Consider the following 57671-nt stretch of genomic DNA (forward strand, 5'->3'; position numbering starts at 1 on the left):
CGACGTCTTTGGGTCCCGCCTTCTCCTCTGCACGATCCATCAGTGCAAGAACTTCACGACGAGTCCTCGTGGAGACGGGAAACCGTGCGCTGTGTACTTGACTGGGGACATCAGAATGGGATGATGGTCCGGCCGTGCTCCGGCCCCGCCAGCACGCAACGCTGGCCCGGGGCAGCGAAGACAAGGAGCTCGCCGTGTCTCAGCAATCCAACTGCGCAACCGCCGTGATCGGCATCGATATCGGCAAGAACTCGTTCCACGTCGTGGGACACGATCAGCGTGGTGCGATCGTGCTGCGTCAGAAGTGGTCGCGCGGCCAGGTCGAGGCGCGACTTGCCAACCTCCCGCCGTGCCTGATCGGCATGGAGGCCTGCGTCGGCGCGCATCATCTAAGCCGCAAGCTACAGCTATTCGGCCACAACGCCCGGCTGATGCCGGCCAAATACGTGCGGCCATATAGCAAGGGACAGAAGAACGACTTCCGCGATGCAGAGGCGATTGCCGAAGCGGTACAACGCCCGACGATGAAGTTCGTTGCGACCAAGACCGCCGACCAACTTGACCTGCAGGCCCTGCACCGCGTCCGCGAGCGCTTGGTCAGCCAGCGTACCGGCATCATCAATCAGATCCGCGCCTTCCTGCTGGAGCGGGGCATTCCAGTCCGGCAAGGTCTGCGTTTCCTGCGGGCCGAGCTGCCGGGCATTCTGGCCATGCGCACTGATGTCCTGTCGCCCCGCATGTCGCGCGTCATCGAGGCGTTGGCCGGAGACTGGCGCCACCTGGATGCACGCATCGAGGGGCTCACCGGCGAGATTGAGACGCTCGCTCGCCAAGATCAACACTGCGAGCGGCTGATGACGGTCCCCGGCATCGGTCCGATCATCTCGAGCGCGATGGTGGCCGCGATCGGCACCGGCGACGTGTTCTGCAAAGGCCGCGACTTCGGCGCCTGGCTCGGGTTGGTCCCGAAACAGATCTCGACAGGAGACCGGACAATCCTTGGCAGCATATCACGGCACGGCAATCGCTATCTGCGCGGGCTGTTCGTTCAGGCGGCCTGGGTCGTGCTGGTCAAGCTCGGGCCAAAGCATTGGGAACGCTATGGGCTCAAATCTTGGATCGAGGCGGCGAAGAAGCGCCTGCACCACAACGTGCTCGCCATTGCGCTCGCCAACAAGCTCGCCCGCATCGCGTGGGCGGTTCTGAACAAGGGACGCGCCTTCGCGTGCGCCAAGACCGATGCGATGGCGTCCCGTCCAGCGTGATCCTCGCGCCGTGCTCGGGGCCATCAAGGCATGGCCTGGCAGCATCTAAGCGAGAGGCAAGGCCTGCGCGACAGCCAGCCTTGACGGCCCCTTAGCGGAACTACTCAGATGATTTCGTCATCTTTTGGATGACGCACTGCCCGCCGGCATTTTTCAAATTGCCGCAGAACTGGGCCGCCTCTTCGGTGGATCCAAACGGACCGACCATGGTGCGGTAATAGACCCCCTTGTCGCCGAGATCAGCGCGCTTGATGACCGGAGGACGGGACCCCAGCGCGGCCGGAAACTTGTTTTGCAGCGCGCGATAGGAGGCCTGCACGTCGGCCTCGTTCTTCTGCGAGGAGACCTGAACCAGATAACCGCCGCCGGCCGAGGGGGCCGTCTGGAGCGCGTTGGTAGCGGCGAGACGGATCGGCGGCACCGGATCGGATGCTGGCGCGCTCTGTGGCGACAGCGTCAGCGGTGCGTTATTGCTGGCATTGGCGGCCGATGGGTTACGGTAAGCCGGAGCAGTTGGTGTGGACGCCGATCGGGCAGCCGGGCCCGGTTTTGCAGGTGCGGCCGCACCCGCCGGGGCTCCACCGTTCTCGGTGGCATCGCCCTTCGCGGTGAGCGCCTTGATCTTGCGCGGCTCGTCGTTTGGCATCGCTCCGTTCGCGGCCGTCACCAGCGCCGGGCCTGTGGGAGAAACGCTCGCAACCGGCGGCGGGCTGCTGTTCTGGTTCAGCGGCGGAAATACCTCGCGCGATGCGCCGGACCTGGAATTGACGTCCACCGGTGCTTCCTCGCGCGATACCAGCTTTTCACCGCCGTCGCCTGGCGGCGTTCGGTCAGGGATCTTGGAGGCGCCACCGTCAGACTGGGCCGGCATCACCTTGGTCGGGCTGTTGTCGGCCCTGATGATCGGCGGCTCGCCTCTGCGCGGAGAGCCAAGATAGGTTCGATAGGCCAATACAGCTCCCGTCCCCACCACGGCCAGTGCCAGCACCGCTGCAACGGTCACCATCGCCGGATGGGCCGGATCGCGAGCATTTTCCTGTTCGACGTTCTTGATCGAGAGATAAAGTGTGTCGTCACGACGTGACGGACCAACTGGTTTGTCGTCCGCGTTTTGGTCTTGATAGTCCTGTTCTGACGCTGCGGCTGGTGGACCCACGATGCCGCGGTGCAAAGGATGCACGGGGCTCGGCTGGTACTCCGGCTCTGGCTCTTCATATTCCTGCTGTGGCGGGGCTTCCTGCCTGGCGCGCTGCATCCATCGCGGCGGCCCAGCGGGCGCGCTCGCTTCTTCCTGCGCGAGGGCGTATTGTAGGCGGACATTGGCCCGCGACTGCAATGGAAGGGGGGGGCTTGGCCGGGGTGCCGAACAGATCAGTCTGCCCGATCAGTTCCACCAGCGGATCGCTCTCGCCGCGCACATTCGGATTCGCACTGCGATCATAGTTGGCATCGGTAGGAAAAGGTCGGTTTAGATAACGATTAGCCATCGTGAAGATGCGTCCGCTTCGGGGCAGCGCCAACCCGCCATGACCACCGAGCCATGACAAATGAATTGGCCCCTGCCAGACACCCTCACAATCCCCATTGTGAGAATCTTCGCCCCTGCTTTCCGCACCTCGGTTGGAGAGTGGGCGCCGAGAACGGCCAAGCCCAATGCCAGAACCGAGACGACTGGACCCTCGCCGGCCGTGCCTTCATAGTCTCCCGATGCTTCGTTAATAAAGGGCTAATGACGCAACGACGGCTACGTCCCGATGAATTCAGCTAACGGCTGAGAAATTGAGGTACGGACGCGATTTCATACGCGACACACCTTCATCACCTGATCGCCAGGTAATTGATGACCTTTACGCCGACACGACCTTTCTTCGGTTATCGTCGTGACATCTACGGCGATGGGATCAAAATATTGCTGTCCGGCTGGGAGATCGCCGATGGTGGCCTTCAAGGTCGAGGTCTTTCTCTACCGGACCGTTGCTCGCTCGACCGTGTAGCCATTCGGCCGGTCGCGAAAAGCCACGCCCGAAAATTCATCCCCCGGCATCGATCAGCGCAAGCCAAGCCGCACCTTCAACCGCATCACCTGTGACGATTGCCACTGCGCCAGGCGCCGTCGGGATCTTCTGCGCGTTGAGGATCCCCGCGATCTTCCGTGTCGTCATGCCGGCTAGTGGCGTCACGAACTCGCGCAGGCTCTCGGCGTAGGCATCTGCCTTCGCGCGGTTCTTCTGCCCTCGCTTCGGGTCAGCAAGCTGCATGCCCCTCGCCTTCGCTGCTGCCAGCGCCTCCCTCGTCCGCCTCGCGATTAGCGCCCGTTCCTTCTCGGCCACCGCGGCGTAAATGTGCAGCATAAACGGATCCACGTCAGGCACCAGTTCGGCGATGATAAACGGCACTTTTTGCATCATCAGCCCACTGATGAAATGCACGTCTCGGCTCAGCCGATCCAGCTTGGCGACGACGATCGAGCACTTGCGCCAGCTTGGCCTTGGCCAGCGCCGCGGCAAGTTGCGGCCGCCGCTCCATGCGTCCAAAATTGCAACCTTCGGCAGTTCTAGACGTTTGTGTTGACTCGTACTGAGCCAATCGGAATTGGGGCCGGCTCTCGTGCTTGAGCAACTTGTCCTCAAATAGTCGGCTCGTGGGTCCTGCTGAACTTGACGCTCGGCCCCTGTCGCACCCGCCGGGCTTGCGCTCGGCGGATTGCCACACATCGATCGTTCCCGCTCGAACTGCCAGTAGTGGAGGGCTGCTGAGGTGGGTTTCGTTACGCAGGACGATATCGAACAAGAACGTGTGCGATCGCGCGCATGGCGTTTCTCGTGCAGCGGAGCGCGTCTACTAGTGGTGGTTGGTGATCAAAGCAATCGGGGCCGGCTCTTCCACTGCCTTGCGAGTACCCTCATCGCCAATGCTCGTTGGCCGAGCCGCAGCGCCTTGCGAGGCTTGCCCTACAGTTGTTAGGGGTGGTACTAGCGACGACGGAAGCTTTTGCGCTGGCCTCGCGGTTCCAACCACAGCCACCGGCCGAATACGCGGCAACCATCACTGCACGGTAACGACCACTTGCGAGAGCGGACCGCGCTGCGAACGATGGGAGAGTCCGCTAGCGAGTATTCCTGACCGCTTCAGCAAGCAGGGCGTAAAGTTGGCGCTTGCTGAATTTCTTTGGCTGCCCTCCAACTGTCTTCCGCGACACCTTCTTTGCCACTGGGCGGACACAGACGGCCAACAACGCCGGGCATCGCTTCGGCATCGGCCGTATCTTGGGGTTTGCTGTTGGCGGCATGTGACCACGCTTCAGGCCCAAACGAGTTAGCCTACCGCAGACCGCGTTACGGCTACACCCGAGACGGCGCGCGATCTGCGCGGCGCTCTGTCCTGCGGTCCAGAGTTTTTTGAGCAGCGCGACGTCTTTCGCATCCAAACCCATGGGAAATATTATAGCGCCGACTGCCACATGCAGACTAGTCTAGTCTTCGTCCGGCTCGCGCACGACCGGCGGTTCATCGGCTTGGTCCTCGTCGTCGTCTTCCTCTTCGTCTTCGTCTTCAGGGTCGCGGGGCGGCATTGTGTTGCTTATGATCACGAGAGCACTCCGATCGATTGACCTGGTGGAAACGCGGATGTGTTGCTTCATGATGTTGCTCCTCGGGTGTAGATCCAGGGCGATCGGATTTTACACCTTCTGCTCCCGGTCGTGCTCGGTGATTGCCGAACCGTCGCGCCAACAAAACAACCCCCGGCGACCAGTTGCCATCGAGCGAGGTTCGTTTGCGTGTGGCGTGGTTGTCTTCAGATCATAGGCCGAGGCGATCGCGGACGCGACGAACCTGCATCGGAAACCATCGGCCGCCATTCGGTGCCGCGATGCCGCGCGCGTTGAGATCGGTCGCGATCGCACTGCTCGACGTGCGCCCGCCGACGATGCAGCGCTCGATGTGCGGGCGCAAGGCTCGAGCTTGCTCAGCCGCCTTCGCCCGGTTGACCTCGGCCGTTCGGACTGCCCGAGCTTGATCGACCAGCTCGCACGAGCAATCGGGCAATCGGCCAACGCCCAAGAATGGGCTTGACCCAACGCAGTCCCCTACCGCGGCACAACAAGATTAAACAAACTATGCAATATCAATGGCCTCGGGGCGATATGTCCTCGCCAGCGTCCCAATTCCGTCGCAGGCGCTTGGCCTTTTGGTCACTACGTAGCTGATCGAGCTCAGCCTGCTCGTCAACCGTCGTCCGAATAGCATTGCTTGTCATCGAGCTCGCGCTCGCGACGCGACTGACATCGTTTCCAACATTGAACACCGCAGGTAGCCGACAAAGCGCGGGGAGCTTATGCAATCGGGATGTGCGTGATCACTTTCGACAGTCGCGTCAGGCCCCACACCATGGCATCGAGGCGGTTGGGCGAGCCGTCCACCGCGCGATCCCACTCGCGGCTGAATGCCATCATCTCGGCTTCCAGCTGATCGAGCCCCCGACGGTGCAGAACGCGGCCCTTCTCGTACAAAAGCGAGATCGGTTCGGCCCGCATGGCCTTACCGCGCGACGCCGACACTTCCTTGATACGGATCATGTTGGTGTCGCGCTCGCCGCGCGCATGGATACGCTCTGCGGCTTGCTTGACGACCTCGGTCGCCATGTCGCCGCCGAAATTGACCTCGACCACGATGTCATCGGCGTCGAAGTCATCGTGCGCCTTCACCACCGCTTCGCCCCATTGCGCCGGGCTTCCCGATGTTGAGCGGTCGGCCAGAACCGCGAACCGGCCATCATTGAGCAGCGCGGACACGACGATGCCAACCTCATCCGCGCCGCCGGACGGGTCAACGCCAACGGTCACCTGCTCGATCGACCCCTCCGCCACCTCGTCGTGGATTAACCAGTCGTCTTTGAACAGCGCGTTCTGCGGATCTAGGATCATGGCGCCTTGCAATTCCTGCCGACCAAGCCGCGTGCCCTCATAAAGCTCGCGGATCTTTCTCAGGAAGTCCGGCGCGAGATGCGCGGCGTTGTCGTAAGTCGAACCGCTGGTGATCCGGATGCCGTCCATTGCGACCAGCTTTTTCATGAACGGAGTAGTACGCGGCGTGGTGGCGATCAGAACGCGCGGCATGTCGCCGAGCCGCAAGCCCAGCATCATCATGTCGAAGACTTGCTGCTGATAACGCATGCGCGCGATTTCATCGATCACGCACAGCTCGCATTGCGGGCCGCGCAAGGATTCCGGTTCTTCACCCGAGAAGAAAACGCAGATGGCGCCGTGTGGCCATTCCAGCCTTCGCTTCGACGATACCCAACGCGGGTGCGGATCACGGCCGCAGGTTGCGAGGATGCCGCTCGCGCCTTCGAGATTAACATCGTGAAAATCCGCCGTCGTCGGCGCGATTAAATGAACGCGCTTGATGCCGGCCCGAACCGCCACGTGAACTGCCGCCGACATCGAATGGGACTTGCCGGTGCCACGGCCACCAAGGAAAAGCCAACACCAGCCAAGATCCGCCGGTGGCAGTTGCGCATCGCGGGCGCGAAACACCCAATCGTCCGCGGCGCCATCGTCCAGCCTCTTCATGAACTCTTCGCGTGCGGCGTCCGGCAACGTCCGGATCTCTTTCCGCATCTGGTGCAGATCCCTGATTTCGCGGAGGAAACGGTCAGCCAATAGCGTTCTCCTTGATCGCCCCGCCTTCGATGGTGCGATCGGCTCCTCTCAGCCGAGACTTTTCACGCAACAACCCCTCCCGCCAATCATAGGCCGAGACGATCGCGGTCGCGACAAATTTTCATTCGCTCCCAGGGGCGTGCACTCGTAAATCGAGACGCGCTAAATCAGCACACGTTGATGTCCGCTGCGCCCTCCACAGCGGCGCGAAAGCGGACATCGCTGCAGGTCCGAGTCGGGCCAACAGGCGACATCATTGCAAGATCTGTCTTCTCAGGAATGGGCGCTAAGACTTCCACGGGGAATGGGCATCACCCGGTGATCACGAACCGTCATTGAGGATGCATCTGTTATTGGCGGGAGACTGCATCTACTCACATCGTGGTGTCACCCCAATTCCTCCAGTAAGGCCTTCGCCTCCTGCAAGTCCGGCGTGTCGAACCCCTCGGTGAACCAGCTATAGACCGGCGTGAGGAGTTCGCGGGCTTCGGCGCGCTTACCTTGGTCGCTCCGGAGGTGGGCGAGGCTGCAGGACGCGCGGAGTTCCCACAGTTTCGCGTTCTGTGCCTGTGCCTTCGAGAGTGAACGGGAAAACCACAGCTCTGCGCCGTCTGAATCGCTTTTGGCGACCAGCACCTCGCCCCTGAGCCGATACAGTTCTGCTTCGTACCAGCGCTCGTCGGTTCGTTCAGCCAGCTCCAGCGCCTCGCGCAGCAGGTTCAACCCTTCCGTGGTCCGGTCTATTCGCCTGTTCGCTTCTGCAAGAAGACCAAGATAGTACGGCACCTTGATCTCCGCGCCGGTTGCTCGCTTCGTCGCCAGACCATCGTGTATCTTGCCGATGGCATCTGAAATCGACCCGCCCAGCGCGATCGTTGCCCACCCTCTAAAACAGGTCCCTGATCCGACGAAATGCGGAAAACCCTGCTCGGTGGCAAGCGCGACCAGCTCGTCGGAGCGTTCGGCAAGCATCGTTCCGTCGCCGCGAAGTTGATGAAAGATACAGCTGAGGTGCAGGGCCATGCCCAACGCGTAAGGGTGTGACACCTTCCGCGCCAAGGCCAGCGATTGCTGGCTCTCCGCCAGTGCCTGATCCGCGCTGCCCAGGAGCAGCAGCGTCCAGGCCATGAAGCCCCGCGGAGCAACACGAAGATCGACATGCGCGAATGTCAGCGATCGAGGCGAAGGCCGATCGTCGACGGGGATCGCCGCCCTGAAATGCTGGAGCGCGCCTGTGAACTCTGCTCGAAAGAGGAGGCTCAACCCGAATCCGTATTCGGCAAGCAGCTTGGCGTCAGGATCGTCGCCGGCCTGGGCGACGGCGAGCAACTCCTCGACGATTCGACGGGCAGCGGCAAACTCTGCGCGATTTGCCAGCACGAGCCTGAGACCGTTCAGCGTCGCCACAAGTTGAGGCCCTTCGGCTAGCTCAAAGCATAGATCCCGAGCATGCGCATAGGCTTCACCGGCTTCACGTGACGCCCATCCCTTGGTTGCGGTCAGAGTTCCGGCAAGGGCAAGCTGAAGCGCGAGTTCTCTGGATCGTCGTTGTGGACTCTTCGGCAGGTCGGCGAGCGAGCGGAGTGCCTTGCCAAAGTGCACCACGGCCTCGGCCATGGCCGAACGCTCAACCGCCAACCGACCAGCTTTGTCCCAGTAGTCGATTGCCTGATCCGGCATGCCCGCTTGCGCGTAATGGCTCGCGACCAGCTCGGGGCGGAGCGAGGCTTGATCCGGCAAGCGCTCCTCCAGCGTCTGAGCGATGCGGCCGTGCAGATGTTGGCGGCGGCTCTTAAGCAGGCTGCCGTACGCGGCGTCCTGGACAAGCGCGTGCTTGAATAGGAAGGTCGCGCCAGGCAACAAACCCCGCCGAAAAATCAGGCCCGCATCGACAAGCTGATCCAAAGCGGCGCGCAAGGCATCGTCATCTCGATCTGCCACGGCCTGAACCAGCCCGTAGGTGAACTCTCGCCCGATCGCCGCGCCGACCTGCGCGGTTTCTCTGGCGACAGGACCAAGACGGTCAAGCCGCGCCATCAATGAGGCATTAAGCGTGGCAGGAACGGCAAGCGGCGCCGCTGAAACCGGCCCTTTGGCAGCTTCCTCCATCACCGCTTTCGTCAACTCTTCGACAAAGAGTGGGATGCCGTCGGTGCGCTCGACGATCTCGGTCGTGATCTCATCGGAAAGGACGTTGTTTCCCGCCACCCGTTCGACCAGGGCCGCGCCCTCGCGCCGCCCAAGACGACTGAGCGTGAGCGTGGACACGTGTGCCTGGCCGGTCCAGGGCGGCTGGAACTCGGGTCGGAAAGTGATGACAAGCAACACCGGCAGGCTTGCGACGCGCTCAACAACCATGTCCAACAGTTCGCATGAGCTGGGGTCGATCCAGTGGACATCCTCATAGACAACGAGTACTGGCCGCCGATGGCTCAGCATCTGAAGGCGCCGGAGAAGCACATCGAAGGTCTTTTCCTTCTTGCGCTGAGGGCTCCAATTCAGCGCGGCATAGCTATCGCCCGTCGGAATCGACAACAGCTCGGACAGAAGCTGGGCGTCGTTCTCTTGTCCGGATGATGGGTCGAGCAGCGATGTCATCTTGTCGAGCTTTGCTTCGGGCGTGTCGTCCCGCTCAAAACCCGCCGCGCGTTCGAGCTGGCGAATGGTCGGGTAGAGGGCGCTATCGGTGTGATGCGGCGTGCAGAAGTACCGCACCCGCCCGTAGGGCTCGTCCTGAAGCCGCTCTTCAAGTGCTACCGTCAGTCGCGACTTGCCGATCCCCGGCTCACCCGACAGCAGCACAACCTGCCCTTCTCCGCTTCTCGCCCGTCGCCAGCGGCGCAACAGCAATTCCAGTTCCTCGTCGCGTCCTACCAGCGGCGTAAGACTGGTCTCGTGTTGCGCCTCGAAGCGGCTTGCGACGGTGCTGGTACGGGTCACCCACCACGCCCGCACGGGATCAGCCAAACCCTTGAGCGCCACCTTCCCCAGGTCGCGGTACTCAAAGAGACCGGCGGAGAGCCGACGGGTGCCGTGCGAGATCACCACCTGACCCGGCTCCGCGAGCGTTTGCAGCCGCGCGGCCAGATTAGGCGTATCGCCCACGACGCCGCGCTCTTGCGCTTCGCCCGTGCCGATGAGGTCGCCGACCACCACCAATCCTGTGGCGACGCCGATCCGAGCCTGAAGCGTCGCGTCGATCCCGGTGCGGAGCTTTTTGACCGCCTCAGCCAAGGCGAGAGCCGCGCGCACGCCTCGCTCCGCGTCATCTTCGTGCGCTTCCGGGTACCCAAAGTATGCAAGCACCCCGTCGCCCATGTACTTGGCAACGAACCCTCCGGCTTTTGCGATCTGTTCGGCGCAGCAGCGATGATACGCGCCGATGATCTCCCTCATGTCCTCAGGGTCTAGCCGTGTCGAAAGCGCCGTCGAACCGACAAGATCACAGAACATGACGGTAAGCTGGCGCCGCTCGGCGGATGCCGCAACTGGAGTGATCGGAGAGGCCGCCGCAAACAGCGGCGCCTCACGGGTAGTCGGGGCGCTCGCGGTGAGAGGTCGGCCGCACTCAGCGCAGAACTTGGCATTTGGACGGTTTGCACTACCGCAGGAGGGGCAGCGCGCTTCCAGCGCCGCGCCGCAAGCTATGCAGAACTTGCCGGTGTCCGGTGTGTCGGAATGGCAATTTGGACACTCCATGAGCGCCCCCTATCCGACGAGCCGCGTCTACTGTTTCAGAGTTATTGTGGCACGGCAAGCCGGGACCGAAATGAGGGTGCCGCATTCCTCGGTGTCTCAGCATGGCTCCTGCTTTATCGGCCAACTGGGATTCGACGTCCATCTTCGCGGAATTCGCGGCCAGGATCTTTGCATTGCGGGATGTCGGCTTGGGGTCATTCTCGACCGACTCTGCGGGTTTCGGCCGCCGTTCGATATCTGCTCTTCTCCGAAACCGACCAGCTTACTGCGCGGCAGCGAAATGACGCGAAGGGCCAATTTCGAACTCCCGCACCGCCACAAACGACGCACGGGAGTGGATCACGCGCGCGCTCTGTTCGTCCCGGCGCTTGTCCGCAAAAAGTTCACGCTCAAGGCGGCCACAGCTACTACAAAACGGCGCATGTGGTCCTAATTGCTTTTCTTGTGCTTAATTGCTCTTGGTCGCCGCGCGTACGAAGGCGGCAAGCTCCGAGTTGAAGCGCGGCGCATCCTCGTAGAACGGCGAATGACCGATCCCGTCATAGATCGAGAGTTTCGCGCCGGGGACGATGGATGCGGTGTATTTCGAGATACCCACCTTGACGTTGCGGTCTTCGGCGCCGTGTGTGACCAGCACCGGTATGGTCAGCTTGGACATGACTTCAGTCGCATCGAGCGGACGGCCGGAGAACCCGGCGCGCACTTTGGCCGGCACCATCATGTTGAAGGCGAGCATGGTCTCGTAGTCGTCGACACTCGGCTGTTTGGAGAAGCAACCGTGCACAAAGACGCGGGTCGCCGCGATGTTGGTCGCCATGTCTTCGGATGCCATCAGCGGCAAGTTCTTGAGATTGTCGCCGATCAGCGCTGGATCCAACTTGATTGAGGCATCGACGAAGTTGATGCCGGCAATTTTGCTTGCGCCGTGGGTCGTCACGTAATCGGAAATGACGCGTCCGGCATAGGAGTGGCCGACCAAGACGGGGTGCTTGAGGCCGGCCGCATCCATGACGGCTTGCACCTCGTCGCCCCACGCTTTCGAATCGCGATAATACTTGGGATCAAGCGGCTTATCGGAATTGCCGTGACCACGCAGATCGTAAGTGACGATATGAAATTCTTTGGCGAGGTCGCTGTCGGTCTGGCGCATCCACGACATGTAGCTTTGATTAAAGCCGTGAATGAACAGGATTTCGGGTCCGCTCGGGTTGCCCCATTCTTGGGCGGATATGGTCAGTCCGTCTGGGGTCTTCACGCTGATCGGTTTGTATTTGGGTTCATCTGTGAGACCGGGCGCCGTCATGGCGACCAACAATGCGGCTGCGGACATTACCGTGAAACCGCGGCGGGATGACGCGAACGGATTCATGAGAATCCTCCCTTGGCTGGTTTTAAATGTTTGTGATGTGAAGGCTAACATGTGTCGCGCGGCCGGGCCATTGATTTGAACCCCAACTTCGCGACTGCCCATGGCTATCTCGGCGAAGCGCTCGTCCTTCCCGGGCGGTCAATCATGCGCAACACAACGCGCTAACCCTGGTTCGCCGCGATCGGTCGTGTCGCGCGGTGGAATCTCCCAGCCGCGATACTCACCGATGGAGTCTCAAAGCTGGCGTCTGCCCAGAGCGTTGGCGGATGAAGTTTGCTGCGGTGCATGAGTCTGCAATGGGTCAATCGCGACTGCGCTGGCTGAGCAGAAATTCAAGCGATGTCCGCTATGCTCTGAAAGCGGCAATCAGCAGGTGCAGGCGATTTGCTATGCAGACCCTTGGCATCCATCCGCCCAAGGCAAGGGTGCCGCGAGACAAAGCGCGACGTCGCGAGCCTTTTCGCGCGTAGATGGCCGAACGTCGCCGGCCGGTTTGACGGCCCCCTCCAGCGGCGCTTCCGGAGTCCGCCCGGAGTCCCTCCCTCCACGAGCTAGGGAGGCAGCCGTGCCCCACACAAACGGACCCATGGATTCCGCTGAGTCATCGAGAGGCATCGTCGTCGGAAGCAACCCAGCATCCCCGCACTTAAAGCCGGCTCATCGGGGCCGGTATCCGTTCCTACCGCTAGCGATCTGAAAGCGAGGCGTGTTAGGTCATGATGGCCTAACCGAGCCCAATCATCTCGAAACAAGGACCCGGGGAGCAACCCAATCGCAATAGCTGCTGTGTGACGAGAAGGACTGCACCAACCGCCTGCCCTGCACGGTATCCCGGAGGAAATGCGCTGATGTCCGTCGTCCACCTCATTGATCACGCCGACTTCGGTGAGCTGCAGATCGACGATCCTGAACACATGCGGGTTGATCGCGAGGGCGAGCATGAGCTCTATGTGATGATCATCGATGGCAGTTTTGAGCAGACCGCCTACAGCCTGCACGACAACGCGGCCGACGCCGAGGGAACGGCTGCCGCGTTGGCCAAGCGCCTACGATGCGACTGGGGCACAAACTACGGCCGACGCAAGAGCGGTAGCTCAAGGAGTTGAGTAGCTCGGAGCAAAAGAGGCCCGGCTCACCTGCTGTTGCACGCATAAGCCACACGGCTGGTAGAAGTCGGCGAGATGCCATCCCGTGCGTGCCAGGGATGAAAGCGATTGACGTTCGTGCTCGGCCAAGGGACGCGCATCGTAGTCCCACAGCCAGTCCCTCAACTCCCTGCCCGATGCTCCTCGGATCTCGACGTCCACGGCACAGAACCGGGCAGCGATGGTCGCTTTCCAGACACGCGGGTTCGGCAGATAAGAGAATATTCGCAAATCAGCCATCGTGGATTTCTCCTGATGAACCTCGTGCCCCCAGGCGGACGTTCAAGTCGCTTGGGGTGTCAGCGCGACGAATACCCTACTCCGAGCTCCCGTCGAGGACTTCACCGAACTGCTCCCAGCCCGTCCCCGTCCATCGCTGAAGCTGCAGTTGCGTCCAGATCATGTTGTTGCTGGTGCTGGTGTTGATCCGAACGCCGGGCAGCGCCGTAGGCAGCAAGAGGTTCTTCAGCGACTTCGCCTGCTTGATGATGTTTTCACGCGAAAGGTCGTCGCCGCATTGTTTGAGGATCTGCTCCAGCACCATGCCCTGCTGGTATCCGGTCAGATAGCTGGTATTGGTGATATCGGCGCCGGCCAGGTATCGTTCGAAGAAGGCGCGATAGACCTTGACTCCCTCGTCATCCGCCCATTTCTGATCGCTTGGATCCTTGTTCGGGGTACCGACGATCACGCCGACCGAGTTCTCCAATCCCGCCGGCTTCAGCGTGCCCGCGATTGTTGACGAGGGGAAGTTGATGAAGATCATTGGCTTCCACCCGCTCTCGACCGCACGACGGATCGCCTGCGCGGCAAATTTTGGCGTACCTGCGATGAACAGCGCCTGCGCGCCTGAGCTCTTGAGCGTGACCACCTGCGAGTCGACCGTTGGTTCCGTCACCTCGTAACTGGCGGTCACCACGCGTTTGTCGAAATCGGCCCCCAGCACGGTCTTGAAGGCGTTCACGTAGTCACGACCGAGATCGTCGTTCTGGAACAGAATCGCATATTTCGCTGCGGGCAAGGCGCGCTGCAGATATTTTGCGTAGATCTTCCCCTCAGTGTCATAGCTGACAAGCCCGGTGGTCGTCAGCGGATAGTCCTTGACGCTGGTAAATTTGCTCGCACCGGTCACGATCGCGATCGTCGGCACGCGTTTCGCAGCAAGGTATTTTGCCACGGCGGAGTTACCTGCCGTGCCGAGCTGGCTGAACATGAAGGCGACTTCGTCGCTCTCCACCAACCTGCGCGCGTGCTCGAATGCCTTCGGCGGGCTATAAGCATCGTCGAGCATGAGATATTCGATCTTGCGTCCGTTGATCCCACCGCGATCGTTGATCGATTGCACATAGGCCTGTACGCCCTGCCCGGTCTGGCCGATCGAGGACGCCGGTCCACTCAACGGAAATATGCCACCAATTTTGATTGCCGTCGCTGTGACGCCGGGCGTGTCACCTGCCCAGCACGGGACTGACATTGCAAGCAAGAGTGCACAGACCAGCCGGATTCCCAAAAACATCGCGCATTCCTCCATTGTTTGCGCGCCCTGCGTGTAGCAGGAAGCGATGCTTATTCTCAGACCAGGTCAGGCGGCAAACTTGAGTATCTTGACGATGTCGCCGGGCTCGCGGATCGGCTGCGGGTTTGCCCGCGTAAAGATTGAGAGCATTGCGTTCTTGCCGATGAGTTCGAATCGGTCCTCGGCAACGCCGACCTCGGCGAGCGTCCGGGGAAGGCCGAGTTCCGCGACAAATTCTGCGAAAGCCTCGCCGGCATCACGCCCCTGCGCGCCGAGCGCCGCTGCGACTGACTTCTGTGCGGCTTCCGTGGCGGGGCGGTTGTAACGCAATACGCTCGGCATCATCACAGCCGTGCAGAAATAGTGCGGCACGTCGCAGGTGCCCCCGAGCACATGCCCGATGGCGTGGCTCGCGCCCATCGGCACCCTCGCCTGCAGCCCGAAGGCCGACAGCCATGAGCCCAACTGACAGCTCAGTCGCGCCGCTTCGTCGTTCGGGTTGCTCCTGGTGCGTCGAAGACCATCATGCAGATAGCGCAGGCCCTGTTGACACACAGCGTCGACAAGCACATTCGGACGACTGGAACAGATCGCCTCGATGCCGTGATCCATGGCCCGTGTGCCAGAGCCGAGCCACAGTTTCTCCGGCGTATATTTGGTCATGACGGGGTCGAGGATGATGCTGCGCGGCATCATCATGGGGTGGTTGAATATCTGCTTCAGCTTGCGGCGGGTATCGGTGACCAGCGTGCCGGAATTGTATTCGCCGCCAGACAGCGTGCTCGGGATGGCGATCATCCGCACCTTGGGGGTGCGGAACTGTCCAAAGCGGCGCTCCGGCGTCGTCTCGAAGCCGTCAAGCCCGTCCTGCTCGAAAATCTCGTGCTCCATGCACATCAGCACGATCTTCGCCGCGTCGACCACTGAGCCCCCGCCGATGGCGACGACCAGGTCGGCCTTCGCCTCCGTCGCCCGCCTGGCAATCTGCACCACCGCTTCGCGTGTCGTATGCTGTGGAACTCCGTCGAAAGTCTCCGCATGGCGCTCGCCGAGGCCAACGCGGATCCTTTCGATCTCATCAGTCTTGCTGTTCAGGGTGCGGCTGACGATCAGGTAGACGCGCTTTGCGCCGAGCCGCTCCGCTTCCTCGCGCAGCGCCTCAGCCGCAGGCTTGCCGTAGATCACGGATTCCATCGTCGGGTATTGATAACTGCCTGCTACAAGCATGCTCTCCCTCCCATCGATATTGTAGGTCGACATTCCCGCGGTGCGCTGCCCCGTCACGCGACGGCGCGCGCCGGTGCGTCGTCGATGTCCCCGTCAAGGAAACCGGTCAGGCGTTGGCGTATGATCTGCTCGGCCTCCGTCATGATGCGGTCGATCAGCTCCTTCACGGTCGGGACGTCCTTGATCAGGCCGATCACCATCCCGCAGCTCCAGGCGCCGGCGTCCATTTCGCCGTTCACCATCACCTTGGGGTAGACCCCGGCAACCTGCTCGTGGATGTCGCCGATCTTCAGACTTGCACCCTTCTCGCGCTCGATCTCGAGCAGCTCAGCGACACCCTTGTTCTTGAGCACACGCTCGGTGTTGCGCAGCGCGCGCATCACCAGCACCGTGTCGAGCTCGGTCGCCTTAACCAGCGCCTGCTTGACGTTGTCGTGGACCGGCGCTTCCTTGGTGGCCACGAAGCGTGTCCCCATGTTCATGCCGGCCGCGCCCATCGACAGCGCCGCGACGAGGCTCCGCGCGTCCGCCATGCCGCCCGAAGCCACGAACGGGATCTTCAATTCATCCGCCGCGCGCGGCAGCAGGATCATGTTCGGGATGTCGTCCTCGCCGGGGTGACCGCCGCACTCGAACCCGTCGACGCTCACCGCATCGCAGCCGATCTTCTCGGCCTTGAGCGAATGCCGTACCGAAGTGCATTTGTGGATCACCTTGATCCCGGCGGCCTTCAGCGCCGGCATGTACTGCTCGGGGCTGCGGCCCGCGGTCTCGACGGCCTTGACGCCGCCCTCTTTGATGGCAGCGATGTATTCGGGATAGGGTGGTGCGGCAAAGCTCGGCAGGAAGGTCAGGTTCACGCCGAACGGCTTGTCGGTCATGTCGCGGCAGCGCGCGATTTCCTTCGCCAGCAGTTCCGGGGTTTTCTGGGTCAGGCCGGTGATGATACCGAGGCCGCCGGCCTTCGACACGGCTGCGGCGAGCTCGGCAAAGCCGACATAGTGCATGCCACCCTGGATGATCGGATGCTGGATGCCGAACAGTTCAGTGATTGCCGTCTTCACGTGTGATCTCCGCCTTTACATCAGTGGACGATTTCAAACAGACCAGCCGCGCCCATGCCGCCGCCGATGCACATGGTCACCACGCCGTATTTCGCCTTGCGCCTGCGGCCCTCGATCAGAAGGTGCCCCGTGAGCCGCGAGCCGGTCATGCCGTAGGGGTGACCGATCGCGATCGAGCCGCCATTGACGTTGAGCTTGTCCGGATCGATGCCGAGCTTGTCTCGGCAATAGATCACCTGCACCGCATAGGCCTCGTTCAGCTCCCAGAGATCGATGTCGTCGATCTTCAGATTGTGGCGCTTCAGAAGCCGGGGGATCGCAGCGACGGGGCCGACGCCCATCTCGTCCGGCTCGACGCCGGCGGCGACGAAGCCGCGGAAGATTCCGAGCGGCTTCAGGCCCTTCTTGGCCGCGATCTTGTCGCTCATGATCACGCAAGCCGAGGCGCCGTCCGAGAGCTGGCTCGCATTGCCGGCGCTGATCGTCTTGCCCTCGAACACCGGCTTGATCTTGGCCAGGCCGTCGGCGGTCGTATCGGGGCGCGGGCCCTCGTCCTTGGCCAGCGTCACCTGCTGATAGCTGACCGTCTTGGTGTCCTTGTCGATCACGGCCATTTTGGTCGTGATCGGCACGATCTCGTCGTTGAAGCGCCCGCTCTGCAGGGCAGCGCCGACGCGGCGCTGGCATTCGAGGCTGTACTCGTCCTGCTTGTCCCGGCCGATCTTGTAGCGCTCGGCGACGACCTCCGCGGTCTCCAGCATCGACATGTACATTTCCGGCTTCATCGCCATCAGCTCTTCGTCGACGGCGTGGAATTTATTCATATGGTCGTTCTGCACCAAGCTGATCGACTCGATGCCTCCGCCGATCGCTATCTCGACGCCGTCGAGCATCACCGAGCGCGCGGCAACCGCGATCGCCTGCAGGCCGGAGGCGCATTGGCGATCGATGGTTGTGCCGGCGACCGTGACGGGGAGACCGGCACGGATCGCGCCCTTGCGGGCGACGTTCATCACCATGGTGCCCTGCTGCATCGCGCAGCCCATCACGACGTCCTCGACCTCGCCGGGCGCGATGCCGGCCCGCTTCACCGCTTCCGCGATCACATGGCCCGCCATGGTCGGACCGTCGGTGTTATTGAGCGCACCGCGATAGGCCTTGCCGACGCCGGTGCGCGCGGTGGAAACGATAACTGCATCGATTGTCATGCTTGCCTCTCTGCTTAAGCCGCTGTGTCGAGCCGCGCGTAGCGCAGCAAGTGGTAGGCGGGATCGCCGAACTGGATGTTGATGGAGGAGATGCGCTTGAAGTAGTGACCGATGTTGAGCTCGTCGGTCATGCCCATGCCACCATGCAGCTGCACCGCCTGGTCCGCGACGAACTTGCCGGCGTAGCCGACCTTCGATTTTGCGCCCGACGCCAGCCGCGAGACGGCAGCCTCGCCCGCGCTGAGGCCGAGATTGAGATGCTGCATCAGGGAGAGCGCCTCCTGATGCGCGATGAACATGTCGACCATCCGGTGCTGCAGCACCTGAAACGAGCCGATCGTGGTTCCGAACTGCTTTCGCGTCTTTGAATACTCCAGCGTAGCCGAGTTCAGCTCGCCGATCGCGCCGACGGCTTCGGCACAGAGTGCTCCGATGACCCGATCACGGCAGGCTTCCAGCGCGGCGACGCCCTCGCCGTCCCTGCCAAGTAGCTGACCGCGGACGTTGTTCAAACTGACCTCAGCGGCGCGGCGTCCGTCGATGGTCTTGAAGCTTTGCAGATGCAGGTTGGCCGCGCGGCGATCGACCACGAACAAGCTGACGCCGCCGCGGTCATCGCGGTCACCTGAGATCCGGGCGGAGACGATGAGATAATCCGCCCACGGTGCCGCGATCACAGCCGTTTTCTCGCCGCTCAGGACGTAGTCGCCGCCGTCGCGACGCGCGGTGGTCGCCACCGTCGCCAGATCGAAGCGCGAGCCCTTTTCGGCCCAGGCCAGAGCCCAGATTTTCGTCCCCGCGATGATCTCGGGGATAAAGCCCTGCTTCTGCTGGTCGGATCCGGCCTGCTCGATCAGGCCACCGGCGAGCACGACCGTTTCCACGAATGGCTCGACCACGAGATGGCGGCCGAACTCCTGCATAATGATCATGGTCGACAGCGGCCCGCCGCCAAGACCGCCGACGTCCTCAGAGAACGGCGCAGCTAACAGGCCGAGCTCGGCGAAATCAGCCCACTGCTTGCGGCTAATGCCTTCTTCGCTTGCGACGGTCTTGCGGCGCGCGTCGAAATCATACTGATCGCGCAGCAGGCGCTGGACGCTGGATCGTAACAATTCCTGCTCTTCCGTGAACTGGATATCCATCCGATCCTCTTGTTGCGCTGTTGCTAGAGACCGAGCACGGCCTTGGCGATGATGTTGCGCTGGATCTCGTTCGACCCGCCGTAAATGCTGAGCTTGCGCGAGTTCAGGTACTTCTCCGACGCAGTGTGTCCGTAGTCCGGCCCCGGCATGAAATGATTGGCACTGACCGGATGCTCGCGGATCGCAAGGCCGCAATTGCCGATCGCGCGGTGGGTCAGCTCGGTGATGTTCTGGAAGATCTCGGTGCCGCGAATCTTGAACAGTGATGCCGCCGGACCCGGATCGATACCGCGAGCCATTTGCGCCACCACGCGAAGCTCGGTCGCCTCCAGCGCCAGCACGTCGAGCTCGACACGGGCGATGTCCCTGATGAATTCCAGATGCGCAGGATCGTCCTGTGGAATCTCGGCCTTCACGATCCGTTTTAGTCGCTCGAGGTAACGCGTCGAGCGGCCGATGCCGGCCATACTGGTCCGTTCATTGCCGAGCAGGAATTTCGCGTAGGTCCAACCCTTGTTCTCCTCGCCGATCAGGTTCTCGGCGGGCACGCGAACGTTCTCGAGGAAGACGTCGTTCACCTCGTGCGAGCCATCAATGGTGATGATCGGCCGCACCGTGACGCCCGGCGACTTCATGTCGATCAGCAGAAACGAGATGCCCGATTGCGGCTTGGCTGACGGATCGGTGCGGACCAGACAAAAGATCCAGTCGGCGTGCTGGGCGAGCGTGGTCCAGGTCTTGTGGCCGTTGACGATGTAATGGTCGCCGTCGCGCACCGCCTTGGTGCGGACAGTGGCGAGGTCGGAGCCGGAGCCCGGCTCGGAATAGCCCTGGCACCACCAGTCCTCACCGGAGAGGATGCGCGGCAGAAACTTCTTCTTCTGCACTTCGTTGCCGAACGTATAGATGACCGGGCCGACCATTGTGACGCTAAATGCCAACGGCGGCAGCGCGCCGGCGCGCGTGGTCTCCTGCTCGAAGATGAAGCGCCTGGTAATCGACCAGCCCGGACCACCATATTCCTTGGGCCAGAGCGGCGCGATCCAGCCCTTCTTGTGCAGGACGCGATGCCAGAGGAGCATTTGCTCCTTGGTCAGGTCAGTCTCCGGATTCGGAACGCGCATCTCCGCCGGATAACTGTCCGCGATGAAGGTGCGCACCTCATCACGAAACGCCGCATCTTCCGGGGACAGCGCCAGTTCCATTGGGACGCTCCCTACCACTTCTCGCCGAACGGGCGGATTTCCAGCTCGAAGGTCCAGGCGCTCTTCGGCTGCTGGTAGAGCTGCCAGTACGAGGCCGCAACCGACGCCGGCGGCATCAGGAGGTCCGGATTGTCGAGCGCATCTCGACCGAGCGCCTCGATGCGACGCTGCCGGACCCATTCGGTATCGACGCCCGAGTCGATGATGAGATGCGCGACGTGGATGTTCTTCGGGCCCAACTCGCGCGCCATCGCCTGCGCCACCGCGCGCAGGCCGAACTTGGCGCTGGCGAAGGCGGCGTAGCCGCTGCCGCCACGCAAGGATGCGGTGGCGCCGGTGAAGAAGATGTTGCCGCCGCCGCGTTGCAGCATCAGCCGCGCCGCTTCGCGTCCGGCCAGGAAGCCGGAATAGCAGGCCATTTCCCAGACTTTCCGGAACACGCGCTCGGTGGTCTCCAGGATCGGGAAGTTGACGTTGGCACCGATGTTGAAGATGCAGACTTCCAGCGGCGCATGCTTGTCGGCATCACCGAGGAAGGCGATGATCTCCTCCTCCTTGCGCGCGTCGAGCGAACGGGCGTGGATCTCGCCGCCGGCGGCCTCGATTTCCTTGACCAGCGGCGCGAGCTTGTCGCCATTGCGGCGGCCGGCAAAGATCGTAAAGCCCTCGGAGGCGAATTTCTTCGCGATCTCGCCGCCGATGTAATCGCCAGCGCCGATGACAGCGACAGTCGCATTTCTCTTCTGCATGGTCTTCTCCGGCTTCTGGTTTGACTGAATTGGTCTTGGATGCGGCGTCGAGCTGATGCTCACCCCTGGCCGCGCAGCAACTCCGCCAGTTTGTGTTTCAGGATCTTGCCCGTCGAGGTCGCCGGAAGCGCATCCAGCAAGATGATTTCCGAGGGGCGCTTGTAGGAGGTGAGCTGCGGGGCGACATGAGCCATCAGGTCCTGCACGGTTGCCTTCGAGCCCTTGATTAGCTGCACAAAGGCCACGACCTCTTCGTTGCCTTCGACCGACCGCCCGACAACGGCGCACTGCACCACCGCATCGTGCGTACTCAGCACGGCCTCTATCTCGGCCGGATAAACGTTAAATCCGGAGCGGATGATCATCTCCTTGGTCCGGCCAACGACGTAGAGGCAGTCGCCCTCGAAGCGAGCGAGATCACCGGTGTTAAACCAACCGTCGGCATCGATCGCCTTCGCGGTCAGGTCGGGGGCGCGGTAGTAGCCACGCATCACATTCGGGCCACGAACATGGAGCTCGCCAACCTCACCTTTGGCAACGGTCTTGCCGTTCCGAGCGACGAGCTTTGCCTCAACGCCTGGGAGAACCGTTCCCACTGCGTGGTCGGCCCTGGGGCTATCGGGCCGGACGCCGGATATGCCCGGCGAGCACTCGGTGATGCCGTAGCCGTTGAGGAGTGGCAAGCCAAGTTCCTGTTCGACCCGAGATTTGAGTTCCAGATCAAGCGGCGCGCCCGCCACGGCGATCAGACGAAGCGCACCGCGATCGAATTTCGGCAAGCCAGCGTTGCGCCGGTATTCAAGCAGACGCTGGTAGGTCGCGGGCACGCCATTGACGATGGTGATGCCTTCGTCCGCCATCGCCTTCACGAGGGCGGCCGGATCATACTTTGCGACCAAGCGCACTGTGGCGCCGACCATCAAAGTCATGGTGAGCAGCGAAATGCCGACGATGTGCGAGATCGGCAGCACGCAATATTGCACGTCGGCCGACGTCATCTTCCGCCAACCCGCGGTGCCCCTGGCGCTGAACAGGAGATTGCGGTGAGTCAGCATCACGCCCTTGGGCGTGCCTGTGGTCCCCGACGTGTAAATCAGAACCGCAACCTGCTGCGACCCCTCCGTCTCGACCGGCTCCGCCGAAGTCGCCTCGTTCAGCGCAGTCACGCCGATGCCGCGGAGCGGACCGACATCCTGCACGGGCGCGCCATACCGCGTGGCGTGGTCGGCAGCTTCCAGCGATACATCGGTCGTAAAGAAGGCTCGACGGGCCCCGCTGTGATCCCTGATCTGTTCAATTTCGCGGGGCGACAGTCGCGGATTGACGACAATCGCCCAGGCATCGAGCCGGCTTGCGGCGAGCAGCAGACAGGCGAGCGGAATGGAGTTTTCGCTGACGATCATCATGCGATCGCCGGCGCGGATTCCGAGCCCCTGCAGCGCGCTCGCGACGCCGGCCACGCGCCGATCCAGCTCGCGATACGTCAAGCTTGTCTTGTCATCGATCAGCGCAAGCCGATCCGGCGTCGAGTCGACGTACCGGTTGATCACCTCGTGGATCCGATTTGGTAAACCTGCCAGATGTTCTGCCGCCGTCTGCGTTGAAGCCACCACTGAAACCTCCCTGCAACGGCCGTTCGGGCCCGATTCATGTCTTGCGCGTGATTCGGATCAGGCGGTCCTGCGCCGTTCCGTGGCGAGTTGCGCGACGATCTCTTCCTCCACCTCGCGCAATTTGTCCTTTCCAAAGAAAATCTCGCGCCCGACGTAAAAGGTCGGCGAGCCGAACGAGCCGCGAGCGACGGCGCCGTTGGTGTTCTCGATCAGCTTTTTCTTGACGTCGTCCTGCTGTGCGCGCGCGATAATGCGGTCGACATCGAGGCCGGAGGACAAGAACGCCTCGCGGAACACCTGCGGATCGTCCATCTTCTTGGGTTCGACCCACATGTGGTGATAGGCGGCGCGGAAATAGGGTTCGAACATTCCGTCGAGCTGGGCCGCGACAACGCCGCGCATCAGCGTCAGCGTATTCACCGGGAAGAACGGGTTCGACCTGAATTTCGTGATGTTGTGGCGCCGCAGAAAGCGCTCGGTTTCCAGCGCATTGTATTCCGGCTTGTTCTTGATGCCGTGCAAAGATTCGGCTGGCGACATGTTACCGGTCGCCTTGTAGACGCCGCCGAGCAATACCGGAACGTAGTCGAACTTCACGCCGGTCCTTCGCTCGATCTCCGGCAGCACCAGTTCGGCGAGATAGGCGTTAGGACTCCCAAAATCGAAATGAAACTCGACCTTCAGCGGAGCAGCCATTGCGCGCCTTTCCTTTTCGACTGGCGGCCCCTTGCAGACCGCCCGGTTGATCGCATCGAGATACTACGTTCTATTTTAGAACTGTCAATATGATACTCATCATCCAATTCTTGGATTTGCGACGATTTGCGGCGAGTATTGCGATATCCCATTGAAATTTCGTCAGTTCTAATTTAGAATTTATTTTGACTCGCCGTGGCAAATTGCTGGAGACACGAATGAAATGGGATGCTCTCGAGGAAGAGCCTTGCTCGCTGGCGCGCACAGTTGCGGTTATCGGTGACCGCTGGAGCCTGCTCATCCTCCGCGAATGCTTTCTGCGCATCCGCAGATTCGATGAATTTCAGGCGTCGCTAGGAATTACCCGGCACCTTCTCGCCGACCGGCTCAAGAAGCTGGTGCGCTTTGGTGTGCTTCGCCGGGTTCCCTACCAGGAATCGCCGAAGCGTTACGAGTACATCCTGACGCAAAAGGGCCTCGACCTCTATCCGATCATCATGTCGATCGTGCACTGGGGTAACATCCACATGGTCGACTCGCGCGGAAGGCCGATGCTGCATGAGCACAAGAACTGCGGGAAGATGTTCGATCCCGTGATGGTCTGCTCGGAATGTGGAGAGCCGCTGACGGCCAAGGCCGTTCATGTGCATCCGGGCCCCGGCGCGCGGCAATCGTCGCCGGTGCATGCCAAGGCGCAGGAGAGAGCCAAGAGAGGCGCTGAATCGACCTAGATTTCCTGAGCAGTTGAGGTCCCCCTATCCTTTTCGAAAAGAGGACCGAGCGGAAACGCGTTCGAAAATAACTCAGGCGCGCAAACGGCCGCGCCATCCAGGTTGAGAGCATCGAGAAAGTGCGTTCACAAAAGACCTCCCCCTTGCTCTCAGACAATTTTCCGAACGGACGTCACTCCGCCGCGAGGGCGTGGTGTCGCCGCGGCAACCCAAGCTGCCCCCATACGTCAACCAATGCTTCAGCAAGCGCATCGATCAGGGCGTCATCGTGGTAGGGCGTCGGCGTGATACGCAGCCGCTCGGTGCCGCGCGGGACGGTCGGATAGTTGATTGGCTGGACGTAGATGCCGTGCTCGGCGAGCAGAAGGTCGCAGGCCTCTCGACATTTTTCCGGATCGGCCACCATCACCGGCACTATGTGCGTGTCGGTCGGCATCACCGGCAGGCCCGCCGCATTGAGCACGGACTTTACCCTCGCCGCGCGGTCCTGATGGCGGTCGCGCTCCCATTGCGAAATCTTGAGGTGCCGGATCCGCGGTAGCGGCGGCGCAGACCGCCGGCGGCAGGGCGGTGGTGAAGATGAATCCCGGCGCGTAAGAGCGTACCGCATCGATGACGTCGGCACTCGCCGCGATATAGCCGCCGAGACCGCCGAAGGCCTTCGCCAGCGTGCCCTCGATCACGTCGATACGGTGCAGGGCGCCTTCACGCGCGGCGATGCCAGCACCGCGCTGGCCATACATCCCGGCCGAATGAACCTCGTCGATATAGGTCATGGCGCCATAACGCTCCGCGAGGTCACAGATGCGGTTCACCGGTGCGACGTCGCCGTCCATCGAGTAGAGGGCCTCGAACACGATCAGCTTCGGCCGCTCCGGTGCCTCCGCCGCCAACAATTCTTCGAGATGACCGACGTCGTTGTGGCGCCAGATCCTCTTCTCCACGCCGGCACGCAGCACGCCCTCGATCATCGAATTGTGGTTCCAGGCGTCCGACAGGATCACGCAGTTCGGCAGCAGCTTGGCGATCGTCGCGATGCCGGTCTCGTTGGACACATAGCCCGAAGTGAAGACCAGTGCCGATTCCTTGCCGTGCAGGTCGGCGAGCTCGCGCTCCAATTCAACCAGCGGATGGTTGGTGCCGGAAATGTTTCGGGTGCCGCCGGCGCCCCCGCCCATGCGGGTCGCGGTTTCGACCATGGCACCGATCACCTTCGGATGCTGGCCCATGCCGAGATAGTCGTTCGAGCACCAGATCACAACCGGCTGCGGGCCATCCGGGGAATGCCATGTCGCGTGCGGAAAACGACCAGCGATGCGCTCGAGATCGGCAAACACGCGGTAGCGCCGTTCGGCGTGCAGGCGGGCCAGCGCGGCGGAGAAGAAATAATCATAGGTCATCGAGCAAACCCTCCGTCCGGTTTGTGCTCAACGATCGGGACTTTCCGATCCAAAGAGCCGCCGTGCCCCTCTGATCCGGCGCCGTCGCGTATCAAGCCAAGGGGCGGCCGGTCCTCGGGAGGGAAGGACCGGCCGCGGGAAGCCACGGCGAAGGGACAAGCGCCGGGGCGAAGCACTTGCGAAGGTGTCTGTCTCCGCGAGGAAAATTGGTATCGGACAAAGAATGTCGGTGCGAGTGAAGCAGTGCAAATCTCAGCAAATCGTCGCGAATGCGCCGGCCTGACATGGATCACATCCGTTAGGAGAAGTGATCTGGCCTTCCTAAGCTCCCCTGCCATCCTGCTTGCCGATCACACACCGCCATCCGGCAAGGCGCTCGGCCGGATGCTCCTTCATCCAATCGGCAAGCTGCGGTGCGCCCATCATGCACGACTGCACTGATACGTTAGCGAAGTCCGAGGTGGTGACGGTCTGCTCGTAGCAATTTGTCGGAGAGGACAGACTGCAGAGCACGGCAATGATCTTGATCACGACAGCAGATCCCCGCCACTAACCGAGTGAACTGCCGGCCCTTGGTCGCCCTGCTCGTTAGCGGGAGCAGCCGTCGGGAAGACGCTTTCATATATCGCACGAGCTTCTCGAATTAGGTGGATACGCTCGCGCTCGGATTTTGAAACAAATCGAACAACCTCACCCATAGTAAGCTCCCATTGAATTACAATCATCATTCCTTTTGGAGACTTGGGGTTATTGACTCCGGCTTTGAAGCCCCGCAGGTGGTAACGAAGAGATAAAAAGCGCGTGACGTCTAGGTCGGCCGAGAAGAGCAACCTAAGAGAAGGCAACGTCGCTGATGTCGATCGATACCATCAGCATATCCAATATCGGGCGCCAATCGCGGCCGCGCGTATATGCACGACGCTTGCTCGGCAAGCGCATGCCGTTGGCCTCGGTATATTCCAGCATCAGTTGCGCGGCGGGGAAGCCACCCGCAATATTGACGTTGTAGTCGTGGCGGCGGAGCTCGAGCTTCTCGTCAAAGAAGAAATCCTGCACTTCGCAATGCGTCCCGATCGAGCCGGGAAAATAGACACGCAGCACCCGCCATGTCTCCTTCCCCTCTTGCCAGGGTGCAGTCTCCTCGACGCGGACGCCGTCCATTACAAAGGCGAAGGGCGTCGCGAGGTAGGTCCATAGGGCCTCGCCGTTGAAATAGGCGAGATGGAGAGGATCCCACGGCGTATGCATCTGGTGCCCGGCAAACGAATCCTTGGGCGCAAACCGGTCACCAACGATGGTTCCGTCGAGCTTCTCAACAGCGATCCGCTCGGGCGTGAACATGATGCGTTGATCCGCGGCTCCAAAATTCGAGAGTGTCGCTCGCTCCTCGTGCAGCCACACAGTCAAACGGCGCGGATCTGCGTCCATCAAAGCGCCCTTTAAGGCAAAGAAGCCGCCGCGAGCGACAATCGTGGCCTCAACCGTGTTGTAGCTTCGCCAGCGCTCCAGACCGCCGTGCGCACCGAGAACTTTCCTCAGTAACTCGTTCATGGGTTTCCTTTCCAATCCTCGAGCGCGACAGCCTGCATTTGGAAACGCTCGCGCGCACGTGTACGGCCGCCGGTCAGATGGCTCGGCACTTCCGAAAGATCGCCGCTCATATTCGACTCGCCGTTGTCACGGTTCCATCGTCAGGACCATGCGAAAGCGTGCCTTGCCTGACATCATCCTCGCGTAGGCGGACGCTGCCTGTCCGAGCGGGACCGTTTCGATCATCGCCGAGGCTCCGCTCAGCGCGCTGAAACGGAGCGTTGCGTCACCTGTGGCCGGATCGCCCGCGAGAGCGCCGCGAAGCTTCCGATTTCCGAATATCAGGTCCGCACTCGATGTTTCGATCGGCTCCGGTCCGACGCCGAGGACGATCGAGATGCCTTCGGGACGCAGACCTTTGAAGGTTTCAGCAACCACCTTGCCGCCCGACGCGGTGATCAGAATCACCTTCGCGCCGCCGAGTTTCTGTAGAGCGGCGCCGGCGTCCGTTGATGCGCTGTCGATGAAATGATGGGCGCCGAGTTTCTTCGCCAGTTCGGCTATGTCGTCGCCGCGCGCAATCGCCGCGACCTCGAAGCCCATGTAACGCGCATATTGCATCGCCAAGTGACCAAGCCCGCCGATGCCGATTATCGCAACGAGATCGCCCGCCTTCGCCGGCGCGTTTCTTAGAGCGCTGAACGTCGTAAGTCCGGCACAAAGCAGCGGCGCCGCGTCAACCGAGGACAGATCGTCGGGTATCGACATGAGACCGCTCGCCTTGACGAGCAAGACTTCGGCATAGCCGCCGTCGTGATGTATTCCCGTGTTTTCCTGGTTCTGACAGTTCACAAGGTCGCCGCCGCGGCAAAATTCGCAATAACCGCAGGAGCCAGCGAGAAAGCCGACGCCGACCCTTTGGCCGACTTGCCAACCGCGAACGCCGGATCCCACCGCGTCAATGCGTCCGACGACCTCGTGGCCGGGAACACGCGGATAAGTAATGCCAGGGAAACTTCCCTCGACTGTCGCGGCGTCCGAGTGGCAAACACCGCACGCCTCGACACGAATGCGCACCTGGTCGTGGCCGGGATCCTGAAGCGGCCGCCTCACTTCAGCGAACTCTCCTGGTTTCCGTACCTCGATGGCTTTGTAGGTCTCACTCATTTTCGAAGCTCTCGCTCATTTCCGTTGCTCGCTGTTCGGACATCCGGGAGCCGACGCGATCCTGCCGCGGCGTATTCAAGTCACGGGATGCTGAGATGAGTTCGTAACCATCGCTCCACCATTCCGCTGGGCAAATTCGTATTCGAGAGAGAGCGTCTGTGCGAGTAAAGCGGTGCAAATCTCAGCAAGTCGTCGCGAGCTCGGATGCCAGTGCTTCGACTCGGTCGCGATGACGTGCAGCTTTTTCTCTTCGAGCAGCAACAATCGATGGCCGCCTACGGACTACACATGTGGTCCGCAGGCCGCGAAGCTCGGTCAGCTCTCAGCCACCAGATTCGGCCGTCTCAGAGAAGGCAACGTTGCTGATGTCGATGGAAACCATCAGCATATCCAGAATCGGACGCCGGTCGGGGCCGCGCGTGTAGGCGCGACGCTTGCTTGGCAAGCGCACACCATTGGCCTCGGTATATTCCAGCATCAGTTGCGCGGCGGAGAAGCCACCGGCGATGTTGACGCTGTAGTCGTGGCGGCGGAGTTCGAATTTCTCGTCGAAGAAGAAATCCTGAACCTGGCAATGCGTCTCGATCGAGCCGGGAAAATAGACACGCAGCACCCGCCACCTCTCCTTCCCCTCTTGCCAGGGCGCAGTCTCCTCGACGCGGAACCCGTCCATCGCAAAGGCAAAGGGCGTCGCGAGGTAGGTCCACAGCGCCTCGCCGTTGAAATAGGCGCGATGCAGAGGGTCCCAGGGCGTGTGCATCTGGTGTCCGGCAAACGAATCCCTGGGCATGCGCCGCTCCGCGACTATGGTGCCGTCGAGCTTCTCGATTGCGATGCGATCGGGCGTGAACATCGTGCGCTGATCGGCCGCGCCATAAGGGGTGACTGACGATCGCTCCTCGTGCAGCCATACCGTCATGCGGCGCGGATTTGCATCCTGCAAGACGCCCTTCAAAGGGAAAAAGCCGCCGCCGCTGACAATGGTGGCCTCAACCTTATTGTAGCTACGCCAGCGCTCCAGACCGCCGTGCGCGTCGAGAACTTTCGTCAGCAACTCGTTCATGGCCTTCCTTTCCAATCCTCGAGCGCGATCGCCGGCATTTCGAAGCGCTCGCGCGTGCGCGTGTACCAGCCGCCTTCCATGCGACCGATCAAGTCGAGCTTTTCGGCATCGACATGCTGGCGGGCCGCATCAGTCACAGCCTCATCTTTGACATGCACCATCAGAATCTTGCCGAGCACCAGTCCGAAGCCGCCGAGCGCGATTTCCTGCATGAAACTGCATTCCATCGAGACCGGCGCTTCTGCGATACGGGGAATGCCGACCCGCATCGAGGGCGCCAACGAGAGTCCCGCCTCTTTCGGCTCCTCGACGTCTCTGGGAAACGCGATCGACGTGACGCGCATCTGCTGGGCCAGCGCGAACGGCACTAGATTGACGACGAATTGCTCATTGGCGCGGATATTGGCGCGGGTGTCCTTTGGCTCGGCCGGTCCCTTGCTGCCGACGCCGATGCCTACGGTCGCGGGGTCGCTGCCAAACACATTGAAGAACGAGAACGGCGCGGCGTTGGTTGCGCCGGCAGCATTACGCGTCGTTACCCATGCGATCGGCCGCGGCAAAACGGTCGCAAGCAGCAATCTGTACCGCTCGGGGGCGCCCATCTTTACGAAATCGAACTGCACGGCTTCTCCGATTCTCAGGTTGCGTGGCTAATCCGGTCGGCTCTAAGCGCGATGGGATCGGATTGAATCACGATCGCGCTCTGGCTCTTTGCTTGCACACTCGCCGTCAGCTTTGTGGCTTGCTCCCGGGAGACTGCTTGTGCGCCGTCAAGACCTGGATCTGACTGGGCGAGGCAGGCATGCCACCCAGCGTCAGCGCGGGAACGGAAGGAGCCTCCTGAACATGTGCCGCGCCCATCACGGAAACCTGGTGCACGGTGATCGGAAAGCCCGTCGGAAGCTCGGCAGCGGCAGCCACATCGATTCCATTTGCGATGGCGAGGGCAACGGCGGCAAACAGCACTAGACGTTTCATGATTGCATCTCCTTTGGCTCTACGTTCCTTGGGTTACGGTGGTGATTGAGTCACTTCGCCGACGCTACGGCAGCCTTCGGCGCGGCGTTCACTCCGACGCTGTATCGGGGAGCCGGGACGGCGCTTGAGAGCTTGCCGGACATCGCGCGGCGGGCGCCCTCGTATCCGTCCCAGTCGGCCTTGTCGGCGAGCGAGGGAATGGTGACGACCTCGCCCTGGTCGAGACCGGCCAGTGCGGCATCGACCATGTCATCGGCGGACATCACGATCGCGGTCGGGAGGTGGTGCAGTGGCACGCCGGCGGCGTCCCAGAAGTCTGTCGCGGTTGCGCCGGGCAGCACGGCCTGGACGCGCACGCCCTTATCGGCGAGTTCGTGGTGCAGCGATAGCGAGAAAGCCAGCACATAGGCTTTGCTGCCACCGTAAACGCCATTGAGCGTTTCGGGAGAGATCGCGACGATCGACGAGATGTTGATGATGGTGCCGGCGCCGCGTGCGACGAAGCTTGGAGCCGTCGCATAGGTCAATCGGGTCAGCGCGCCGACGTTGAGGCGGACCATGTCGTCCATCTTCTCGACGTCGGCATTGAGCAATGGCGCCGTGGCGCCGACGCCGGCATTGTTGACCAGCAGCGCGATATCCGCATTCGCGCGCAGGATCGCCTCGACCCTGGCAAGATCCGTCTTGTCGTTGAGATCGGCTGCGACCGTGTCGACGGAGCGGCCGGTCGAATTTCTCAGGCGCTGCGCGAGGCCAGCGAGACGGGTCTTGTCGCGGGCGACCAGGATCAGGTCGTAGCCGCGTTTGGCCAGACGGTCGGCATAGATGGCGCCGATGCCAGCCGATGCGCCGGTGATGAGGGCAGTGCCTTTCGTTGTGGTGCTCATGGACGTCTCCTTTGCCGTCCACACCTAAGGCCTTCCGAAATTTGGCGCTATGCGGTAAAGTCGAGAGCTATCTTTCCAAAAAATGGAAGAGCGACCGATGGATCGCCTGGAATCGATGTCGACCTTTCTTGCGGTGGTCGAGACCGGCAGCCTGTCGGCTGCGGCGCGGCAATTGAAAACGCCCCTGGCAACAATCAGCCGCAAGGTCTCCGAACTCGAGTCCCATCTGCGGACCAAGCTGTTCAACCGGTCGAGCCGCAAGCTGGTCCTGACCGACGCAGGCAGCTCCTATTTTGCCGCGTGCAAGCGGATTCTGGCCGACGTGACCGAGGCCGAGCGCGCCGCCTCCGGCGAATATTCCGCGCCGACCGGAGAGCTGATCATCACGGCTCCGGTCGGGCTTGGCCGCACTTGCCTCATCCCGATCCTGGCTGATTTCCTCAAGGCCTACCCTGATATCAAGGCGAGTTTGCTCCTCGCCGATCGCGTGCAGAGCCTGTTTCAGGAGCAGATCGACATCGGGCTACGCATCGGCGCCCTGCCCGACAGCAGCCTGATCGCGGTACGTCTCGGCGCGACGCGCCGCGTGGTGTGCGCCAGCCCCGCCTATCTCGCAACCCGCGGCACGCCGCGCACGCCGGACGAACTCGCCGGGCATGACTGCATCACCTATGCGGGCTTTATGTCACCCGATGTCTGGACATTCTTCAAAGACACGACGACCGTCGCAGTGCCAGTCCGCGCGCGGCTCGTGGTCGGCAGCGCCGAGGCGGCCTGCGATGCCGCGTGCGCGGGCATTGGAATTACCTCCGCCTTCGCCTATCACTTCCAGACGGCGCTCGCGCGCGGAGCCCTCACGACCTTGCTCGACGAATTCCAGCCGGCACCACTGCCGGTCAACCTCGTGTACACGGCCAACCGGTTTCTGCCGATCAAGGTCCGCGCCTTCCTCGATTTTGCGGCGCCGCGGCTGAAGCGAGTCTTCGCGGAATTTCAGCCGCCTGCTATCTAGGTGGGACAGGTCCTGTTTGGCCCAAAGAATCGCCCGGATCATGGCGAACTTCAATGGGGCCTACCGAGCACGAACGTGAAGGGCACAACGAAGAGCTCATCGCCCTGATCGTCGCTGACGTGCAGGACCCAGTCACGCCAATCCTCGAGGCTGCGCTCGCTCGTGAAGGATAGTACGACGCGGGTCGCATGATCGCGCGCCTCAGCGAGGTCGCCCACCACGGCGCCGCGGTGGTCGACGAAAACCTTCTTCGTGTTGGAGCAATGGAAATAGACCTGGGTCATATTCAACCTCCTCAAGATAGGGCGGATAGCCACGCGATCTCAGCGTTGCTGCTGTCCTAGACGGCGCGGCACGAAAGCCGGAAGCGGCGATGCCGTGAAGATTTGGAACCACATCCAGGTGGTCATGAGAGGAAATAGGATCATCTGCGCACCTCGTAGGTTGCAATTTATTGAGGCGTGTGGGGCTTAGCCGCCGCACTTCGTCGCCAGCAGGTCGTTGAAGGCGTTAATCACGGAATCGAGCGCAACCAACACCTGCGCGCCGTCGACGCGGTTAGCAGCGGCGTGCCGCAGCACCACTGACTCATAGAATGAGGCGGCGTAGGCGCGACAAGTCTTCTCTTTGTCAGCAGCATTAGCTGGTTGGCTCTGTACCATGGCCGAGCGCGCGCAAGAGCCGTCGATGTCCTTGTTTGAGGGGCACTCCGCCGCGATCGCGGGAATCGTAGATGCGTTAATCGCGGCAGATGCGATGAGAACAGCGATTCTCCTCATGAGCGAACTCCATAACGCGAGTTGTTGCGAGGAGAGTTACAGTTCTGCGTGTCTATCTTCTATTGCACGCGAGTCGTTCCAGGTACGGCTGTGGTTGCGCCGCATAAACCTTGGCTTAGAAAAGACGCGCGACAATTTCGGACGCGGCAGACGGGCCACCGCCGCTTAGCGAGTGGCGGCACCAAACTCAGTCGACGGTGGACGCGGTCGCCTGCACTTCCAGCTAATGACCGCTTTTTACGGCGACGGAGAGTAAGAGCCAGGAATGCAGTCTGGCCGCGCCGAAGCTCCGCCGATAAATCCGAAGAAGCTCGTCTCGAGTTCGGCGCGAACTCTTTGCAAGAGCGTTCTGTCCTCCCCGTCCTTGCCGTCCCTGATCGTGACAGTTGCGGTCAAGCCGGATACCAGTGGCACGCCGGGCGGCACCTTGTCGATCGCGATCCGGACCGGCACGCGCTGCGCCAAGCGTACCCAGGTGTAAACGGGATCGACGTTTGGCAACCCCTGCGTGGAAGCCGCTGCGTTGGATACGCTGACGCCACGCGTCACTGTTGCGATGTGACCCATGATCGGCGCCGAGTAGCCCATCAGTTTTGCCTCGGCACGGTCACCCACGCACAGGCGGGCCAGCTTGGTCTCCTCGAAATAGCCATCAACCCAGTAGCTGTCCGTGTCGATGATCGAAACGTTGGTAGCGCCTTCCCGCGCGTAGTCTCCTTCCCGGAGCAGGAGATTGGTGACAATTCCATTCACCGGACTGCGCACTTCAGTGCGCCGCAGGTTGATCTCCGCTTGCCGGACCTGCTGCTGAGCCGAATCGACGGCGGCCTTTGCCTGCAGCGCATTTCCCTCATAGATCTGCTTCTCTTCGGTGCTGCTCGCCAGATCCGACAAACGTCGCCGACGTTCGGACTGCAAATCCTTCACGCTGAGGTCCGCCATCCTTTGCTGCAAGACCGCCTTGTTCGTGCGCAGTGCGACGTCAAAATCGAAGGGATCAATGACATACAAAAGGTCGCCTTTGTGCACGAATTGGTTGTCGACAATTCGCAGTTCCGTGATTTGACCGGAAATCTGCGGCGCCACACTTGCCACTTGAACTCGCACACGCCCATCGCGTGTCCAGGGCCCGGCGTTATAATGGTCCCAAGCGACGAGAGCGATCAGCACCGCAACGACTGCGATCCCGGCTGTAGCCGCCATGCGCAGCAGAAACCGCGCGGTGCGCAAGGCGCCACCTCGCTGCCGTACCACGGACTTGCCGGAGGACGAGACGATCGGTTTGTTGTTTGGATAACCTTCCGATGCCCTTCGTGCGACGTCGTCGAGCTCACTGGCTTGGCCATCCGATGCGTCACCGACACTCGGCGAAGAGCGCGTGACGGTTGCCTGCATCTCGTCTTGCTGAACAGCGTCTTCACGAATGGCCGCATCCATGGCCAACTCCTCTAGAACAACAGCACCAATAAGCTAAGGATAGTCACGTACAGACTGAGCTCAGCAACCGAGGCGTGACTGAACATCTTCGCAAAGCCGACGACATGCAAAAGCGGTCGCAGGACAACGATGAGGACAAGAGCCGCCACCAAATAGGTTGCGAACGGGGCGAACAGGACGCCTCCGACCACCAGCTCTGCAAAGGTGTGTACCATCAGGTTGCCTCCTGGGAGAAGTCGACGCCGCTGCCCCGATCCAGGATCTTGCTTGTCAGGATTAGGCACGCAGCAGCGTCTGCCTCGATCGAGTCTGTCTGTGGGGCCATTTCACGCACCCGGCGCGCAATAGTGCGCAGGGTCGGCGTATCTCGCTCGACGATCGCCGCGCGCGCTTCATCTGCCGATGTTGCAAGTGGCCCATCGGTGAACTGCATCAGCTTCGCATTGCAAAGCCGAACCATCGCCGATTGGTCGAAGCAGGAGAGCATTTCCGCGAGGGCGCGACTGTCCTGCGCTCCTCCAACGGCCAGAAATTGCCCGATTCGCGAAGCGTCCCGGAACGTTGCCTCTTCCGGAGCTTCTCTATTGTGCTCGGCCGGCTCCTGCAGCTCGTTGCGGGCCTCCGCGAGCAGCCGCATCCGGCGCTCGCGATCGGAGACGGGCGGAATTAGCGTCTGTGCCGCAAGCAACAGCGAAGCCGCCGCCACAAGAAATAGAGAGGTGAAGAGGAAGCTTTGCGGATTATAGGTCTGCGGATTGCTCGGTGCCAAGATAATCGGGATGAAAAGCAGATTGACGCGACCGAGTGATGACCACAGAAGGTTTTGTGACTTCATGAGAACGGCTGCGCCGACCGTAAAGGGAGCCATGGCGATCGCCAACAGGGGAAAGGCGTCGGCGCCATTGAGGATGAAGAACTCGAGTATGCCGGTCAGGACAGCAGCGATCGGCGTACCAACAAGCGTGATGGCGGTGAAGCCGCGCGCGTTCGGTGCTGTCGCTCCCAATCCGATTATCAGCGCAACAAAGGACAGCGAAACACTCGCCGCAGGCCATCCGGCCCAAACGTAGACAATCGAGGCAATTGCAAGCCATAGAGCGGCGCGGACACCACTTTCAACTGCAGTTCTGTAGGATCGATACAAGGGGGCGCGCCAGGCCCTCAGTGGCCATCGCGCCGACCTCAGGGCTAGCAGATCCTGGCGAACCTCTTCATCCCCACGCAGAAATTCTCGGGCTGCCCATGCCGAAGCTTCGGTCTCAACGTCACGTACACGTTTCTGTCCCGCCACGAGTTCCGGCAGCCGCTGCGCCGGCAAGCCGGAATCGTCCGCTCGCTCGATTGCAGCTCTTGCCTGGTCGCAAGCCGTGTCATCGACATCAACAGGGCCGTTGTTCAAGATCCGGGCTGCCTGCAATTCAGCAATCAACCCGACCGCCACGCTGCGGGCGGCGACGCTTCTGACGGAGCCGCTGCTCGACTCGAGAGCCACGCTCGCGATCTCGGGACGGAGCGCAACGATTTCCCGAAGTAGCGTCAGGAATGTAGTCGAGTTGTCTGGTTTGCCGCGGAAGGTTCCGCTCGCATACTCGCGAACGCGGCGACGGATCGCCGCGAGTTGCACCATGAGTCGCGGATGACGGTCGGGGGTATACATCAATGTATTTATGACCGCCATCGACAGAATGCCGACAGCGATCGCGGCGCCGCGCGCCACGCCGGATTCAAACACGTGCTGCGGGGTGTCGATCTGCTGTGTCGCAATTATTGCAACGGTGTAGCCGGACAATACCGCGGCATAGGCCCGATAGCCGTCCAAAAGGTTCGCCGCAAAGACGCAAATGCCAATCCACACCGCAAATGCTGCGAGGATCAGATCTCTCGCCTGGGAGAAGAGTCCGGTGATTGCGATTGATGCTGTCACGCCCACAATAGTGCCGAACAAGCGAAAGCCTGCCTTGTCCAGCGCCTGACCGCGGGTCGGTTCGGCAAGAATTCCGACGGTAACCGCCGCCGAGGCCGGGGCTTCAAGCTGCAGCCAAAAACTCACGAACAAGGCCAGGAGCATAGCCAGCCAAACGCGGATGGCAAAGGTCCATGAACTGACCGGAATCTTCGCTACAGTGAACGGCTGCTCTGCTACTGTCGTGACCACGCTAAAGCCTCACCGAATTTTTCGGATGCTTCCACTCGCGCTCAGTTCTCGTGTCCCGACACCTCGACCGAGGCGACGAAGCGGTAGCCACGTCCGGGGATGTTGACGATGAACCGATGCCCGTCGCGGCCGTCGCGAAGAGCGCGACGCAATGCGGACATGTGGACCGTCAGGTTGGCAGGCTCGACAAAGACATTTGGCCAAACCCGAGCCATCAAGTCCTGCTTGCTGACCAGCTGACCGCGGCGTTCAAGCAGAGCAATCAGGATCTCCAGAGCGCGGCTTCCGAGGGACACGGGCTTGTCGCCCTCCCGCAAAAGAAACTGCGTCGGAAGCAGGCAGAACGGCCCGAACAAAACTTTGGCTTGAGCGGCGCCAGCCGATCCGATTTGTTTCTCGGAGAATGGCTTGTCCGCACCCGGCGTTTGAACAGCGCGTTCCACGTCAAGTCCCGGTTCGGGATCAAATTGCGCCAAGCCTCTGAAAGCTGCAGTCGATCCTGATGCGCGCATTATGACCTCGCGTGCTTTGGCAGGGCTGGTCCCCGCAAAGGTGCTCGTAAGGCGCAATTTGATGGTTTGCAGTGCGGCGGGCTATTGCACCGGGGTGGCACGCAACGACAGATTTGGTTGCGTTGCCTAAACCTAGATTTACAAGCGGCGTGATTCAATCGGGTGCAGTGACATTGTGAGTGCTATGGCAGGATCAAGGACGCCGCAGGCTAGATCATTTCGCGATGACACCGCATGGTGCATATCAAAATGATCGCCCACGGTGATCTTCGTGAAGCTACCCACGCGTCTGCGCGGCGCATCGTGATCGATAAACCGACGTATATTGGATGTATCCGACTTCGGTAATGCGAACATCCCTCAGCACACTCGCGCCATACCCGCGTACAATAGAGTCAGCGGCCCCTCTGCGGTAACGATTCAATCGATGCGGACCGCCTAGTGCACAGCAGCCCGCTCTTTGTTTGCTCCGGCACGCAGTGCCGGGAATCGCAGCGGAACCGGACCCGCGAGCCGGCAGTTGCAAGAACAGGTCGGCGGCGTAGCGCCCGCCGGCCTTTTTTGTTTGCCAGGAGATCACGCAACTGGGGGATATTTGACCGTGCGAATGGCACGCCCCGCAAGGGCCAGCTCAGGAGCGTTGCGACGTATTGGGCACCAGCTTGAGCTTGTCAGCCATTCGGCCGAGTTCGGGAAGCGAACCGGCCTGCATCTTCTGCATCGCCCTGCTGCGATGCACTTTCACCGTGGCCTCAGCGATGCCGATCTCATGGGCAATCTGTTTGCTCAAGCGGCCGCGAGCAACCTGGATCACGATCTCGCGCTCCCTGGGGCTTAGCGACCCGAAACGCTCCCTGAGAACGGCCAGGTCCTTGTCATTTTCCCGCCGTTCACGGTCGCGAGAGAGGCCGAGCTGAATGGCGTCGAGGAGATCCTGATCGCGGAACGGCTTGGTCAGAAACTCGATGGCACCTCTCTTCATCGCTTGCACGGACATTGGGATGTCGCCATGCCCGGTGATGAAGATGATCGGAATCTCCCTGTTTGCTGCGGCGAGTTCGCGCTGAAGATCGAGGCCGCTTTGGCCGGGCAACCTGATGTCGAGCACCAGGCAGTTGGGGCAATCCGGTGGATCGGATTTGAGGAAATCGGAAATTGACGCAAATAGCTGAACATTAATGCCGAGCGATCGCAGCAGGCGTCCAACAGACGCGCGAAGATCCGGATCGTCGTCGATGACCAACACGGTGGAGGTTGCGTCAGACATCGCTGCTGCTCGAAAAAGATCGCGAAAATCAGCCTTTGTCTAGGTTTGCGGCCAGATCGCGCATTTTTAGTCCTAATCCTGGAACCTGAACAGCCCCATTTTTTTCCCAGAGGATGCGCGCGGGGTACACCAAAGTTTACGCACGCTGACACAGCTCGCCTTCGTCAGACGCACTTTCGGCTGAAGTTCCATCTACGACTGGCAGGATAGCAGCTGAGTGATGCTGCCCATCAGCTCACGCACTCCACTCGCGTTCAGCGACAGCAACCGATCGAGCGCACACCTCGGCCGCATCATCGCGCGAAGCCTTCTCAGCTCGCCGCTCGTAGTCGTCGGCAAGCGCCTTGAGCTGACCCGCAATCGCCTGGTCAGTCATGGTCTTCGCGGTGCGGAGCAACGTCTGCGCTGTCTTCAGATATTCCTTGCCTCGTTGTGAGATCTGAAGGGTCATGACGCCCTCGCGCGGTTCTCGGGCGACTGCTCGAAGGCGATTTGGAGCCAGCCCATCCAATTGCGGTCATTTTGACGGCGCGCTTTGAAGCGATCGACGCACTTCCTGGAACAAAGCGGGGTTCGCCACGAATAATGCCGGACGAGCCCAAACTTGCCATCACAGACTGCGCATCGTGTTCCTCTGTCAGACCCGTGACTTTCCAAGCGGTAAGGCATTGTTCTCTCCTCTTGGCCTGTGCGAATTACGGACGCATGCAGACTAAGAGGATCATCACCAGCACCTCAATTGAGCGCAGGTCGATGTCGGGCATCCAAAGGGGGCAGTACGACGATACGAAGGCTTATGGCGCTTGGACTTGATCCCAGAGGCCGCCGGGTATGATCTAGCGACCACGCTCGTCCAACTGAAGTTCTCGATCACAAGCCCTGTCGGCCCAGCTTCGCAATTGTCGTCAAGGTAAGCCAAAGTTTATGGGGCATCGGCATTGCACTGGTGGCATTCTCGCCCACATCGGGCAATTCCATGCAGAGCGTCGGCATAGTTGGCTGCCCGCACAACGGGTCCAGCGAATGGCCAAAGGCGGCATGATGAAAAATGTACTGGTGTCGGTCGTTGATGATGACCAGTTCTTTCGTGAGTCCATGTGCAGGCTCATGAGATCGCTCGGCTATGCGGCCGACTTTTTCTCGTCTGCAGCGGAATTTCTCGCGTCCCCGCGCCTCGCCGAAACAGCCTGCCTGATCGCCGACATCCAGATGCCGGCCATGACCGGGCTCGAACTCTACCGACGCCTTATCGACACGGGCCAGGCGATTCCGACGATCCTCGTGACTGGGTTTCCCAATGACGTTGACCGGGCTCGCGCCCTAAATGATGGGGTCGTATGTTACCTGCGCAAGCCGGTGGATGATGAGCATCTCGCGCAATGCGTTCGCGACGCTCTCAGACCCGCGGGCTAGCCTGAAGAGGAGTCGTGATCTCTCTTTCGGTGCCGGGCAAGATGAACTGAAATACGGCGCCGCGAGGCTCGTTGGCCTCCGCCCACAGCTTCCCTCCATGAGCATCGACGATGGAGCGGCAAATCGACAACCCCATGCCTGTTCCACTGGACTTAGTGGTGTAGAAGGCGTCGAAGACCCGATCGAAATTCGCTGGATCAATGCCCGGCCCAGAATCGCGCACGGCCACGAGGGCGCCTGCCTGGTCCTGCTCGGTACTGATCAACAGCTCTCTCGGCCCCTCCTCAACCGAGCTCATTGCTTCAGCCGCGTTGAGAACCAGGTTCAACATGACTTGTTGCAGCTGGACGCGATCCCCCAGAACCGGACGTAATCCCTCCGCAAGCCGGATCTGGACCGATACGCCATTCCTGACGGTCACGCTTTTCGCCAATACAATCACTTCGTTGATTGCCGCGTTGAGATCAAAGCGCTCCTTTCGCGGCGGCGCTTTCTTGATTTGCTCTCGGATGCGATCGATGATGTCTCCGGATCGATCTGCGTCCGCAACCACTCCGGAGAGCGCTTCCCTGACCTCGCCCAGGTCCGGCGGCTGCATTTTCAGAAAATTCTGGGCCGCCCGGGCATTGTTGCGCGCACTGGCGATCGGTTGCGCGATCTCGTGAGAGAGCGAGGCTGCCAATTCTCCCATCATGCTCACGCGGTTCATGTGGGCGAAATCCGCTTCCATCTGCTGCAACCGCGCCAATGCTTGGGTGCGATCCTCGATGTCCGTATTGGTGCCATACCACGCAACGACCCTTCCTGTGTCGTCGCGCAACGGCTCCGCACGAGCCAGGAACCAACGATACGATCCGTCATGGCGGCGCATGCGGGCTTCTATTTCTCCGGGCTTTTCAGATGCAAGCAATTGCCGCCAGATATCATTCACGCGCGGAAGGTCTTCGGGATGGAACGATCCGGCCCATTGCCAACCTAGTACTTGATCAAGGGAGACCCCCACGTAGTCGAGCCACCGTTTGTTGAAGTACTCGACGGAGCCGTCGGCTCTGGCGCGCCAGGCAGCAACCGGAATTGACTCAAGGGTTTGTTGCACGTGCCTCACGTTGGCCAACTCCGCCTCGCTTCGTCGCAAGGCACTTTCGGCTGTCTTCAGGTCCTGGATATCCGTGCTGGTGCCATACCAAGCGACAATCGCTCCTGCCTCGTCGCGCACAGGCTCGGCACGAATGAGGAACCAGCGATACGATCCATCGGAGCCGCGCATGCGGGCTTCGGCTTCGCCCGGTTTTTCGGATGCCAGTGTTTGTTGCCAGGCGTCCCGCAGGCGCGGAGCGTCGTCGGGATGGATCAAAGCAAAAGCAAGCCACTGCCAACCCAGCGCTTGCTCAAGCGAGATCCCGGTGTAGTCGAGCCAACGTTTGTTGACGTACTCGATGACGCCGTCAGCCCTGGCGCGCCAGGCCATCGCTGGGATCGAATCGAGCGTTGCCTGTAGCTGCAGCGCCTGTTCCGCGCGCTTGCGCTCAGTCAAATCGAGTACGAATGCAACGCCCATATCACCCCCTTCCTTGAACATCGCGGCACCAAGGAGCACGGGAACGCGGCTGCCATCCTTCCGGAAATATTCTTTCTCGAAGGGCTGAACGATTCCGGTGGAGCTCAGTTCGGCCCAGATACGCTTGTCGAACTCGACCCACTCCGGCGGAGTCAGCTCGGCTAAGCGCAGGCGGCCCGAAACCAGATCCTCACGGTCATATCCGATGATACGTAGAAACGCGTCATTGGCTTCAACAATCCGCCGTTCGCGAGCGTCGCCAATGAATATCCCGATGATGTTGGCATCGACCAAACGTCTAATCTTTCGTTCCCGATCCGCGAGATCGTCATAAAGCCGCGAATTTTCGAGCGAAATTGCCGCCTGTGATGCAAGCACCTTCAATAAAGCAACGCGATCGGGCGTGAAAACGTTCGGCGCCAGTTTGTTTTCGAGGTAGAGAATCGCTGTGAGCTTTCCCTGATTGATCAACGGCAAGCTGAGAACAGAACGGACACGACTCTGAAGAAGATAGGGATCGGAAAATGCTTGCTGAGATAGGGCGTCGTCGAGAATCACCGTCTCATGCGTGCGCGTTCCATAGCGAACCAGCGACTCCGGCAACGCGGCTGTGCTGTAGAGCCCGTCGCGCAGGTGCACGGTTACATTCGCTCCACTGGCGATCGCATCTGCCTGTATCTGCAGCTCATCACCTCGCGGAACGATCAGAAGACCGCGTTCGGCGCCGGCGTGCTTGATGGCTGTGCGCATAAGTTTGTCGATGAGGTTTTCCAGAACAATCTCGCCAGAGAGCGCCTGCGAGACTTCGATCATCGTTGCGAGATCGAGATGTTCGACCGGTGCCTCGATCGTACCCGTTGGAGCCCACGCGCGTCCGTTCTGCCTCAACCGCGGATGGAGTTGGTCGAGTTGCCGCACCTTTCCGTCGGCGCCCCAGCGCAGATAGCCCCGCCGCGCGTTTTCCAGGTAGTGATGCGCAACCTCCTCGAGGCCGCGCGCCGCGTAAAAGCGGGCAGCCAGTTCGCAGGCGAGCGCCTCGTTGTGGACAAAGCCGTTGGTACGTGCAGAGACGATGGCGCGCTCGTAAAGGTCCATGGCCTCAAGCGGACGCCCCTCGATCCGGGCAATCTCGGCGCCGACCAGCGCTGCACGATCCGCGAAATTTTCAGGACAATTCGCCGCCAACGCCCGAAGCTCTCGCTGGTGCGCGCCAAGTGCTTCTTGATGCATGGCGTGGGGGTCGGGACCCGCGGGCTCGCACAGTGCGGCGCGGCACAGGCCAGCATAGAAATGGCATTCGGCCTTCTGCAGCGGAAAGAGGGACAGCGTGGGGGCTGTCGCGTACCATGTCTCCACCTGTTCCGCTGCTTCGAACGCCGAAACGTAGTCGCCGGCGAAGAAGCGGGCCTGGAGTTTTCGGATCCAGTAGTGATATTCCAAAAAGGCACGCGAGGGCTCGCCCGTGAAGCGCTCCTCGAACGAGCGCTCGGTGAATTCACCATCATCGAGGGAACCGAACTTCGTAGTTCTTCCGCGCAGGGTCCGTATGAGCGCGAGAGGGCCGGAAAGTCTGTCGAGGAACGATCCGAACCGCTGCGCGAATCCCAAACCGTCCTGGGCTTCACGCTCGACTTGATCGAGTGGATGACCCAAGGCAAGAAGAATGAAAATGAGGTCGCGGAGAGCGAATACAGCAAATGAGGGATCGCCGTGCTCATTCGCCAACTGGAAGCTACGACGCGCCGGAGCGATACCCTCCACGAGCGGTCGTGTCCACGGGATCAGAATCTCGAAGAGATTATAAGTCCGTCCCCCAAGGTGATACCATCCACGATCTTCGAGCAGATCGCAGGCCATCTTTCCAAATCGATAACCTTGATCGTAGTCGCCGAAGCGGGCGCTGACCATGCCTACTGCCTGGTAGAACGCCGGCGCGGCGTCGCTGTTGCCGTGCTCCAGGCTGAGATTGGCGGCCCTGCAGATACTGAGCGCGACCAAATTGTCGTCGGTGTACATCGCCGGCAAAACCAAACTTTTGAGCACCTCGAGGGTCGCCAGAATCTCCGGATCCCGCACCAGCGGCAGGTCAACGAGCTCCTCGATCGCGCGATCGCCGAGCAATGACCCAATGCGCTCGTACTCGCCGCGCGCTTCTGTCTCGGTGGGGTGCATCGACCAGTCGATGCTCACATGCCGCAAACAATCCAGCGCCGCCGCCACCGCCGGCTCACCCGCCCCAAGCATCGTGTACAGATCCACGCGCCGCTGTGCCACGACGCATCGTTGAGCGTTGTCTGCAGTGCGCGTTGCCAGCGCCGCCAGCCGCTGCTCGGCGGCTTGCAGCGCGCCGGTACAGACCTCGCAGTCGGCGGCGTGCAGGTCCAACTCAAAGGCCAGCTCCTGCCGGCGCTGCCACGCATCCTGCGGCAACAACGCCGCACCGGCGGTGAAATAGGTCAAGGCCGAGGCATAGGCCGACGAAGTCTTAGCGCGCTTACCTGCGGCCAGATTAAGCTCTGCGAGCCGCTCACGTTCCTCCTGCGACGTGATAAGCGGCGCGCCGCGGTTGAGCTGGTTGACGATTTCGAAAACTGCCTCGTTTCGTTTTTCCGGTGGCGTGCGCGCAACGAGCAGCCGCCCGATAGTCAAATGCGCCTCGGCGCGCGACCCTATCGGGACCAGCGCATAGGCGGCCTCCTGCATCCGATCGTGAACGAAGTTGTAGGAGCGATCGAAACGGTCGATCAATTGTTGTCTCCGGGCTTCCCCAAGAGCTGCGTGCACCTCTTTCTCGGAGGTTCCCAGGACGATCGAAAGCATCGCGACGTCGGCGGCGTTGCCGAGGCAAGCGAGCTGCCGTAACGCGTCCTGCGTCTCAAGCGATAGCTGCGTCAGCCTCCCGGCCAGGAGCTCAACGACGTTGTCGGTATAGCGTTTGGCGTGGATGCCACCAAGGTCCCAGGACCAGCATGCCCGCTCGTGATCGAAAGCCAGGAGACCCTCATCAGCGAGCACATGCAGAAATTGGATCACGAAGAACGGATTGCCGTCCGTCTTCGCGTGCACCAGCCCTGCGAGCGGGGTGGCCAGCTCGGCATCGCAGCGGAGCGAGTCCGCAACAAGATTTCCGAGGTCATTGGTCGTCAGGGGCGCCAGCTTGATATCCTGCACCCTTCCGGTTGCCCGGATCGCCTCCAGCTTGCACATGAGCGGATGTGCTGCGGTGACTTCGTTATCGCGGAAGGCGCCGACGAGGAGAAGATTGCGGAGATCGGATCGGCTCAATAGGTCTTCCACGAGATCCAGCGTCGCCGCGTCGAGCCATTGCAGGTCATCGAGAAAGAGCGCGAGAGGATGTTCCGGCCGAGCGAAGACACCGATGAACTGGCGAAACACCAGCTGAAAGCGCCGTTGCGCATCTTGTGGCGGAAGCTCAGGAACCGGCGGTGGCTCTCCAACGATCAGCCTCACTTCAGGAACGAGATCGATAATTAGTCCTGCGTTCGGTCCCAGCGCTTCCTGCAATGCATCGCGCCAAGGTGCAAGGTCGGCTTCGCTTTTGCCGAGCAGCGGCCGGATCAGGCTCTGAAAGGCCTGTGCCAGCGTCGCGTAGGGAATGTCGCGCTTGTACTGGTCGAACTTGCCGGACGCGAATAGGCCTCGCGGCGGTACCAGCACTGGCTGGAGCTCGTTGACGACCGAGGACTTGCCCACGCCGGAATAGCCCGAGACCAGGACCAATTCCGGAGCGCCACCGTTGACGACGCGATCGAAGGAGGCGAGCAAAGTCTCAACCTCGCGCCGCCGCCCGTAGAGTTTTTCGGGGATCAAGAGCCGATCGGACGTGTCGCGCTCGCGGAGTGGAAAGTCATCAATCCGACGCCGCGCCTCCCATTCGGTCTGGCAGCGGCGGAGGTCACTTTCGAGGCCGGCGGCGGTCTGATAGCGGTCTTCGGCTCTCTTCGCGAGCAGCTTCATGACGATCGCCGAAATGGCGCCGGGAATTTCCTTCAGCCGCTCGGCGGGGGGCACCGGCCGTCTGGCAAGATGGCAGTGCACCCATTCCATCGGGTCCGCGGCGACAAACGGCAAAGCACCGGTGAGCATTTGGTAGAAGGTGACGCCGAGCGCGTAGAGGTCGCTGCGGGAATCGATGGACCGATTCATCCGTCCGGTCTGCTCGGGCGCCATGTAAGCGAGCGTGCCGGCGATTGTCTCGGGAGGGTGAGGCGACTGGCGTTCACGCACGAAGCGCGAGGCGATGCCGAACCCGGTCAGCCGCACCTCGCCGGTCGCCTCGTTGAGCAGGATATTGACTGGCTTGACATCTTTATGGACGAAGCCGCGCTGGTGAAGCTTGCCCAGGGCCGAGGCAATAGTGCTGCCGAGCCGCAAGAAGCGCCCCATATCCATGGGCGCGCCGAGCAACAACTCAAGCGGCTCGCCGCCCGCATCCTCAAGCACCAGCATGGTTCGATTGGCTTCGCGCACGAGCTCGAATGGCCGCACTGCCCATGCGCCATCGAGTTCGTCCTTCAGCTCGTACTCGTGATTGAAGTGATCGAGGGTCGAACGAGACGGGTGGTCGGCGGCAGGAGCAACTAGCAGCACGGCGCGCCGCTTGCCCTCATCGTCCAGTCGCCAGCCACGGCGAAAGACGCGTTCGCCGTCCTCCCACAAGACCTGAGAACCACCGTCCGAGTACGCAACGTTCTGCGAATGCGGCACCATCTGTGAGCCTCCAGCATTCGAACTCCAAATTGAGTTCGGCTAGCCAAGCTTTGCGTGTGCCATGCGCGCGGCCTCTCTCCGGCCCGCCGAAATCGTACCCGATCGGCTGAGAAATGCCAGCCGTCCGTTGATCTTGCCTGATCCGAAATACGCGGAACCCGCCTTCTCGTTAGCAGCAATTTGGCGCGATTTGCCCGCCTTTACTCGCGACGGCGGCACATGTGGGTCAAATAGCGGCCAGCGAAGGCAAGGCGAGACGACAAGGCAACTGCGACACCGAAGGAAAGACCATGACAGTGCTTGAGGCAACCAAATCGAAGAACTCATCGGGCGCCACCCGATCCGGTCGACTGTTCGTTCTCGAACTGAGCGGGGACCGCATTCACTCGATGAATCCCGACGGTTCCGACCGCAAGACCATCGTCACCGATTGCCGCTTCCCCGACGGGATCGCCGTGGATTTGGAGGCAGGTCATATCTATTGGACCAACATGGGCGTTCCCAACCTCAATGACGGCTCGATCGAGCGCGCTGATCTCGACGGCGGGAATCGCAAGATCATCATTCCACCAGGCGTTACGTATACGCCGAAACAGATGCACCTCGATGAGGAGGGGAAGAAGCTCTATTGGTGCGACCGCGAAGGCATGCGCGTGATGCGCGCGAACCTCGACGGCTCACACGTCGAAACGCTGGTCGAGACCGGCCGCGGCGACAAGGACCGGAAAGATCAAACCCGGTGGTGCGTCGGAATCACCGTCGATCCCAAACGGCGGCACATCTACTGGACGCAAAAGGGTCCTGACAACGGTGACCTCGGCCGCATCTTCCGCGCCAACATCGACCTCCCGAAGGGGGAAAGCCCGACCAATCGCTCCGACATCGAAGTGCTGTTCGATCGCTTGCCCGAGCCGATCGACCTCGAGCTCGATCTGGCGAACCGTGTCCTCTACTGGACCGACCGCGGCGATCCTCCGCGCGGCAACACGGTCAATCGCGCGCCGATCGATAAGAAGGCGGAGCCGGAGATCCTGATTACGCATTTGATGGAGGGCATCGGCCTCTCCCTCGATGTTCCCGGCAACCGGATGTTCGTCACCGACTTCGCCGGCTCGGTCTATTCCGCCGATCTCGATGGCAAGAACGAGCGCAACTTCCTCTACGCGCAGGGCAACCTCACCGGCATTGCCTACGTCGAAGTCTGAAAATCGAGCAGGAGAATCAAACCATGACTAACACGAAACCCATTCACCGCGTCGCAATCGTCGGCGCAGGTGTGATCGGCGCAAGCTGGTCCGCGCTTTACCTTGCTAAAGGATTGGAGGTGATCGCGAGCGACCCAGCGCCGAATGCGGAAGCGAATTTGAGAAAGTTCGTCGACGCCGCATGGCCGGCACTCGAGCGTCTGGGACTGTCCCCGAAAGCATCGAAGGCGAATCTGACGTTCACCGCGAATCTTGCCGAAGCGATGGCGGCCGCCGATTTCGTCCAGGAAAACGGGCCAGAGCGGGTCGACTTCAAGCAGAAGCTCTACGGTCAGCTCGATGCGCTTTTGCCGCCTGACGTCATCATCGCGTCGAGTTCATCGGGCATCCCCATGAGCCAGATCCAACCGGGCGCGCAGGCACACCCGGAGCGTTGCGTGATCGGCCATCCCTTCAATCCACCGCATTTGATCCCGTTAGTCGAGATCGTTGGCGGCGACAAAACATCGGAGCAGACGATCCTGCGCGCCGACGAATTCTATTCATCAATCGGGCGCAAGACGGTTCGCATCAACAAGGAAATGCCGGGCCACGTTGCCAACCGCCTGCAAGCGGCTTTAGCGCGGGAAGTCTACTATCTCGTTGCCGAGGGCGTCGTCAGCGCTGCTGACGTCGACACGGCTCTCTCCTGGGGACCGGGCCTGCGCTGGGGAATCATGGGCAACATGATGCTCAATCACCTCGGTGGCGGCTCCGGCGGCATCGAGCACGCCTTTGCAGGATTGCTCGGCCCGATGATGGGCTGGTGGAAAACACTTGGCTCTCCGGACATGACCCCAGAGGTCCAGCGCAAGCTAATCGACAGCGTCCATGCCGAGGTCGGATCGCGCACGATCGAAGAGCTTGCGGCGGAGCGGGACGAGATTCTGATCGGCCTTCTTCAACTGCGCAGCAATCGTCCCGCCGGTTCGCACAAAGCCGCCGCTGAATAACGAAAAAGGGGTTTCAGCCCAATAACCCTCCTAACTGAAACGGAGTTTACCAATGAATTACGCGTCGACGAAATGGACAGAGTCCCAACCGGATCTTCTCACGGACACGCTTGAATCGAAGTTCAGCAATCCCGAGAGCAGTTCGCAAATGGACCTGCACGGCGCTCTCAACGATGTCCTGAAGGACGTCGCACTGTCGACCGAGGATAGCGGCGGTAAGATTAGCTTCTACGGCAGCGACCCGATCGTACCGAGCCAGTTCAAGTTTGGCAGCATGGCTGCGATCGGTCTCGCCTCCAAGGCCGTTGCCGTAGCTTCACTTTGGCGAGACCGCACAGGTGAGGGCCAGGATATCTCCGTCGATGTCCGCAAGGCACTGCAGCGGTTCTGTGGCTTCTTCGATCGGAAGTGGGAAACCATTAATGGACGCCCCCCATTGCTCTTCGTTGAGGGCACGAACCCGTTCTTCGAGCTGCCGTTGTTTCGTGAAACGCGCGACGGACGCCACGTCGTTGCTTTGAACATCTATCCCAAAGGCGAAGCCAGGGCTCTGAACTTCCTTCGGTGTAGCGCGAGCCCCGAGTCCGTGAACAACGCCATCCTCCAATGGCGTGCCGATGAACTGGAGGACGCGGCAGCCGAGGCCGCGCTCGTCCTCGCTAAGGTGCGCACGTTCGAGGAGTTCCGCAACGAGCCCCAGTACACCGAGGTGCTCTCCAGAATGCCATTGATCTCTGTGGAGAAGATTGGGGAGAGCGACCCAATCCCCTTCAAGAAGGACGCAAAGACCCCGTTGGACGGCATACGCGCCTTCGGCATGGGCCACGTGATTGCCGGGGCCGGTATCGGCAGAGACCTCGCTTGGTATGGAGCCGATGTTCTCAACGTCTGGCGTCCGGATGATCCCGAGCACGACGCGTTTGTCCTGGACGTCCAGGTCGGGATGCGCCAGGCCATTCTGGATTCCTCCAAAGAGGATCGTGCGAAATTCGACGAGTTGCTGAAAGATGCCGACATCTTCTTTGCCAATCGGCGTCCCGGCTATCTGGAGCGCCACGGTCTTGATGCCGAAACGCTCTCCGCGAAGAAGCCTGGCTTGATTCATGCTCAGGTCCTGCTCCACGGCAACAAAGGTCCGTGGAAGAATCGACCGGGGTTCGATGAGATTGGAGGCGCCGTATCGGGACTGTTCTGCATAGAGGGTACGCCTGCGCATCCCAAGTCGCCGGCCATCATACCGCTGTGCGACAATGTCGTGGGTTGGCTTGGGACGGTTGGCGTTCTTGCGGCATTGCGTAGGCGCGCCGTCGAGGGCGGCAGCTATCGGGTCACCGTGTCTCTGACACGGACGATGCTGTGGCTGTATTCGCTCGGAATTTTCGACAAGAACTATGCCCGCGCGACCGCTGGTTCATCCGACGAGCACGCAAACATTGCACCTGATCTGTTCACTGCGGAAACCCCGCTGGGCACGTATCAGGGCATGACCGACCAGGGTGTCCTTTCGAAGACTCCTGGCTCCTTCAAGACGGTGCTTGTGCCGCGCGGCTCGAGCAAACCCGAATGGCTGGAGCGTTGAGACCATAGCGGTCCCACGAAGCAGGAACTGCATCGGATCCTCCCATGAAGGATGTGTTGAGCGTGGTCACGTTCATCATGGGAGCCCTTTGCTTCGCGACGTTCCTGATCACGCTGAAGCCAGATGCGCTCAGTGCAGTCCCCTCACCGGGCAAGCCCGCGCATTGCAAACTAGCGGCTTCTCGTGAGCCGGTATGCCGTAGCGAATCCCAATGGCGGGAGCGCTGAGAGCATCGTTCCCGACAGAAGTTCGCTGAAGCCGTCAATGACAATGAACACCAACGAGGTGAACCTATGAGTGCGATGTTGGCCGAGACTGGGCCTGACAAGGCGCCCCCCCGGCGTCGAGGCTTGCCACCGAGAGCGGAAGCGCGTCGTCATCGTCGGCGCCGGCTTTGCTGGAATCGCTGCGGCGCGCGCGCTACGGCACGCTGATGTCGATGTAGTCCTGATCGACCGCCGCAACCACCACATATTTCAGCCGCTGCTCTACCAAGTGGCGACGGCAATCCTCTCTCCCGCCGATATCGCGGCGCCGATCCGACAGCTCGAGGTCAAGCACCGAAACCTGAGCGTGCTGCTGGCAGAGGTCACCGGCGTCGACATTGCTTCCCGCACGATCGAGGCCGCCTCCCCCGGCTTGGGCGGCCGCACGATCCCGTACGACTATCTGGTGGTCTCGACCGGCATGCGTCCGAGCTATTTCGGGCACGACGAGTTCGCGCGGCATGCGCCGGGTCTCAAGAGTCTTAGCGACGCCGAGACCATCCGAGCCAAAATCCTGGGCGCGTTCGAATTGGCCGCAACGACGGAGGACGAAGACGAGCGCGCGCGGCAGATGACGTTTGTGCTGGTCGGCGCAGGTCCCTCCGGCGTAGAACTCGCGGCTTCCCTGGCGCATATGATGAACGTTACCCTGAGGGGCAATTTCCGCCGCATCGATCCGGCCAAGGCCGGCATCGTTCTGCTCGACGCAGGCAAGCGGGTTCTGCCGACCTATGCTGAGTCGCTTTCCCGCAGAGTGACCCGGCGGCTCACGAAGCTCGGCGTGAAGGTCCTGACCGGGGTGAAGGTCGAGACCGTCGACGCAGAGGGGGTGGTCGCCGGCGGAAGCCGGATCCCCAGCGCCACTGTGCTGTGGACTGCAGGGGTTGCGGCATCGCCTATTCCAAAGATGCTCGGCACCAAGACCGACCGCGCGGGGCGCGCGCTCGTTGATCCCTTCCTGAAGGTCGTGGACGCGCCCGGCGTGTTTGTCGTGGGCGATGCGGCGTCGGTCATGCAAGACGAACACCCGGTGCCTGGCGTGGCGCAGGCGGCAATCCAGGAAGGACGCTACGTCGGGCGGCTGATCGCGAAAGAGCTGAAAGGACGCAAGGTCAAACGCCCCTTCCGCTATTTCGACAAGGGCAACATGGCGGTCGTAGGCAAGAATTACGCAGTGCTGGAGCGTGGCTGGCTGCGCACAAGCGGGTTCCTGACGTGGCTGGTGTGGGCATTTGTTCACATCCTCGCGCTGCCGCAGCTGCAGAACCGCCTGCGCGTGCAGCGCCAGTGGCTCTGGTCGTATTTCACCGGCCAGCGCAGCTCGCGATTGATACCTGAATCTCGCAGGATCGGATGATTGAGCGCGCTCGCGCGATGAATTGGTGGAGTTCGACACGTATTCAAAGGAGAGACCAAAATGCGTAACTTCATCTTTGTCGCCGTTGTCGCTGCTTCATGGGCCATTGATCAGGCCCCGGCCGCCGACCGAATACCCGCCTTCGATATTCTCCGAAACTGCAGTGCGGAGGTGGCAAGCGCCGGCACCGAAAGAGTTGCAGACTGCACGAAAGACGAAACAGATGCCAAGAATGAGCTGGACAAACGCTGGCCTCAATTTGGCGCGTCAAACAAGCAGGCCTGCGTCGGGGAGAGCAGCATTGGAGCCGGGCAGAGCTATGTTGAGCTTTTGACCTGCCTCGAGATGTCTAGTGGCGAGTTCTCTGCCGGCGGACATTAATTGCAATGAGCGACATCGTGTAAAAGCCCTTTTCCCGCTATGCGCACTGCGGGCTGGATCGCAAGGTTCTCGCGCGTCGACATCGCTAAGCGGCCTGCGACGACATCATGCGGATTTTGCCACTGTCCTCGGACTCGCAGCCGACCGCCGACCTCTTGTAAACCGCCCTCTGCAAGCCGTTGCAGAGGCTGTGAGAACAGCAGACCCACTTCCATCTTGATGGACACGAATCCCTACCGGACTCGGATGTTTGCGATCGTTAGGAACAATTTGCTGCGATTTGGCAGCCTTCACTCACGTTCCTAGCGCCCGTCAGCTTAGCTATCGAGAGGCCGCAAGACTCTTGCGACCGCGAAAGGATGCGTTTCGCACAGACAAATCTCAGGCTTGAGGAATTGACCACCATGAACACCACCGCGATTCCGTTATCGCGCCTTTTGTTGGCCTCACGCCCCAGTTTGGTGGAGCGGCTACACCACTTCGTCACGTTGATGAAGCCGCGCGTTATGGCGCTCGCACTGTTCACCGCATTCGTCGGATTGATGGTCGCACCGACCCGCCTCGATCCGCTCCGTGGCTTCATTTCAATTCTCGCTATCGCAGCCGGCGCTGGAGCCGCCGGCGCACTGAACATGTGGTACGACGCCGATATCGACGCGGTCATGGCTCGCACCGCGACGCGGCCCATTCCCCGCGGCGAGGTCTCGAAAGTTGAGGCGCTTGTCTTTGGAATCATCCTTGCCGTTACCGCAGTCGCAGCTCTCGCCTTGGCGACGAACCTCGCAGCTGCCGCGCTGTTGGCCTGTACGATCCTGTTCTATGTCGTCGTGTACACGGCCTGGCTGAAACGGAGCACATCGCAGAACATCGTTATCGGCGGTGCAGCCGGCGCGCTGCCGCCCGTGATCGGATGGGCCGCGGCGGCCGGACACGTCGCGCTCGAGCCGTTTGCGCTTTTCCTCATTATCTTCCTTTGGACACCGCCCCACTTCTGGGCTCTCGCGCTCAATCGCACTGATGATTATGCCCGTGCCGGCGTCCCCATGCTGCCGGTCGTCGCCGGACGTGCCGCAACAACGCGGCAGATCCTGGTCTACAGCGGCATCCTTGCTCTTGCTTCGGAGCTGCCCTGGGGGCTCGGGTTTGCAGGTGCGATCTATGGCGCGATCACCACAATCTGCGGCGCACTTTTCCTCCTGCTCGCACTTCAGTTGAACAAGAGCACTGGAGCCGATCGTCGCGCCGCTCACAGGCTGTTCCTGTTTTCCATTCTCTATTTGTTCGCGCTGTTTGCGGCGTTCCTGTTCGACCACGGCGGTGGTGCGTTCTCTCCGGTCCCTGCCCCGCATGCTGGCCGCAGCGGCGGATGGGTACATGCCGAGGCCCTGCCAGGCACAGTTCGCGGTGCAAGCGGCCTCCCCAATCTCAGCACGCGCGAGGTCTGACATGCGAAACGGCTTGCTTGCTCTGTTCCTGATCGGCACCTCAATGCTCGGTGGCTGCACCGAAGGCGTGCTCGATCCGAAGGGACCCATCGCCTTTGCCGAACGGCAGATTCTGATCAACGCGACCGGCATCATGCTTGCGATCGTAATCCCCGTTGTTGTTGCGACACTTGGCGTTGCCTTCTGGTTCCGTGCATCGAATGAACGGGCGCGCTATCGGCCGGACTTCGTTTATTCCGGCCGCCTCGAGATGCTTGTCTGGTCGATCCCGCTGATGACCGTATTGCTCACCGGCACTGTGGCCTGGATTGGTGCATACGATCTCGATCCGCCCAAGCCGATTGCCTCTTCGACGAAGTCCATCAAGATTCAAGCCATCTCGCTCGACTGGAAATGGCTGTTCATCTATCCGGAGCTGGGCGTCGCCAGCGTCAATCACCTGACGATTCCGGTTGGCACGCCGGTGAGCTTCGAGCTGACCTCCTCGGGCGTCATGAACAGCTTCTTCGTGCCGCAGCTCGCTGGCCAGATCTACACCATGGCCGGAATGGTGACACGGCTGAACTTGCGAGCCGACTACGCGGAAACGTATCGCGGCTTGTCGGCCAATTTCAGCGGCGAGGGCTTCGCCGATATGCACTTCAACGTCGATGTGATGCCGCCCGAACGCTTTGCGCAGTGGATCGCTTCGACCCGCAGCGTTGGTCCGGCGCTAGATTCGAAGACCTATGCAGATCTCGCAAGGCCGAGCACCGCCGTGACGCCATTCACCTTTCAATCGGTCGCGCCCAATCTGTTTGACAGCATTCGGACGTCCTCCATGCAGTCCGACGATGCGTTGTGCCGCAGCTATTCCACATCGATGAGGGCAGAGAAATGACTCTACTTGGCAAGCTGGACTGGAGTTCTATTCCCTTCGATCAGCCGATCATCATGGGCACGGTAGGCAGCGTAATCGTCGTCATCGTCTCCGTGCTTTCCTGGGTCACGCTCAAGGGTTACTTACCCTATCTCTGGCGAGAGTGGATCACCTCCGTCGACCACAAGCGCATCGGCGTCATGTATATCGCCCTGGCGCTGGTCATGCTGCTGCGCGGTTTCGCAGACGGGATCATGATGCGCACGCAGCAGGCGGTCGCAGCAGGTGGAGCGCAAGGATACCTGCCGCCCGAGCATTTCGACCAGATCTTCTCGGCGCATGGCACGATCATGATCTTCTTCGTGGCCATGCCGCTTGTAATAGGACTGATGAACTTTGCCGTCCCGCTGCAACTCGGCGTGCGCGATGTGGCATTTCCCACGATGAATTCGATCAGCTTCTGGCTCACCGCATCCGGCGTCCTCCTGACGAACGTCTCGCTCGCGGTCGGTGAATTCGCGAAGACCGGCTGGTTCGCCTATCCGCCTCTTAGTGAGCTGCAATTCTCGCCCGGAGTCGGCGTCGACTACTATCTCTGGTCGTTGCAAATCTCCGGCATTGGGACCTTGTTGAGCGGCGTCAATTTCGTCACCACGATTCTGAAGATGCGGGCTCCCGGCATGAGTTACATGCGCATGCCGGTTTTCTGCTGGACAGCGCTCGCGTCGAACCTGCTGATTGTGGCGGCGTTCCCCGTGCTCACCGCGCTCTTCGCAATGCTTCTTCTTGATCGCTACCTTGGCTTTCACTTCTTCACCGTGGACGCCGGCGGCAACGCGATGATGTACGTGAATCTGTTCTGGGTCTGGGGCCATCCCGAAGTCTACATCCTGGTCCTGCCGGCATTTGGCATCTTTTCCGAAGTGACCGCCACCTTTTCCGGCAAGTCGCTGTTCGGCTATCGCTCGATGGTACTCGCGACCATGGCGATCTGCGTGCTCTCCTACACGGTCTGGCTCCATCATTTCTTCACGATGGGCGCCAGCGCGAGCGTCAACGCTTTCTTCGGCATCACAAGCATGATTATCGGGGTGCCGACGGGCGTCAAAGTCTTCAATTGGCTTTTCACGATGTACGGCGGTCGCGTCCGGTTCACGGTGCCGGTGTTGTGGACGATCGGCTTCATGGTGTCGTTCGTGTTCGGCGGCCTGACGGGCGTTCTGCTGGCATTGCCGGCGGTCGATTGGCAGGTACACAATAGTGTATTCTTGGTTGCACATTTCCATCACGTCATTATCCCGGGCGTCCTGTTCGGGTGTATGGCCGGCTACAATTACTGGTTTCCCAAGGCATTCGGCTTCAGGCTGGATGAGCGCTGGGGCAAGGCGGCCTTCTGGTGCTGGTTTCTCGGCTTCCATCTCGCTTTCATGCCGCTCTACATGACGGGGCTGATGGGCATGCCCCGCCGCCTGCAGCACTACGATGTCCTCTCATGGCAGCCCTGGCTTTTGGTCGCCGAGGTAGGCGCACTCGTCATCCTGACCGGAATCATCTGTCAGATCGTCCAGATCGTGGTGTCCATTCGCCACCGCGAGCAACTGCGCGACACCACGGGCGATCCCTGGAACGGCCGCACCCTGGAATGGTCTACTGCGTCGCCGCCCCCGGCCTGGAATTTTGCGGTGCTTCCGCGTGTCGATGAGCTCGATGCTTTCTGGGCACACAAGCAGCGCGTGCTTGCGAAGCAGGAGCTGCCCGTGCGGCAGCACGCGTACCAGCCGATCGAAGTACCCAAGAACAGTCCGGTCGGTTTCGTGACCGCGTTCTTCGCAGTGGTCAGCGGCTTCGCCCTGATCTGGCACATCTGGTGGATGGCAGGCTTCGGAGTTCTCGGCGCGGCCGTGACATTGCTCGCCTTCATGTTCCGTACGAAGGACGAAGTCGAGATTCCTGCAGATGAGGTCGGCCTGTTCGATCGCGCGCACCCGGTGGAGGTATCGCCATGAACGTCGCAGTTGAGATGGACGCAGTCCGCCGAAGCGCACTGCTGAACCTCAGTGAAGCGGGTCCCGCACCCAAGCGAGTCATTGCCGGCTTCGGGTTCTGGACCTTCCTCCTGAGTGACATCGTGATGTTCTCGGCGCTGTTTGCGAGCTATGCCGTGCTCGCGAAAGCGACCGCGGGCGGTCTGACCGGTGTTCAGCTATTTGACCAGCGCAACGTCGCGATGGAGACCGCCCTTCTTCTGCTCTCCAGCTACACCTGCGGAATGATGTCCTTGGCCATCAACTCGCGGCGATATCTGGCTACCTTCCTTGGCGCGGTGGCGACATTCCTCCTGGGAGCGGCATTTCTTGCTCTCGAGCTTCGCGAATTTCAGGGCATGATTGCGTTGGGAGCGACGCCCCAACGCAGCGCATTTCTTTCCGCGTTCTTTACACTAGTCGGCAGTCACGGACTGCACGTGACGGTTGGACTGGCATGGCTCGTTCTCATGATGGTTCAGCTGTCACTGAGAGGTTTTCAGGACGTAGTGGTGCGCCGCCTGCACTGCTTTTCCCTGTTCTGGCACGCGCTCGACATCATCTGGGTTCTGATATTCACAATTGTCTATCTGATGGGAGTCCTTCCATGACTGAAATGCGTTGGGATGTTGCACCGGGAGACAGGCCGTCAATCCCGGCCTCGGAGCAGAATGCATCTTCCGGCTTTCTCGTGTACACGCTCGGTTTGCTGCTGGCTGTGATCTTGACGGTCACGTCCTTCTGGGTGGCAAACACCTCAGCGATCTGGGCACCTGGCGTACCGGCCGGACTCACCGTTCTCGCCATCGCACAGATGGGCGTTCACCTGGTATTCTTTCTTCATATCACGACCGGACCGGACAGCAGCCACAACGTTCTGGCGCTCGCGTTTGGCGTGCTCATCGTATTCCTGGTCCTGGCAGGCTCGCTCGTGATCATGGCCAACCTGAATGAGAATATGATGGTACATTCCGAACTGATGAATCTGCAAATGCAACGTTGACGGGGGGACATGACCAAAACCGCAAGTTCGGAGAATGGTGATGAAGAAGCTCTTGTTTTGCGCGACGATCACGGAGCGGGAAGCAGCGAATGATCCACGGCGAGCGTTGAGCCAAATCGAGATTTTTCGGTGTTCGTACTACTGTGCCTTCCGGGGACGTAGCAGCCTCCCCATGAAGTGGGTCATCCCGTGCAAGTGCTGTTCGCTTAATCATGGAGCGAACACATGGATGGGATATCTCTTGAGCTTCCGCTTTTCATTGTTGCGACCTTTGCCGGTGCTCTCGTCGCGGGTCTCTCCGGCTTTGCATTCGGCCTGGTCGCCGCCTCGATCTGGCTCTACATCCTCACTCCCCTTCAGAGCGCCAGCCTGATCAT

General features: G+C 61.1%; 50 protein-coding genes and 1 pseudogene (1 of these 51 running past the window's edge). 17 read left to right on the forward strand and 34 right to left on the reverse strand.

All coding sequences use genetic code 11. The annotated features are described in order from the left end of the window. The first annotated feature begins 194 nt into the window (after positions 1-194). The gene (locus tag AC629_RS10845; protein WP_084804806.1) at positions 195-1265 is read left to right on the forward strand and encodes an IS110 family RNA-guided transposase; all 1071 of its coding nucleotides are present in this window, start codon (positions 195-197) and stop codon (positions 1263-1265) included. A 100-nt stretch (positions 1266-1365) separates the two neighbouring features. Here AC629_RS10845 and AC629_RS10850 read toward each other — a convergent pair whose 3' ends face one another. The 7 genes from AC629_RS10850 to AC629_RS10880 all read right to left on the reverse strand — a co-directional run bounded on the left by AC629_RS10850 (position 1366) and on the right by AC629_RS10880 (position 12097). Next, positions 1366-2520, reverse strand: coding sequence for an SPOR domain-containing protein (locus AC629_RS10850; RefSeq protein WP_245331797.1), 1155 nt, complete (start codon positions 2518-2520; stop codon positions 1366-1368). A 775-nt stretch (positions 2521-3295) separates the two neighbouring features. After that, positions 3296-3979, reverse strand: a complete 684-nt coding sequence (locus AC629_RS10855) for a recombinase family protein (protein WP_245331798.1) — start codon at positions 3977-3979, stop codon at positions 3296-3298. Between the two features lie 392 nt (positions 3980-4371). Next, a complete protein-coding gene (locus AC629_RS10860; RefSeq protein ID WP_084804769.1) occupies positions 4372-4698 on the reverse strand; it encodes a GcrA family cell cycle regulator in 327 nt (108 codons plus the stop codon). A gap of 39 nt (positions 4699-4737) precedes the next feature. Beyond that, positions 4738-4905, reverse strand: a complete 168-nt coding sequence (locus AC629_RS46670) for a hypothetical protein (RefSeq protein WP_168195444.1) — start codon at positions 4903-4905, stop codon at positions 4738-4740. A 693-nt stretch (positions 4906-5598) separates the two neighbouring features. Next, positions 5599-6927, reverse strand: a complete 1329-nt coding sequence (locus AC629_RS10870) for a terminase large subunit domain-containing protein (RefSeq protein ID WP_084804771.1) — start codon at positions 6925-6927, stop codon at positions 5599-5601. A gap of 387 nt (positions 6928-7314) precedes the next feature. After that, entirely contained in the window at positions 7315-10626 is a 3312-nt protein-coding gene (locus AC629_RS10875; RefSeq protein WP_084804772.1) for an adenylate/guanylate cyclase domain-containing protein, read from the reverse strand. A 448-nt stretch (positions 10627-11074) separates the two neighbouring features. Further along, entirely contained in the window at positions 11075-12097 is a 1023-nt protein-coding gene (locus AC629_RS10880; RefSeq protein ID WP_084804773.1) for an alpha/beta fold hydrolase, read from the reverse strand. A gap of 746 nt (positions 12098-12843) precedes the next feature. Here AC629_RS10880 and AC629_RS10885 point away from each other — a divergent pair. Continuing rightward, on the forward strand, positions 12844-13101 hold the full coding sequence (locus tag AC629_RS10885) for a hypothetical protein (protein WP_084804774.1): 258 nt from the start codon (positions 12844-12846) through the stop codon (positions 13099-13101). On the opposite strand, the gene AC629_RS10890 is transcribed toward AC629_RS10885, so the two are convergent. The 10 genes from AC629_RS10890 to AC629_RS10935 form a co-directional block, all read right to left on the reverse strand. After that, positions 13090-13380 carry a thioredoxin domain-containing protein gene (locus AC629_RS10890; RefSeq protein ID WP_245331799.1) on the reverse strand — a complete coding sequence of 97 codons (291 nt, stop codon included), beginning with the start codon at positions 13378-13380 and terminating at the stop codon, positions 13090-13092. The two genes, AC629_RS10885 and AC629_RS10890, sit on opposite strands and share 12 nt — an antisense overlap. 76 nt (positions 13381-13456) lie before the next feature. Beyond that, positions 13457-14656: an ABC transporter substrate-binding protein gene (locus AC629_RS10895; protein ID WP_084804807.1), complete on the reverse strand. Its 1200-nt coding sequence runs from the start codon at positions 14654-14656 to the stop codon at positions 13457-13459. Positions 14657-14722: 66 nt separating this feature from the next. After that, the gene (locus AC629_RS10900; RefSeq protein ID WP_084804808.1) at positions 14723-15883 is read right to left on the reverse strand and encodes an iron-containing alcohol dehydrogenase; all 1161 of its coding nucleotides are present in this window, start codon (positions 15881-15883) and stop codon (positions 14723-14725) included. A gap of 53 nt (positions 15884-15936) precedes the next feature. Continuing rightward, on the reverse strand, positions 15937-16947 hold the full coding sequence (locus AC629_RS10905) for an NAD(P)H-dependent flavin oxidoreductase (RefSeq protein WP_084804775.1): 1011 nt from the start codon (positions 16945-16947) through the stop codon (positions 15937-15939). A 20-nt stretch (positions 16948-16967) separates the two neighbouring features. Next, the gene (locus AC629_RS10910) at positions 16968-18155 is read right to left on the reverse strand and encodes an acetyl-CoA C-acyltransferase (protein WP_084804776.1); all 1188 of its coding nucleotides are present in this window, start codon (positions 18153-18155) and stop codon (positions 16968-16970) included. Positions 18156-18169: 14 nt separating this feature from the next. Continuing rightward, positions 18170-19300, reverse strand: a complete 1131-nt coding sequence (locus AC629_RS10915) for an acyl-CoA dehydrogenase family protein (RefSeq protein ID WP_084804777.1) — start codon at positions 19298-19300, stop codon at positions 18170-18172. Positions 19301-19323: 23 nt separating this feature from the next. Next, a complete protein-coding gene (locus AC629_RS10920) occupies positions 19324-20505 on the reverse strand; it encodes an acyl-CoA dehydrogenase family protein (protein ID WP_084804778.1) in 1182 nt (393 codons plus the stop codon). Between the two features lie 11 nt (positions 20506-20516). Beyond that, positions 20517-21254, reverse strand: coding sequence for an SDR family oxidoreductase (locus tag AC629_RS10925; protein ID WP_084804809.1), 738 nt, complete (start codon positions 21252-21254; stop codon positions 20517-20519). Positions 21255-21313: 59 nt separating this feature from the next. Further along, positions 21314-22804 carry a class I adenylate-forming enzyme family protein gene (locus AC629_RS10930; protein ID WP_245331800.1) on the reverse strand — a complete coding sequence of 497 codons (1491 nt, stop codon included), beginning with the start codon at positions 22802-22804 and terminating at the stop codon, positions 21314-21316. 120 nt (positions 22805-22924) lie between these two features. Beyond that, the gene (locus AC629_RS10935) at positions 22925-23563 is read right to left on the reverse strand and encodes a 2-hydroxychromene-2-carboxylate isomerase (protein WP_084804779.1); all 639 of its coding nucleotides are present in this window, start codon (positions 23561-23563) and stop codon (positions 22925-22927) included. Between the two features lie 218 nt (positions 23564-23781). Between AC629_RS10935 and AC629_RS10940 the strand changes: the two genes are divergently transcribed. After that, on the forward strand, positions 23782-24294 hold the full coding sequence (locus AC629_RS10940) for a winged helix-turn-helix transcriptional regulator (protein WP_084804780.1): 513 nt from the start codon (positions 23782-23784) through the stop codon (positions 24292-24294). A 172-nt stretch (positions 24295-24466) separates the two neighbouring features. On the opposite strand, the pseudogene hemA reads toward AC629_RS10940, so the two are convergent. The 8 genes and pseudogenes from hemA to AC629_RS10985 form a co-directional block, all read right to left on the reverse strand. Continuing rightward, a pseudogene (gene hemA / locus AC629_RS10945) lies at positions 24467-25694 on the reverse strand (5-aminolevulinate synthase). Positions 25695-26015: 321 nt separating this feature from the next. Continuing rightward, the gene (locus tag AC629_RS10950; protein WP_084804781.1) at positions 26016-26225 is read right to left on the reverse strand and encodes a hypothetical protein; all 210 of its coding nucleotides are present in this window, start codon (positions 26223-26225) and stop codon (positions 26016-26018) included. Positions 26226-26525: 300 nt separating this feature from the next. Then, on the reverse strand, positions 26526-27260 hold the full coding sequence (locus tag AC629_RS10960; RefSeq protein ID WP_245331801.1) for a hypothetical protein: 735 nt from the start codon (positions 27258-27260) through the stop codon (positions 26526-26528). A gap of 111 nt (positions 27261-27371) precedes the next feature. Next, complete coding sequence (locus AC629_RS10965) at positions 27372-28391, reverse strand: alcohol dehydrogenase catalytic domain-containing protein (protein WP_084804784.1); 1020 nt, start codon at positions 28389-28391, stop codon at positions 27372-27374. 322 nt (positions 28392-28713) lie between these two features. Beyond that, complete coding sequence (locus AC629_RS10970; protein ID WP_084804785.1) at positions 28714-29454, reverse strand: hypothetical protein; 741 nt, start codon at positions 29452-29454, stop codon at positions 28714-28716. Next, positions 29451-30077 (reverse strand): flavin reductase family protein, encoded by a 627-nt coding sequence (locus AC629_RS10975; RefSeq protein ID WP_084804786.1) that lies wholly within the window; start codon positions 30075-30077, stop codon positions 29451-29453. Before AC629_RS10975 ends, AC629_RS10970 begins: the two co-directional genes overlap by 4 nt. Before the next feature lie 106 nt (positions 30078-30183). Beyond that, on the reverse strand, positions 30184-30432 hold the full coding sequence (locus AC629_RS10980; RefSeq protein WP_143199050.1) for a hypothetical protein: 249 nt from the start codon (positions 30430-30432) through the stop codon (positions 30184-30186). Between the two features lie 50 nt (positions 30433-30482). Further along, on the reverse strand, positions 30483-31319 hold the full coding sequence (locus AC629_RS10985; protein WP_084804811.1) for an SDR family NAD(P)-dependent oxidoreductase: 837 nt from the start codon (positions 31317-31319) through the stop codon (positions 30483-30485). Positions 31320-31416: 97 nt separating this feature from the next. Here AC629_RS10985 and AC629_RS10990 point away from each other — a divergent pair, with 97 nt between their 5' ends. Next, the gene (locus tag AC629_RS10990) at positions 31417-32331 is read left to right on the forward strand and encodes a LysR family transcriptional regulator (RefSeq protein WP_084804788.1); all 915 of its coding nucleotides are present in this window, start codon (positions 31417-31419) and stop codon (positions 32329-32331) included. Positions 32332-32381: 50 nt separating this feature from the next. Here AC629_RS10990 and AC629_RS10995 read toward each other — a convergent pair whose 3' ends face one another. The 8 genes from AC629_RS10995 to AC629_RS11030 all read right to left on the reverse strand — a co-directional run bounded on the left by AC629_RS10995 (position 32382) and on the right by AC629_RS11030 (position 38932). Then, positions 32382-32615, reverse strand: coding sequence for a DUF6894 family protein (locus AC629_RS10995; RefSeq protein WP_084804789.1), 234 nt, complete (start codon positions 32613-32615; stop codon positions 32382-32384). Positions 32616-32801: 186 nt separating this feature from the next. Then, positions 32802-33110 carry a hypothetical protein gene (locus AC629_RS11000; RefSeq protein WP_084804790.1) on the reverse strand — a complete coding sequence of 103 codons (309 nt, stop codon included), beginning with the start codon at positions 33108-33110 and terminating at the stop codon, positions 32802-32804. A gap of 237 nt (positions 33111-33347) precedes the next feature. After that, positions 33348-34547 carry an HlyD family secretion protein gene (locus tag AC629_RS11005; RefSeq protein ID WP_245331802.1) on the reverse strand — a complete coding sequence of 400 codons (1200 nt, stop codon included), beginning with the start codon at positions 34545-34547 and terminating at the stop codon, positions 33348-33350. 11 nt (positions 34548-34558) lie between these two features. Further along, complete coding sequence (locus tag AC629_RS11010) at positions 34559-34762, reverse strand: DUF1656 domain-containing protein (RefSeq protein ID WP_084804791.1); 204 nt, start codon at positions 34760-34762, stop codon at positions 34559-34561. Then, positions 34762-36702, reverse strand: coding sequence for an FUSC family protein (locus AC629_RS11015; protein ID WP_084804792.1), 1941 nt, complete (start codon positions 36700-36702; stop codon positions 34762-34764). Before AC629_RS11015 ends, AC629_RS11010 begins: the two co-directional genes overlap by 1 nt. Positions 36703-36743: 41 nt before the next feature. After that, a complete protein-coding gene (locus AC629_RS11020) occupies positions 36744-37214 on the reverse strand; it encodes a winged helix-turn-helix domain-containing protein (protein WP_084804793.1) in 471 nt (156 codons plus the stop codon). A gap of 631 nt (positions 37215-37845) precedes the next feature. Next, positions 37846-38481: a response regulator transcription factor gene (locus tag AC629_RS11025; protein WP_084804794.1), complete on the reverse strand. Its 636-nt coding sequence runs from the start codon at positions 38479-38481 to the stop codon at positions 37846-37848. 235 nt (positions 38482-38716) lie between these two features. Further along, the gene (locus tag AC629_RS11030; RefSeq protein WP_084804795.1) at positions 38717-38932 is read right to left on the reverse strand and encodes a hypothetical protein; all 216 of its coding nucleotides are present in this window, start codon (positions 38930-38932) and stop codon (positions 38717-38719) included. A gap of 572 nt (positions 38933-39504) precedes the next feature. Here AC629_RS11030 and AC629_RS11040 point away from each other — a divergent pair. Continuing rightward, positions 39505-39894 (forward strand): response regulator transcription factor, encoded by a 390-nt coding sequence (locus AC629_RS11040; protein ID WP_245331803.1) that lies wholly within the window; start codon positions 39505-39507, stop codon positions 39892-39894. Here AC629_RS11040 and AC629_RS11045 read toward each other — a convergent pair. Further along, on the reverse strand, positions 39878-46183 hold the full coding sequence (locus AC629_RS11045) for a PAS domain S-box protein (RefSeq protein WP_084804797.1): 6306 nt from the start codon (positions 46181-46183) through the stop codon (positions 39878-39880). The two genes, AC629_RS11040 and AC629_RS11045, sit on opposite strands and share 17 nt — an antisense overlap. 290 nt (positions 46184-46473) lie before the next feature. Between AC629_RS11045 and AC629_RS11050 the strand changes: the two genes are divergently transcribed. The 12 genes from AC629_RS11050 to AC629_RS48520 all read left to right on the forward strand — a co-directional run. Then, positions 46474-47388, forward strand: a complete 915-nt coding sequence (locus tag AC629_RS11050; protein WP_084804814.1) for a 3-hydroxyacyl-CoA dehydrogenase — start codon at positions 46474-46476, stop codon at positions 47386-47388. Positions 47389-47411: 23 nt separating this feature from the next. Continuing rightward, on the forward strand, positions 47412-48380 hold the full coding sequence (locus AC629_RS11055) for a 3-hydroxyacyl-CoA dehydrogenase NAD-binding domain-containing protein (protein ID WP_084804798.1): 969 nt from the start codon (positions 47412-47414) through the stop codon (positions 48378-48380). Between the two features lie 52 nt (positions 48381-48432). Further along, complete coding sequence (locus tag AC629_RS11060; RefSeq protein WP_084804799.1) at positions 48433-49959, forward strand: CoA transferase; 1527 nt, start codon at positions 48433-48435, stop codon at positions 49957-49959. 44 nt (positions 49960-50003) lie between these two features. Beyond that, the gene (locus tag AC629_RS45165) at positions 50004-50186 is read left to right on the forward strand and encodes a hypothetical protein (protein WP_143199051.1); all 183 of its coding nucleotides are present in this window, start codon (positions 50004-50006) and stop codon (positions 50184-50186) included. A 70-nt stretch (positions 50187-50256) separates the two neighbouring features. Further along, complete coding sequence (locus AC629_RS11065) at positions 50257-51582, forward strand: NAD(P)/FAD-dependent oxidoreductase (protein WP_084804800.1); 1326 nt, start codon at positions 50257-50259, stop codon at positions 51580-51582. A gap of 60 nt (positions 51583-51642) precedes the next feature. Beyond that, complete coding sequence (locus tag AC629_RS11070; protein WP_084804801.1) at positions 51643-51963, forward strand: hypothetical protein; 321 nt, start codon at positions 51643-51645, stop codon at positions 51961-51963. A gap of 404 nt (positions 51964-52367) precedes the next feature. Beyond that, positions 52368-53408, forward strand: a complete 1041-nt coding sequence (locus AC629_RS11075) for a heme o synthase (protein WP_084804815.1) — start codon at positions 52368-52370, stop codon at positions 53406-53408. 1 nt (position 53409) lies between these two features. Further along, a complete protein-coding gene (gene cyoA / locus AC629_RS11080; protein ID WP_168195445.1) occupies positions 53410-54288 on the forward strand; it encodes a ubiquinol oxidase subunit II in 879 nt (292 codons plus the stop codon). Then, positions 54285-56273, forward strand: coding sequence for a cytochrome o ubiquinol oxidase subunit I (gene cyoB / locus AC629_RS11085; RefSeq protein WP_084804803.1), 1989 nt, complete (start codon positions 54285-54287; stop codon positions 56271-56273). The genes cyoA and cyoB overlap by 4 nt, the downstream gene beginning before the upstream one ends. Before the next feature lie 14 nt (positions 56274-56287). Then, entirely contained in the window at positions 56288-56902 is a 615-nt protein-coding gene (locus AC629_RS11090) for a cytochrome (ubi)quinol oxidase subunit III (RefSeq protein ID WP_349531099.1), read from the forward strand. Further along, positions 56899-57294: a cytochrome o ubiquinol oxidase subunit IV gene (gene cyoD, locus AC629_RS11095; RefSeq protein ID WP_084804805.1), complete on the forward strand. Its 396-nt coding sequence runs from the start codon at positions 56899-56901 to the stop codon at positions 57292-57294. Before AC629_RS11090 ends, cyoD begins: the two co-directional genes overlap by 4 nt. A gap of 225 nt (positions 57295-57519) precedes the next feature. Then, on the forward strand, positions 57520-57671 hold the 5' portion of the coding sequence (locus tag AC629_RS48520; protein WP_245331805.1) for a hypothetical protein. It continues 238 nt past the right edge of the window; the window shows 152 of its 390 coding nt (coding positions 1-152); it begins with the start codon at positions 57520-57522; the stop codon falls past the right edge of the window.

It is taken from the genome of Bradyrhizobium sp. NAS80.1 (assembly GCF_001908205.1).
Taxonomy (GTDB): Bacteria; Pseudomonadota; Alphaproteobacteria; order Rhizobiales; family Xanthobacteraceae; genus Bradyrhizobium.

Excerpts from the sequence above, each read along its gene's own strand:
- AC629_RS10850 (WP_245331797.1), bottom strand. The coding sequence starts at position 2,520 with ATGCAGCGCGCCAGGCAGGAAGCCCCGCCACAGCAGGAATATGAAGAG.
- AC629_RS10855 (WP_245331798.1), bottom strand. The coding sequence starts at position 3,979 with ATGTGTGGCAATCCGCCGAGCGCAAGCCCGGCGGGTGCGACAGGGGCC.
- AC629_RS10860 (WP_084804769.1), bottom strand. The coding sequence starts at position 4,698 with ATGGGTTTGGATGCGAAAGACGTCGCGCTGCTCAAAAAACTCTGGACC.
- AC629_RS46670 (WP_168195444.1), bottom strand. The coding sequence starts at position 4,905 with ATGAAGCAACACATCCGCGTTTCCACCAGGTCAATCGATCGGAGTGCT.
- AC629_RS10875 (WP_084804772.1), bottom strand. The coding sequence starts at position 10,626 with ATGGAGTGTCCAAATTGCCATTCCGACACACCGGACACCGGCAAGTTC.
- AC629_RS10880 (WP_084804773.1), bottom strand. The coding sequence starts at position 12,097 with ATGGGCAGTCGCGAAGTTGGGGTTCAAATCAATGGCCCGGCCGCGCGA.
- AC629_RS10885 (WP_084804774.1), top strand. The coding sequence starts at position 12,844 with ATGTCCGTCGTCCACCTCATTGATCACGCCGACTTCGGTGAGCTGCAG.
- AC629_RS10890 (WP_245331799.1), bottom strand. The coding sequence starts at position 13,380 with ATGGCTGATTTGCGAATATTCTCTTATCTGCCGAACCCGCGTGTCTGG.
- AC629_RS10895 (WP_084804807.1), bottom strand. The coding sequence starts at position 14,656 with ATGTTTTTGGGAATCCGGCTGGTCTGTGCACTCTTGCTTGCAATGTCA.
- AC629_RS10900 (WP_084804808.1), bottom strand. The coding sequence starts at position 15,883 with ATGCTTGTAGCAGGCAGTTATCAATACCCGACGATGGAATCCGTGATC.
- AC629_RS10910 (WP_084804776.1), bottom strand. The coding sequence starts at position 18,155 with ATGACAATCGATGCAGTTATCGTTTCCACCGCGCGCACCGGCGTCGGC.
- AC629_RS10915 (WP_084804777.1), bottom strand. The coding sequence starts at position 19,300 with ATGGATATCCAGTTCACGGAAGAGCAGGAATTGTTACGATCCAGCGTC.
- AC629_RS10920 (WP_084804778.1), bottom strand. The coding sequence starts at position 20,505 with ATGGAACTGGCGCTGTCCCCGGAAGATGCGGCGTTTCGTGATGAGGTG.
- AC629_RS10925 (WP_084804809.1), bottom strand. The coding sequence starts at position 21,254 with ATGCAGAAGAGAAATGCGACTGTCGCTGTCATCGGCGCTGGCGATTAC.
- AC629_RS10935 (WP_084804779.1), bottom strand. The coding sequence starts at position 23,563 with ATGGCTGCTCCGCTGAAGGTCGAGTTTCATTTCGATTTTGGGAGTCCT.
- AC629_RS10940 (WP_084804780.1), top strand. The coding sequence starts at position 23,782 with ATGAAATGGGATGCTCTCGAGGAAGAGCCTTGCTCGCTGGCGCGCACA.
- AC629_RS10965 (WP_084804784.1), bottom strand. The coding sequence starts at position 28,391 with ATGAGTGAGACCTACAAAGCCATCGAGGTACGGAAACCAGGAGAGTTC.
- AC629_RS10970 (WP_084804785.1), bottom strand. The coding sequence starts at position 29,454 with ATGAACGAGTTGCTGACGAAAGTTCTCGACGCGCACGGCGGTCTGGAG.
- AC629_RS10980 (WP_143199050.1), bottom strand. The coding sequence starts at position 30,432 with ATGAAACGTCTAGTGCTGTTTGCCGCCGTTGCCCTCGCCATCGCAAAT.
- AC629_RS10985 (WP_084804811.1), bottom strand. The coding sequence starts at position 31,319 with ATGAGCACCACAACGAAAGGCACTGCCCTCATCACCGGCGCATCGGCT.
- AC629_RS10990 (WP_084804788.1), top strand. The coding sequence starts at position 31,417 with ATGGATCGCCTGGAATCGATGTCGACCTTTCTTGCGGTGGTCGAGACC.
- AC629_RS10995 (WP_084804789.1), bottom strand. The coding sequence starts at position 32,615 with ATGACCCAGGTCTATTTCCATTGCTCCAACACGAAGAAGGTTTTCGTC.
- AC629_RS11000 (WP_084804790.1), bottom strand. The coding sequence starts at position 33,110 with ATGAGGAGAATCGCTGTTCTCATCGCATCTGCCGCGATTAACGCATCT.
- AC629_RS11005 (WP_245331802.1), bottom strand. The coding sequence starts at position 34,547 with ATGGATGCGGCCATTCGTGAAGACGCTGTTCAGCAAGACGAGATGCAG.
- AC629_RS11010 (WP_084804791.1), bottom strand. The coding sequence starts at position 34,762 with ATGGTACACACCTTTGCAGAGCTGGTGGTCGGAGGCGTCCTGTTCGCC.
- AC629_RS11020 (WP_084804793.1), bottom strand. The coding sequence starts at position 37,214 with ATGCGCGCATCAGGATCGACTGCAGCTTTCAGAGGCTTGGCGCAATTT.
- AC629_RS11025 (WP_084804794.1), bottom strand. The coding sequence starts at position 38,481 with ATGTCTGACGCAACCTCCACCGTGTTGGTCATCGACGACGATCCGGAT.
- AC629_RS11030 (WP_084804795.1), bottom strand. The coding sequence starts at position 38,932 with ATGACCCTTCAGATCTCACAACGAGGCAAGGAATATCTGAAGACAGCG.
- AC629_RS11040 (WP_245331803.1), top strand. The coding sequence starts at position 39,505 with ATGGCCAAAGGCGGCATGATGAAAAATGTACTGGTGTCGGTCGTTGAT.
- AC629_RS11045 (WP_084804797.1), bottom strand. The coding sequence starts at position 46,183 with ATGGTGCCGCATTCGCAGAACGTTGCGTACTCGGACGGTGGTTCTCAG.
- AC629_RS11050 (WP_084804814.1), top strand. The coding sequence starts at position 46,474 with ATGACAGTGCTTGAGGCAACCAAATCGAAGAACTCATCGGGCGCCACC.
- AC629_RS11055 (WP_084804798.1), top strand. The coding sequence starts at position 47,412 with ATGACTAACACGAAACCCATTCACCGCGTCGCAATCGTCGGCGCAGGT.
- AC629_RS11060 (WP_084804799.1), top strand. The coding sequence starts at position 48,433 with ATGAATTACGCGTCGACGAAATGGACAGAGTCCCAACCGGATCTTCTC.
- AC629_RS45165 (WP_143199051.1), top strand. The coding sequence starts at position 50,004 with ATGAAGGATGTGTTGAGCGTGGTCACGTTCATCATGGGAGCCCTTTGC.
- AC629_RS11070 (WP_084804801.1), top strand. The coding sequence starts at position 51,643 with ATGCGTAACTTCATCTTTGTCGCCGTTGTCGCTGCTTCATGGGCCATT.
- AC629_RS11075 (WP_084804815.1), top strand. The coding sequence starts at position 52,368 with ATGAACACCACCGCGATTCCGTTATCGCGCCTTTTGTTGGCCTCACGC.
- cyoA (WP_168195445.1), top strand. The coding sequence starts at position 53,410 with ATGCGAAACGGCTTGCTTGCTCTGTTCCTGATCGGCACCTCAATGCTC.
- cyoB (WP_084804803.1), top strand. The coding sequence starts at position 54,285 with ATGACTCTACTTGGCAAGCTGGACTGGAGTTCTATTCCCTTCGATCAG.
- AC629_RS11090 (WP_349531099.1), top strand. The coding sequence starts at position 56,288 with ATGGACGCAGTCCGCCGAAGCGCACTGCTGAACCTCAGTGAAGCGGGT.
- cyoD (WP_084804805.1), top strand. The coding sequence starts at position 56,899 with ATGACTGAAATGCGTTGGGATGTTGCACCGGGAGACAGGCCGTCAATC.